The sequence below is a fragment of the Sedimentibacter saalensis genome (genome assembly GCF_007830175.1).
Lineage (GTDB): Bacteria > Bacillota > Clostridia > Tissierellales > Sedimentibacteraceae > Sedimentibacter > Sedimentibacter saalensis.
The window spans coordinates 346,030-403,700 of sequence record NZ_VLKH01000003.1; the positions used below are offsets into that span (position 1 = coordinate 346,030).

74 protein-coding genes and 2 pseudogenes (1 of these 76 running past the window's edge) are annotated in these 57,671 nt (G+C 30.9%); 2 read left to right on the forward strand and 74 right to left on the reverse strand.

The annotated features are described in order from the left end of the window. Positions 1-20 precede the first annotated feature (20 nt). Positions 21-1,073 carry an RDD family protein gene (locus LY60_RS06890; RefSeq protein WP_145081833.1) on the reverse strand — a complete coding sequence of 351 codons (1,053 nt, stop codon included), beginning with the start codon at positions 1,071-1,073 and terminating at the stop codon, positions 21-23. Positions 1,074-1,175: 102 nt separating this feature from the next. Further along, complete coding sequence (locus tag LY60_RS18020) at positions 1,176-1,343, reverse strand: hypothetical protein (protein ID WP_170226130.1); 168 nt, start codon at positions 1,341-1,343, stop codon at positions 1,176-1,178. 171 nt (positions 1,344-1,514) lie between these two features. Here LY60_RS18020 and LY60_RS06895 point away from each other — a divergent pair, with 171 nt between their 5' ends. After that, entirely contained in the window at positions 1,515-1,703 is a 189-nt protein-coding gene (locus tag LY60_RS06895) for a hypothetical protein (RefSeq protein ID WP_145081835.1), read from the forward strand. A gap of 126 nt (positions 1,704-1,829) precedes the next feature. Here LY60_RS06895 and LY60_RS06900 read toward each other — a convergent pair whose 3' ends face one another. From LY60_RS06900 to LY60_RS07230, 69 genes and pseudogenes are all read right to left on the reverse strand, one after another. Further along, positions 1,830-2,291 (reverse strand): hypothetical protein, encoded by a 462-nt coding sequence (locus LY60_RS06900; RefSeq protein WP_246145389.1) that lies wholly within the window; start codon positions 2,289-2,291, stop codon positions 1,830-1,832. Positions 2,292-2,388: 97 nt separating this feature from the next. Then, entirely contained in the window at positions 2,389-2,961 is a 573-nt protein-coding gene (locus tag LY60_RS06905; RefSeq protein WP_145081837.1) for a DJ-1/PfpI family protein, read from the reverse strand. 114 nt (positions 2,962-3,075) lie between these two features. After that, positions 3,076-3,627, reverse strand: coding sequence for a TIGR04104 family putative zinc finger protein (locus tag LY60_RS06910; protein WP_145081839.1), 552 nt, complete (start codon positions 3,625-3,627; stop codon positions 3,076-3,078). A 112-nt stretch (positions 3,628-3,739) separates the two neighbouring features. Then, the gene (locus LY60_RS06915) at positions 3,740-4,231 is read right to left on the reverse strand and encodes a hypothetical protein (protein ID WP_145081841.1); all 492 of its coding nucleotides are present in this window, start codon (positions 4,229-4,231) and stop codon (positions 3,740-3,742) included. Between the two features lie 209 nt (positions 4,232-4,440). Further along, positions 4,441-5,199: a class I SAM-dependent methyltransferase gene (locus LY60_RS06920; RefSeq protein WP_145081843.1), complete on the reverse strand. Its 759-nt coding sequence runs from the start codon at positions 5,197-5,199 to the stop codon at positions 4,441-4,443. Positions 5,200-5,517: 318 nt separating this feature from the next. Continuing rightward, the gene (locus LY60_RS06925; protein ID WP_145081845.1) at positions 5,518-6,903 is read right to left on the reverse strand and encodes a hypothetical protein; all 1,386 of its coding nucleotides are present in this window, start codon (positions 6,901-6,903) and stop codon (positions 5,518-5,520) included. A gap of 125 nt (positions 6,904-7,028) precedes the next feature. Continuing rightward, positions 7,029-7,586 carry a P-loop nucleotide/nucleoside kinase family protein gene (locus LY60_RS06930; RefSeq protein ID WP_145081847.1) on the reverse strand — a complete coding sequence of 186 codons (558 nt, stop codon included), beginning with the start codon at positions 7,584-7,586 and terminating at the stop codon, positions 7,029-7,031. Between the two features lie 86 nt (positions 7,587-7,672). Then, complete coding sequence (locus tag LY60_RS06935) at positions 7,673-8,638, reverse strand: amidohydrolase family protein (RefSeq protein ID WP_145081849.1); 966 nt, start codon at positions 8,636-8,638, stop codon at positions 7,673-7,675. Between the two features lie 216 nt (positions 8,639-8,854). Further along, positions 8,855-9,145 carry an LD-carboxypeptidase gene (locus LY60_RS06940; RefSeq protein ID WP_145081851.1) on the reverse strand — a complete coding sequence of 97 codons (291 nt, stop codon included), beginning with the start codon at positions 9,143-9,145 and terminating at the stop codon, positions 8,855-8,857. A 120-nt stretch (positions 9,146-9,265) separates the two neighbouring features. Further along, on the reverse strand, positions 9,266-10,096 hold the full coding sequence (locus tag LY60_RS06945; protein WP_145081853.1) for an ornithine carbamoyltransferase: 831 nt from the start codon (positions 10,094-10,096) through the stop codon (positions 9,266-9,268). Between the two features lie 141 nt (positions 10,097-10,237). Beyond that, positions 10,238-10,795, reverse strand: coding sequence for a flavodoxin family protein (locus tag LY60_RS06950; protein ID WP_145081855.1), 558 nt, complete (start codon positions 10,793-10,795; stop codon positions 10,238-10,240). Positions 10,796-10,851: 56 nt separating this feature from the next. Further along, positions 10,852-11,037 carry a hypothetical protein gene (locus LY60_RS06955; protein WP_145081857.1) on the reverse strand — a complete coding sequence of 62 codons (186 nt, stop codon included), beginning with the start codon at positions 11,035-11,037 and terminating at the stop codon, positions 10,852-10,854. An 85-nt stretch (positions 11,038-11,122) separates the two neighbouring features. Continuing rightward, positions 11,123-11,692, reverse strand: a complete 570-nt coding sequence (locus LY60_RS06960; RefSeq protein WP_145081859.1) for a DUF1697 domain-containing protein — start codon at positions 11,690-11,692, stop codon at positions 11,123-11,125. A gap of 43 nt (positions 11,693-11,735) precedes the next feature. Further along, on the reverse strand, positions 11,736-12,422 hold the full coding sequence (locus tag LY60_RS06965) for an alpha/beta hydrolase (protein ID WP_145081861.1): 687 nt from the start codon (positions 12,420-12,422) through the stop codon (positions 11,736-11,738). A gap of 233 nt (positions 12,423-12,655) precedes the next feature. Continuing rightward, positions 12,656-13,111: a hypothetical protein gene (locus LY60_RS06970; protein WP_145081863.1), complete on the reverse strand. Its 456-nt coding sequence runs from the start codon at positions 13,109-13,111 to the stop codon at positions 12,656-12,658. A gap of 66 nt (positions 13,112-13,177) precedes the next feature. Continuing rightward, complete coding sequence (locus LY60_RS06975) at positions 13,178-13,435, reverse strand: hypothetical protein (RefSeq protein WP_145081865.1); 258 nt, start codon at positions 13,433-13,435, stop codon at positions 13,178-13,180. A gap of 128 nt (positions 13,436-13,563) precedes the next feature. Further along, positions 13,564-13,785 carry a hypothetical protein gene (locus LY60_RS06980; protein WP_145081867.1) on the reverse strand — a complete coding sequence of 74 codons (222 nt, stop codon included), beginning with the start codon at positions 13,783-13,785 and terminating at the stop codon, positions 13,564-13,566. 100 nt (positions 13,786-13,885) lie between these two features. Continuing rightward, positions 13,886-14,911: a S66 family peptidase gene (locus LY60_RS06985; protein WP_145081869.1), complete on the reverse strand. Its 1,026-nt coding sequence runs from the start codon at positions 14,909-14,911 to the stop codon at positions 13,886-13,888. Between the two features lie 172 nt (positions 14,912-15,083). After that, complete coding sequence (locus LY60_RS06990) at positions 15,084-15,302, reverse strand: PF20097 family protein (protein ID WP_145081871.1); 219 nt, start codon at positions 15,300-15,302, stop codon at positions 15,084-15,086. 353 nt (positions 15,303-15,655) lie between these two features. Next, positions 15,656-16,006, reverse strand: a complete 351-nt coding sequence (locus LY60_RS06995; protein ID WP_145081873.1) for a tRNA-binding protein — start codon at positions 16,004-16,006, stop codon at positions 15,656-15,658. A gap of 124 nt (positions 16,007-16,130) precedes the next feature. Then, a pseudogene (locus LY60_RS18370) lies at positions 16,131-16,646 on the reverse strand (GNAT family N-acetyltransferase). Between the two features lie 52 nt (positions 16,647-16,698). Continuing rightward, positions 16,699-17,355 (reverse strand): class I SAM-dependent methyltransferase, encoded by a 657-nt coding sequence (locus LY60_RS07005; protein ID WP_145081875.1) that lies wholly within the window; start codon positions 17,353-17,355, stop codon positions 16,699-16,701. Positions 17,356-17,421: 66 nt separating this feature from the next. Continuing rightward, positions 17,422-17,967 (reverse strand): GNAT family N-acetyltransferase, encoded by a 546-nt coding sequence (locus LY60_RS07010; RefSeq protein WP_145081878.1) that lies wholly within the window; start codon positions 17,965-17,967, stop codon positions 17,422-17,424. 193 nt (positions 17,968-18,160) lie between these two features. Beyond that, the gene (locus tag LY60_RS07015; RefSeq protein ID WP_145081880.1) at positions 18,161-18,700 is read right to left on the reverse strand and encodes a hypothetical protein; all 540 of its coding nucleotides are present in this window, start codon (positions 18,698-18,700) and stop codon (positions 18,161-18,163) included. A gap of 48 nt (positions 18,701-18,748) precedes the next feature. Then, a complete protein-coding gene (locus tag LY60_RS07020) occupies positions 18,749-19,276 on the reverse strand; it encodes a GNAT family N-acetyltransferase (RefSeq protein ID WP_145081882.1) in 528 nt (175 codons plus the stop codon). Between the two features lie 123 nt (positions 19,277-19,399). Next, a complete protein-coding gene (locus LY60_RS07025) occupies positions 19,400-20,035 on the reverse strand; it encodes a helix-turn-helix domain-containing protein (protein WP_212633460.1) in 636 nt (211 codons plus the stop codon). Positions 20,036-20,209: 174 nt separating this feature from the next. Next, a complete protein-coding gene (locus LY60_RS07030; protein WP_145081886.1) occupies positions 20,210-20,755 on the reverse strand; it encodes a DUF6652 family protein in 546 nt (181 codons plus the stop codon). A 38-nt stretch (positions 20,756-20,793) separates the two neighbouring features. Then, a complete protein-coding gene (locus LY60_RS07035) occupies positions 20,794-20,994 on the reverse strand; it encodes a hypothetical protein (RefSeq protein ID WP_145081888.1) in 201 nt (66 codons plus the stop codon). Between the two features lie 27 nt (positions 20,995-21,021). Further along, a complete protein-coding gene (locus LY60_RS07040) occupies positions 21,022-21,669 on the reverse strand; it encodes an NAD-dependent epimerase/dehydratase family protein (protein WP_145081890.1) in 648 nt (215 codons plus the stop codon). Between the two features lie 179 nt (positions 21,670-21,848). Beyond that, on the reverse strand, positions 21,849-23,354 hold the full coding sequence (locus LY60_RS07045) for a hypothetical protein (protein WP_145081892.1): 1,506 nt from the start codon (positions 23,352-23,354) through the stop codon (positions 21,849-21,851). 59 nt (positions 23,355-23,413) lie between these two features. Further along, positions 23,414-23,749 carry a DUF6054 family protein gene (locus LY60_RS07050; RefSeq protein WP_019230121.1) on the reverse strand — a complete coding sequence of 112 codons (336 nt, stop codon included), beginning with the start codon at positions 23,747-23,749 and terminating at the stop codon, positions 23,414-23,416. Between the two features lie 83 nt (positions 23,750-23,832). Next, a complete protein-coding gene (locus tag LY60_RS07055; protein ID WP_145081894.1) occupies positions 23,833-24,255 on the reverse strand; it encodes a VOC family protein in 423 nt (140 codons plus the stop codon). A 227-nt stretch (positions 24,256-24,482) separates the two neighbouring features. Next, the gene (locus LY60_RS07060; protein ID WP_212633463.1) at positions 24,483-25,118 is read right to left on the reverse strand and encodes a GNAT family N-acetyltransferase; all 636 of its coding nucleotides are present in this window, start codon (positions 25,116-25,118) and stop codon (positions 24,483-24,485) included. Positions 25,119-25,189: 71 nt separating this feature from the next. After that, entirely contained in the window at positions 25,190-25,927 is a 738-nt protein-coding gene (locus LY60_RS07065) for a hypothetical protein (protein WP_145081898.1), read from the reverse strand. 315 nt (positions 25,928-26,242) lie between these two features. Further along, on the reverse strand, positions 26,243-26,695 hold the full coding sequence (locus tag LY60_RS07070) for a GNAT family N-acetyltransferase (protein WP_145081900.1): 453 nt from the start codon (positions 26,693-26,695) through the stop codon (positions 26,243-26,245). A gap of 44 nt (positions 26,696-26,739) precedes the next feature. Beyond that, complete coding sequence (locus LY60_RS07075; protein ID WP_145081902.1) at positions 26,740-27,219, reverse strand: GNAT family N-acetyltransferase; 480 nt, start codon at positions 27,217-27,219, stop codon at positions 26,740-26,742. 98 nt (positions 27,220-27,317) lie between these two features. Then, positions 27,318-27,944, reverse strand: coding sequence for a hypothetical protein (locus tag LY60_RS07080; RefSeq protein ID WP_145081904.1), 627 nt, complete (start codon positions 27,942-27,944; stop codon positions 27,318-27,320). Between the two features lie 269 nt (positions 27,945-28,213). Beyond that, the gene (locus tag LY60_RS07085; protein WP_145081906.1) at positions 28,214-28,891 is read right to left on the reverse strand and encodes a class I SAM-dependent methyltransferase; all 678 of its coding nucleotides are present in this window, start codon (positions 28,889-28,891) and stop codon (positions 28,214-28,216) included. An 89-nt stretch (positions 28,892-28,980) separates the two neighbouring features. Then, positions 28,981-29,478, reverse strand: a complete 498-nt coding sequence (locus LY60_RS07090; RefSeq protein WP_145081908.1) for a DNA topology modulation protein — start codon at positions 29,476-29,478, stop codon at positions 28,981-28,983. Between the two features lie 205 nt (positions 29,479-29,683). Further along, positions 29,684-29,860 (reverse strand): nucleic acid-binding protein, encoded by a 177-nt coding sequence (locus LY60_RS07095; protein WP_246145391.1) that lies wholly within the window; start codon positions 29,858-29,860, stop codon positions 29,684-29,686. 265 nt (positions 29,861-30,125) lie between these two features. Next, positions 30,126-30,566: a hypothetical protein gene (locus LY60_RS07100; RefSeq protein ID WP_145081912.1), complete on the reverse strand. Its 441-nt coding sequence runs from the start codon at positions 30,564-30,566 to the stop codon at positions 30,126-30,128. Positions 30,567-30,870: 304 nt separating this feature from the next. Then, entirely contained in the window at positions 30,871-31,890 is a 1,020-nt protein-coding gene (locus tag LY60_RS07105; RefSeq protein WP_145081915.1) for a sensor domain-containing diguanylate cyclase, read from the reverse strand. Between the two features lie 292 nt (positions 31,891-32,182). Beyond that, entirely contained in the window at positions 32,183-33,805 is a 1,623-nt protein-coding gene (locus LY60_RS07110) for a putative bifunctional diguanylate cyclase/phosphodiesterase (RefSeq protein ID WP_145081917.1), read from the reverse strand. A gap of 34 nt (positions 33,806-33,839) precedes the next feature. Then, complete coding sequence (locus tag LY60_RS07115; RefSeq protein WP_145082101.1) at positions 33,840-35,828, reverse strand: methyl-accepting chemotaxis protein; 1,989 nt, start codon at positions 35,826-35,828, stop codon at positions 33,840-33,842. Between the two features lie 743 nt (positions 35,829-36,571). After that, positions 36,572-37,486 carry a glutaminase A gene (glsA, locus tag LY60_RS07120; protein WP_145081918.1) on the reverse strand — a complete coding sequence of 305 codons (915 nt, stop codon included), beginning with the start codon at positions 37,484-37,486 and terminating at the stop codon, positions 36,572-36,574. Positions 37,487-38,397: 911 nt separating this feature from the next. Then, the gene (locus LY60_RS18310) at positions 38,398-38,526 is read right to left on the reverse strand and encodes a hypothetical protein (protein WP_281291825.1); all 129 of its coding nucleotides are present in this window, start codon (positions 38,524-38,526) and stop codon (positions 38,398-38,400) included. A gap of 115 nt (positions 38,527-38,641) precedes the next feature. After that, a complete protein-coding gene (locus LY60_RS18375) occupies positions 38,642-38,866 on the reverse strand; it encodes a GNAT family N-acetyltransferase (protein WP_342783528.1) in 225 nt (74 codons plus the stop codon). 3 nt (positions 38,867-38,869) lie between these two features. Further along, positions 38,870-39,109, reverse strand: a complete 240-nt coding sequence (locus LY60_RS18380; RefSeq protein WP_342783526.1) for a hypothetical protein — start codon at positions 39,107-39,109, stop codon at positions 38,870-38,872. A 432-nt stretch (positions 39,110-39,541) separates the two neighbouring features. Continuing rightward, a complete protein-coding gene (locus tag LY60_RS07130; protein WP_145081920.1) occupies positions 39,542-39,940 on the reverse strand; it encodes a DMP19 family protein in 399 nt (132 codons plus the stop codon). Between the two features lie 291 nt (positions 39,941-40,231). Beyond that, positions 40,232-40,804, reverse strand: a complete 573-nt coding sequence (locus LY60_RS07135) for a hypothetical protein (RefSeq protein WP_145081922.1) — start codon at positions 40,802-40,804, stop codon at positions 40,232-40,234. Between the two features lie 132 nt (positions 40,805-40,936). Then, on the reverse strand, positions 40,937-41,401 hold the full coding sequence (locus LY60_RS07140; protein ID WP_145081925.1) for a GNAT family N-acetyltransferase: 465 nt from the start codon (positions 41,399-41,401) through the stop codon (positions 40,937-40,939). 83 nt (positions 41,402-41,484) lie between these two features. Continuing rightward, positions 41,485-42,408: an aminoglycoside phosphotransferase family protein gene (locus LY60_RS07145; RefSeq protein ID WP_145081927.1), complete on the reverse strand. Its 924-nt coding sequence runs from the start codon at positions 42,406-42,408 to the stop codon at positions 41,485-41,487. A 244-nt stretch (positions 42,409-42,652) separates the two neighbouring features. Next, positions 42,653-43,115, reverse strand: a pseudogene (locus tag LY60_RS07150) (GNAT family N-acetyltransferase). Positions 43,116-43,214: 99 nt separating this feature from the next. Continuing rightward, positions 43,215-43,772, reverse strand: coding sequence for an AAA family ATPase (locus LY60_RS07155; RefSeq protein ID WP_145081929.1), 558 nt, complete (start codon positions 43,770-43,772; stop codon positions 43,215-43,217). Positions 43,773-43,872: 100 nt separating this feature from the next. Then, on the reverse strand, positions 43,873-44,001 hold the full coding sequence (locus tag LY60_RS18315; protein ID WP_281291826.1) for a hypothetical protein: 129 nt from the start codon (positions 43,999-44,001) through the stop codon (positions 43,873-43,875). Between the two features lie 169 nt (positions 44,002-44,170). Then, the gene (locus LY60_RS07160; RefSeq protein WP_145081931.1) at positions 44,171-44,767 is read right to left on the reverse strand and encodes a GNAT family N-acetyltransferase; all 597 of its coding nucleotides are present in this window, start codon (positions 44,765-44,767) and stop codon (positions 44,171-44,173) included. Positions 44,768-45,006: 239 nt separating this feature from the next. Beyond that, positions 45,007-45,624 carry a class I SAM-dependent methyltransferase gene (locus LY60_RS07165; protein ID WP_145081933.1) on the reverse strand — a complete coding sequence of 206 codons (618 nt, stop codon included), beginning with the start codon at positions 45,622-45,624 and terminating at the stop codon, positions 45,007-45,009. A 100-nt stretch (positions 45,625-45,724) separates the two neighbouring features. Continuing rightward, complete coding sequence (locus tag LY60_RS07170; RefSeq protein WP_170226131.1) at positions 45,725-46,192, reverse strand: GNAT family N-acetyltransferase; 468 nt, start codon at positions 46,190-46,192, stop codon at positions 45,725-45,727. Positions 46,193-46,289: 97 nt separating this feature from the next. Beyond that, positions 46,290-46,418 (reverse strand): hypothetical protein, encoded by a 129-nt coding sequence (locus LY60_RS18320; protein WP_281291827.1) that lies wholly within the window; start codon positions 46,416-46,418, stop codon positions 46,290-46,292. Positions 46,419-46,907: 489 nt separating this feature from the next. Then, positions 46,908-47,444, reverse strand: a complete 537-nt coding sequence (locus LY60_RS07175) for a GNAT family N-acetyltransferase (protein ID WP_145081937.1) — start codon at positions 47,442-47,444, stop codon at positions 46,908-46,910. Positions 47,445-48,066: 622 nt separating this feature from the next. After that, complete coding sequence (locus LY60_RS07185) at positions 48,067-48,513, reverse strand: NUDIX hydrolase (protein WP_145082103.1); 447 nt, start codon at positions 48,511-48,513, stop codon at positions 48,067-48,069. Between the two features lie 10 nt (positions 48,514-48,523). Continuing rightward, positions 48,524-48,979 (reverse strand): GNAT family N-acetyltransferase, encoded by a 456-nt coding sequence (locus tag LY60_RS07190; protein WP_170226132.1) that lies wholly within the window; start codon positions 48,977-48,979, stop codon positions 48,524-48,526. A 74-nt stretch (positions 48,980-49,053) separates the two neighbouring features. Continuing rightward, positions 49,054-49,527 carry a dihydrofolate reductase gene (locus tag LY60_RS07195; protein WP_145081945.1) on the reverse strand — a complete coding sequence of 158 codons (474 nt, stop codon included), beginning with the start codon at positions 49,525-49,527 and terminating at the stop codon, positions 49,054-49,056. Positions 49,528-49,604: 77 nt separating this feature from the next. After that, positions 49,605-49,958, reverse strand: a complete 354-nt coding sequence (locus tag LY60_RS07200) for a hypothetical protein (protein ID WP_145081947.1) — start codon at positions 49,956-49,958, stop codon at positions 49,605-49,607. A gap of 376 nt (positions 49,959-50,334) precedes the next feature. Further along, positions 50,335-50,862: a GNAT family N-acetyltransferase gene (locus LY60_RS07210; RefSeq protein WP_145081949.1), complete on the reverse strand. Its 528-nt coding sequence runs from the start codon at positions 50,860-50,862 to the stop codon at positions 50,335-50,337. A gap of 287 nt (positions 50,863-51,149) precedes the next feature. Next, complete coding sequence (gene recR, locus LY60_RS07215; RefSeq protein ID WP_019230153.1) at positions 51,150-51,746, reverse strand: recombination mediator RecR; 597 nt, start codon at positions 51,744-51,746, stop codon at positions 51,150-51,152. Next, a complete protein-coding gene (locus LY60_RS07220) occupies positions 51,746-52,096 on the reverse strand; it encodes a YbaB/EbfC family nucleoid-associated protein (RefSeq protein WP_019230154.1) in 351 nt (116 codons plus the stop codon). Before LY60_RS07220 ends, recR begins: the two co-directional genes overlap by 1 nt. Position 52,097: 1 nt before the next feature. Further along, positions 52,098-53,798 carry a DNA polymerase III subunit gamma/tau gene (gene dnaX, locus LY60_RS07225; protein WP_145081951.1) on the reverse strand — a complete coding sequence of 567 codons (1,701 nt, stop codon included), beginning with the start codon at positions 53,796-53,798 and terminating at the stop codon, positions 52,098-52,100. Positions 53,799-53,897: 99 nt separating this feature from the next. Then, on the reverse strand, positions 53,898-55,226 hold the full coding sequence (locus LY60_RS07230) for an MFS transporter (RefSeq protein WP_145081952.1): 1,329 nt from the start codon (positions 55,224-55,226) through the stop codon (positions 53,898-53,900). Positions 55,227-55,415: 189 nt separating this feature from the next. On the opposite strand from LY60_RS07230, the gene LY60_RS07235 reads away from it, so the two are divergent. Next, positions 55,416-56,156: an AIR synthase related protein gene (locus LY60_RS07235; protein WP_145081954.1), complete on the forward strand. Its 741-nt coding sequence runs from the start codon at positions 55,416-55,418 to the stop codon at positions 56,154-56,156. Between the two features lie 190 nt (positions 56,157-56,346). On the opposite strand, the gene LY60_RS07240 is transcribed toward LY60_RS07235, so the two are convergent. From LY60_RS07240 to rho, 3 genes are all read right to left on the reverse strand, one after another. Next, the gene (locus tag LY60_RS07240; protein WP_145081956.1) at positions 56,347-56,586 is read right to left on the reverse strand and encodes a hypothetical protein; all 240 of its coding nucleotides are present in this window, start codon (positions 56,584-56,586) and stop codon (positions 56,347-56,349) included. A 369-nt stretch (positions 56,587-56,955) separates the two neighbouring features. Then, entirely contained in the window at positions 56,956-57,162 is a 207-nt protein-coding gene (rpmE, locus tag LY60_RS07245) for a 50S ribosomal protein L31 (protein WP_019230158.1), read from the reverse strand. 123 nt (positions 57,163-57,285) lie between these two features. After that, positions 57,286-57,671, reverse strand: partial view of a transcription termination factor Rho gene (gene rho / locus LY60_RS07250; protein WP_145081957.1) — the 3' portion only. It continues 1,093 nt past the right edge of the window; the window shows 386 of its 1,479 coding nt (coding positions 1,094-1,479); its start codon lies beyond the right edge, outside the window — the gene reads right to left on this strand; its stop codon occupies positions 57,286-57,288.

A 57,671-nucleotide genomic window follows, 5' to 3' on the forward strand; every position in this document is an offset into this window, starting at 1 on the left:
TCGTAACATTTATTTTTTGATTATTGCTTGTTCATGGAGAATTTTAAATTAAAATATGTTTCTTTCTCATCATCGGATGGCAACAGATAGGATTGTGTTTCATAATAGCCAGAATGCTCAATATCACAGATAAAGGTTATGCCACCCTCCGCAAAATGATAGCCCTTAAAAGTGTTATTTTCGATTTGTTCAATTATTCGTTTTGGAATTTTTGAAAATAATTTCATTTCATCTTGTGCGCCTGCAAAAGCCAGTGATGCCAAAATCATTTGCCTGTCATATGGACTAAGCATATATTCATTATTTTTGGTTTCAATTTCAAATGAAACATCTGTAATATATCCATTTTTCAATATAAAATCAAACTCTGGATTATCATTATGGCTGATATATATTACCATACTGTCAGAATCTTTCTTTTTCCATTTCCCGTTCTCATCCAAATATTCATCTCTAAAGCTCATGTCAAAATGCTTTGCATAATAATTATAGTTTTCTGCAAATTCTGCTATGGTTAGATCACCCTTGTTGGGAGGAATCAGCTGTGCAGATATAATGGCATATACAACAACGAAAGAGCATACAAATGCACATACATAAAACACACCTCGATACCATTTAGTGTCCTTGATGGTGTAGGATATTGATTCATCCCATGGCAGAGTTTCATTCTCGCTGCACAAATTGTAGCTTTTCCAAAGGCGGACTAGTCTATAAATTGGAATGTTGTATCCCATGCCTTCTCCTATAACTCTCCATGTTCGCTCTAAAGCCTCTCCGTAAGAAAGTTTACTTCCATCACAGTTTTCTATCCTAAGCCCAAAGATTGCCTTGCCAGGTGTAGTCTTAAATAAATGGAGCAATAGTGGCTCTAAACCCATCATTATAACAAGTGTAATGAAAGAATCAAGTACGTTATCTAAGCCTCTTCTTGCCGCCACGTTTACGTGAAATATAAATGCAATAAAAGTTAACCAAAGCAAATTGTATATAATGCAGTCCATCGTTCTCGCTAAATATCTACGCCATGGGTGAAATACCTGAGGTAACTTTTCAATTTCATTTATCATCATACTTGCCTCCTATCAAAATCTGTAACAAATAAACTCATAATTTAAATACGATATCTTGCATTATAATAATGATTTGCAACATTAAAATTACGTATTAACATATTATTTACGTCCGACCCAAAATAACCCTGCAGCCATAACGCCTGCTAAATACAATAAAGCAGATTCGGTATACCCATAGTTCGATTTTTCTATAAAAAATCCTCCAAATATTATTGCCAGCACAAAAATTGCTGCAGCAATAAGTATATCTTTTGATTTTTCGTTCATGTTTATTGCTCCTTTAAACTATTGATTGATATTAAACCATTTATTTATAAACTCATCTATTTATTGAGGAATCTTCAGTTCTATTGTTTATTGATACAGCCTATCTATCTCAACTACATTTTTTTAATTACTTCTATTAGTTTATAAGAACTAAATACAGATAAGGGAATTATGATAAAAATTAAAATGAAAAGTTGTATAATGTTTGCTGTCGGTGAAATTGGAAAATTAAAAAGCGATAAAATTTTAAAATATACAATGAAGAAAATAATTGATAGGAATAAAGATATAACAGAACGCATTAATATCACCCCCTCTAATATTAAGCCTATCTTGCTTGTGATTTTATTTACATTTTAACCATATCCATAATAATATACCATATTTCGCTAACTTAGTAAACAATGCTAAATAGTCATGATATGCACAACATATATGAAAAGTACACCTTAAATTTTATAAAAATATTCTTATTTATTTACTGCTCTATTCCTCATTTCCATGTAATTCCTCTCTAACCAGTTGTTCTACCCTGCCAAATGAAATATCTTTATTTTCACCGCCTAATAATAAGAAACTCTTTGATAAATCTTCAACCGTAGACTCTAATGTATTCATAAATTGATTATAAGCAAAATCAAATTTAGGATCATTTTCTTCTTGTCCAAAAACTGAGTAAATAAGTTGTTCAATCATTTGGTCCATTCCCCATAATTTCAAATGAAGTAACTCATGTATTACTACAGCCTCTAAGTTAGTATGTTTTGGATTATAATTATTTATCATTAATATGGCTTCTTTGTCTGCCATATCAATTTTAATATCTCCAGTTTTTCTCCACTCTGTAGCGACAATTCTATATCTAATATTCCAATCTCTTAACCGTAAAATATCTTGCCATTTTCTTAAATAAGTTTCTAATGCTATTTCATCAAATTTAATATCCATATTTCCCCCCTAAATATGACTTAATATTACAATGTTCTGCTTACACTCAATATAGATTATATTAAATTGGTATTAGATAAATTTTGAGCAGTGCGAATTAATCCTTGTGCCAAATATATTCAATTTTATCAGCTGCTTGTTGTGCTGTTGCTTCATCGAATAGTTTGCTTAATAAATATAACCCTACATCTATTCCAGAGGAAACCCCTGCTCCTGTAATAATGTTGCCGTCTTGAACTACTTTTGATTTTTCGACTATTACTCCCATTTCAGAAAGCTCGTCGAAGGCAGTATGGTAAGTAGTTGCATGTTTATATTTCAAAAGTCCTGTAGAAGCAATTATCAATGAACCTGTGCAAACAGAGGATAAATATTTCAACTCAGTATATCGACTTTTTATAAAATTAAGGATTTTAATGTTTTTCATGGCAATCTTTCTCCCTTGCCCGCCTGGAACTACCAGGACATCTAAATGCGGGCAACTATCAATTGTATAATCAGTGAAAAATCGTAACCCATTGTATCCTCGAATTATTTTTTCATCAATGCCTATAAGCCACACATTTACACTATCAGTCTTTATTTTATTAACATATGATAAAACTTCAAAAGGCCCTACAAAATCTAATTCTTCAACTTCATCAAAAACCAAAATTCCTATATTAATCATTAATATTCACTCCTATCTGTATTATTTAGTTAAGTAAAGTCGCAATATTCTAATGTTGCGAAAAATATTTTAAAATTCTGAATTACATAATTTAACCGATTAGAGGAAAAATGTTCAGACACCTATATCATCCTTAGTTGTATTTGAATCTATATTCTGAGGATTTATTAATTCTTTTGCCATTTGAAGCATATGAGGCTGAACATATATATCTAAGTTATTAGTTCCCGTAAAAATTTCCATTGGACCTGTTCTTCTCGAAATTTTAAAATAGGGTATTTCATACGATTCAAGAATCGAAATAATAACTTCAGCCTCTATGCTATTTAAATTTGAAGTTAATAATGCTTTTGTTCCATCATTTTTTTCATCATTTATTTTATTATGATATCTAGCGAAAAAAGGTGTTATACATATTACTGCAAAAACCCAAATCAAATAATGTATTATAGAAAAGTTAATAAAGTGATTAGAACTCAGATTTACAAAATTGATAATGATTAATGGCGTAAATATAGACAAACTGAGGATTAACCTTGTTGACCAATTTACATAATGTTTCGTACCACATTCAGTGCATACAATAGGAGCATATCCTTTCACCCACATTGATTTTAATATATCTTTATATTTGAATTTATTAAAACACTTTTTGCATTTTTGCATATAAAGTTAACCCTCCACGAATATTTTATCCTCCCAATGCCTATTTTTTAATAATACACATTAGTTGAATATTGGTCACAATATTTGAAGAATGCCTCTTAATACTAATAAATTAGTCTACAGTATCATAGTATGGTTTCATTAAATCATTTACAGACATTAATTCCTCATACACTGAGTTGATTACCACTTCATCCATAATTATTTTGTTATCTATAAGTTCAATAGATTCATTTATTAATTTTTTTGAGTCTTTTACTATTCTTGCCACTATAACAGTAACATCAGAATCTTTATATTTTAATTTATCCTCTTGCAACAATCCCATTTTATAACATTCGGACATTGTCCTATCTAATGAACCTAATCTCCCAATAGTTCTTCCCATTAAATATTGAACCTCAGCATAATTTTCAATGTTTGGTGATTTAATAAAAGTATCTAAAGAAATTGTTAAATCACTGTAAATGCTCTTAAACCCATCTAAATCTGTTTTGTAATAACTCAATGACTTATTATTGTTCTTTTCTGTACTGCTCCAAAACATAAGTGCTATTGTAACTATAAAAAAAATTATAATTGCAGTTATTTTATTATTTTTCATATTTCCCCCATTATAATAATTAGTCCGAAATTGACTACTAATATGACATAATATTCTGCTAGCACGAACCTATTTGCTGTGACAGCTTTTTATATATTTAAAAATTCATATAGTTCTTTTGCTTCTTTCATAGAACTGCATAAAGTTATTCCGGATATGGGTTTCATGTTTTATGTGGCAGGTATTATTCCTGCCACATAAACTAAAACTTATTTCTTTGCAATAATTAAGTAACGATGTATAGTTCCCTCAATTTTACCGGTTTTGTCAATCATTTTTTGCATTCCCAATAACTGTGAAAAACACTTTTCCACTGAAAAATTCGGAAACTCCCATTCTATAATATGTGCAAACCATACAAACGCACCAATATCATAAAACTGAATGGGTCTATATGCTTCTTCAGCCCGAATGATTTGAAATCTTGCCTCTTCAAATACTTTGCGCTGTTCTTTAAGATTCGAATGTGGAAATGGTTTTTCAGTGCCTGGCAGAACCATTTCTACTAACTCTCTATCATTATCACCACCGACTTGCTCCGTTATAAATACACCGTCATTTTTTAGAAGCCTATATAATTCTATAGCGTCGAAATCACCATGACGATTTATAATTATGTCAAATGTTTCATCATCATATGGTATTTCAGAAGGTTTATCACATGCCTTAAAGTTTATTCCAAGAGGTAGTAATTTTTCTCTGCACAAGTCCACATTTGGTTTATAACCTTCTGTTGCAGATGTCCTACTATATGGATGATTTAATGAAAGTAAAAATTCACCGCCGCCAGTATCATAATCTAAGATATCTGAATTACTATTTAGATACTGTCTAACTATTTTTTCGTAATCCCATGGTAAGTCGTTTTCTTCCTCATACCTCCCATGAATATGAGAGAAGTCCCATCCATGTATATGTGCTATTTCCTCTTCTTTTTTCCAAATTATTTTTAATTCTTCTACATTCATCTTTTCTGCTTCCTTTCAAAATTTAATATGTTCTGATTGGTGCAGTTCCTGACAACATAGGCCAAGCCTCAGTAATTAACCTCGATACAATCTGCTGTCAGTTTTAATACTGCACCGAGTAGTTAATTCGTTTCATCATCTCAAACCTCCAGATTCTTATTTATCGTTATGATAAACACTTCATAATGAATATTCTACTGTTTCTACGCAAAATTCGAATTATGTGTTGTAGGAGCGGTCTTTGACCTCCCGCTATGGCAAATAATATTATTATACAATTCTCCGTATTTTTGTTTAATAAATTAAATTTATTATCTGTCATTCTTGCATATCTTGATATTTTTTAAGATCATAAGTGGTATAGTGCTGCTTATATTCGCGCTGCCCTGATAATATTTTTTGTTCAGCAAAAGTATAAGGTAGCGAAATAGGGTTTTTAGAATGCAAATAATTAATGCAGTTAGGTACAATTCCCTGTTCCTCAGAAAGTTTTAAACGATAAAAAACATACCCTCTCTGATTTTCCGAACCAAAGGGATAGCAAACTCCACCGGAAATTTGCTTAGATTGACTTGCCCCAAAAAACATGCTTTCTGTTGTTACAAAGTCATTTTTAAGTCTTGGTATTGACGCTTCGTAATCTGTGCCATCCTTTTGGTAAAAAAGTTTTCCATCTAAAAGTTCAATTCCTTCTTCACCCCAAATAGTAAAACCATCATTCCAAAAAGCGTTTGGCTTTTGCCATTTAAAATACACTAAAACATAAATCTCATTATCCGGCAATTCAGTATAAACAGTTGTTGCCTCTATAGTACGATTTTTAGATTTAATGTATTCTTTATACATTCTTGTGCCTGTTTCAACCATTTCACTTACGCCATCAAACATTAACAAATCTGTATACACATCAACATGAATTGCATTTTGTAGCATAGAAATATTCTCATAGGACATATCATTAAGAATTTCCTCTGGCACATCAAACTCCATTAGTATGTTTCGAGTATCAGAAGCCGTAGAAGATTTTATTTCAGTAAAGTTTGGAACTGCATGATTTGCAGCAACCCCACAACTTATTACAAGAACAAGGCATATAATCAAATATCCTCTTACAACAACAGTATTACTCAATCTATCTTCAATAGAAATAATGCCATATCCAATATTCCCTAATTCGTCTCCTAAACATTGTAAAGAACGAATAACCAAAATGCAAAAGAATGTCAACAATATAAATGCCATCCAGCTATTAGAAAGTGGGGATATTGCAAGTAAAGCAAATGATAATATCCATATAAATGCTAAAAAAAATGAATTTTGAATATTTGAAACATTTGCCTTTTGAAAGATATTTCTGATTGCTGAACTCAATGACAAAAACAAAGCAAGTCGAAACCCTATTAATAGCAAAGAAAAAATAATATCATTTTGTATTTCTACGACCAATGGTGTTGATATAATAATTAAATTAATAGCATTTATGACCAATTGAGATGCTGCAAGAAAATAAGCCATAGTAAAATATTTGTTTTCTTTTCGTAAGCTTCTTACCCCAATAAATATCAGCACTGTTCCAATTGCAGGCAAAATATACTGTAGCCATAGAAAGTTTAAGGTTATAGAAGTTAAAGCAAATCCCAAAGTGATTTCCATGATTGGCTTTTTCCATGGATTTAATATTGTTTTTTCTTCATCTATATCCATAATTCTTTTCCTATCTTTTTTATATAAATTATCAACTTTTCAATACTTTTTAATTATACTTTAGTTTACCACTATAATATTACTGATGCGATGCTAAATTTGAATAATGCGTACTAACTTAATTTTTATTCTGACAAAGAATTAATTATTTTTACGATTATATTATCATATGAAACTTTAGAAAAATCTGTTGTATCTACAGTTATAATACAGTCTCCATAATTAAAATCTCTGCAAGGTTGAGTTGCTTTCTTAAAAAAATCAAAATCGTGAAAACATCCATTTGATACTAGTCCAGGGTGTCTCTCTTCTGTTTTATCTCTTTCTACAAAGCGTTTATGAATTACTTCAACATCACCGTCAAATAAAATTGTTATAACTTTATATCCGTATTTATTAACCATCATTAAGAGAATATCAGGGCATGTACTACTAAAATTGCTTTCAAAAATAATTGTTTGCTTTGATTTCATAAGCATTTCACAAAAGTGAAATGATAAATCATAAGCAAGACCGCCATACTTTTGGGTTTCTGAAGCATCATAATGCAACTTATCCCAAATTATCTCTTTTAGTTTATCTTTACATATTAAGGATTTTTGTAATTTATCGGACAGATAATTTGCAAACCTTGTTTTTCCAGTCCCAGGCATTCCTGCAACTAGTATTAAAACTTTATCCAAATTGGTCTCCTCCACACAAATAAATAACCTCTAATTCGCCATATTCTACTGATGCGACGCAATATTTGAATAGTATGTACTTTCGCTTAATTTACTTTACATAAACCATTAATTCGTATATTGTCTAATTCTTCAGCTGTTAAAGTTTCTGCTTCATATAATCTAAGATATTCTTTTGATACATCACTATCAAAAATCAATATGTCGTCAGAATTTATTGTTACATCAACACCTGATTTATAAAGTTTCCTGATAGGGTGTGATTTTAAGTGTTGAACCCTTCCAAGTTTAACATTACTTGTAGGAGTGATATTTAACCGGATATTATTCTTTATCAAAAAATGAATTATTTCTTCTGAATTAACAGCTGCTATTCCATGTTGCACCTCATTAAGCTCTAACAATTCAATTCCTTTTTTAACATCATTAGCAGTTCCCCACTCTCCGATATGAGCCTTAAGCCTTAAACCTTCAGATTTGGCTTTCTTATAAATAGGTATAAAATTTTCTATTGGCTGTGCATGTTCATCGCCATATAGATCAATAGAATAAAAAATGTCATGTCCCCAAAAATGTTCTAAACACTTTAATAAATAATTTACAGGACAATGCCTTGATAATCCTATCTGCAGCCGCAATTCAATTTCAGGTGCAATTCTTTGATTAGCATCTATAAATGCATTTATTAATTCATCGATATCATTATTAAAAAATTCTCCTAAACCCCAAACATCTTCACCTATCTCAAGAATTGTAATCCCATCTATTTTGGCTTGAACAAAGGTAGCATCGATTAGTAGTTTTCTCATTTCTTTTGTATTGAATCTTGTGCCTATATTAGTATCATTCCATTTATGCATATCCTGCATTGAAGATAGAACTTCTTTGATAAATGGAATTTCTATTGAAGTTTGTAATTGGATGTATTCTCTACTACCACCTAATACAAAATGATTATGTAAATCTGATTTTGGTATCATTCTTAAATTATATAAGTCATGATTCTTTAATGATTTAATGAATTTATCTGAATATAAGTCTTTTTTTTTCATTTCACCAACCTTTTTTTATCCTTTGTCTTATTATACTAATGTGACGAAGTTTTAGAATGTTCTGGTAAAACATAACTTAGAATTATGAGTGCTACTACAAGAAATTGGAGCAGGTAATTGCAACATGTGTTATTCCTAAGACAATACTTAGTATGATTGCAATATAATTTTTTAGCCACAGTTCGACTGATATGAAATATATGGATGGCAATACGTCTATACCAACAAATATCCATGGGTATACCAATCCTGTATAATAAACAATCCATTAGGATTTGCAAATGCCCAAATTAAATCTTCAGCACGCGCCTGTGGATTTTTTGCTAAATACTCGCTTCCTTTTAGTGAATTTGGCGCAGGAACAACATTCAAGCCGAATAAATCCTTTAGTCTATTAACTCCAAGGGGATACTTCCAATTAATATTGTAATCTCTGGCGAAACCATTAGAAGGGCTTACAGTTGCAATGGTATCAACATAACATAAATGTCTTGGTTTTTTTAACATATTATTTTCACCTGATTGAACTCTTCTTTATAGCCCCATGAACTTAAAATTTTCTGTGCTTTTTCAGAGGTAATATCAAACAAACAAGTATTACCTTCTCCAAAATAAAATTCTCATTTCTCAGTTATTCATGTTGTAAATAATTATTGCTTGCTGAACTTCAAGCAAATGCTTTTTAAACTCATATCCTACAAAATAGTGACTGTCAATAACATCGGCAGAAACTTCTTCGCCCCTATAAAATGGCGGACATGGATTTAACAGAGCGCTTGGATTTGCAGTATCCATCAAAGATTTTGTAATCTGATGATTCACAAAATCTTTAAGTATATCCTTGTTTATTGGATCAGTTAACACTATATCTTTTCCTATAATAGCCTCTCTCAAATTATGCTCAACAGTAACCCCATTAATTTCATATCCTACAGGGCAGCTCTGTGTCAATTCAAAACCGAATAAATCAGAAGCTTCTTTCCACGCCATTCCAATATTCCCCTTAGCCCCTACAAACAAATATTTTGAATTTAAGTAATCATCCCTTATTTTGGATAAGGAATACAAATCCGTCAATATCTCACAAGGATGATTAACACTTGTCATAGCATTAATTATAGAAACAGCCGATGATTTAGACATTTCCTCAATAAGCTCAATATTGCTATGTCTTACGATAATGCAATCTGCCCAGTTATTGAGATATCCCACAACATCTTTGATATTTTCCTTTTTATCAAGTGTATCAGAAGGAAACAAAACTGATTGTCCACCAAGCAGATAAATTCCCTTCTCATATGTAACTCTCGTTCGTATGCTTGAACTCGGAAAGAACATCACAATAGATTTACCTTTAAGAAAATCTGTGTATTTTCCGTTTTTAACTTCTTCAGCAATTTTGAATATTTCATATACTTCATCTTTTGAATAATCATTAATTCTTATTAAATTTCTCATAATATTCCCCCATTATATTTACACCTAAAAACATGATAAAATTGTCTATTTTTTAACAGCTCAATACAAAACAACTCTAGCCTACTCCTAAGCATTTATTAAGAACCAGCCAATGCTCTGCAGTCAGTTGATATTTATAAATTATAAATCTCTTATTAATTCATTAATTTTTTCTTTAATGCTATAATTATTTGCAACGGGCATGTTTTTTGTATCATAATATTCAAGTGTATTGATGATATTAACATCTAGGTCTGAAAGAGTTTTGCTCATGCATTCCACTGTGAACCCCATTGACTCTTTTTTACTTCCTTTACACACACCAATTACGATTGCCTTTTTATTGGGTGAAAGCCGGCTTTTACAGCCATTACTATAGTCATTCAGACAAAAGGTCCTATCTAACAAAGCCTTCATTTGGGCTGTCACGTTGTAATTATATGAAGGTGAAGCAAATATATATCCATTTGCTTTTTTCATGCCTTCAATAATCTTGGATGTATCGTCCTCAATAATACATGTACCTGAATTAATACAATATTCACATCCTGTACAAGTCGTAATGTTTGAACTGCTTAACAAGAACTTGTCTACTTCAATGTTTTTCTCCACTAACCCTTGAATAAAATAATCCACAATTAGGTCTGTGTTTTTACCCTTTCTTGGACTTCCAACTACTGCAATCCATTTTTCAACCATAAACAACTCCTTTTACGACTCGTATATAATACTGCAAGTTTGAATCTATATCATTTTTATATTTTATTATTATTTTTTGAAAGGTCTACCATTGTTCCTGTTAATGCAATCGCTAGTCCTATGGTAAAAATCCAACTCACTGCAGATGGAATAGTTTTATTAAAAATAGCAGTAAGAATCATGATGGCAAGTGCTATAATCTCAATCACGATACCAATCTTTGCTCCCTTGTTAATATTCATATTCTTTCTTCCCCCTTCTATTTAAGAGTAGTTTTAACTCTAAATATTCCCATTTCAACAAATTTATAAATTCTAGCTTCATCAGTCAATGACATTTCATTTCCATACTTTTTGCTAATGCTGAAAGTTTGCTTAATGTTTTCCAATTACGAACAGTTGTCGGAACATTCAATTTATAAAGATTATTCGCAAGTTTTGAATTTCTAATACTATGATGGAATAAAAGATAAATGTTTCTCCCTACAATATGATATTTATCGCTTTCACTTCTATAAACATCTATGCACTCAATATTTTCTTTTAAAGGATTATGTGTCAATAATGCAACATATAGGCTCTCTACTTCGGATAAAGTCTCTGCTTCTGTTACTTCATCCTTGGAAAATGGGCAATTCGAAATAATTTGTTCTAACTCCATAGACGTCCTCAAAATAACTTTTACAGGAATACTAAAGACTGCTTCAATCTCATGTTCAATTTTATTGCACAAAAATTCCTCTGATTCATTTGATTTGAATAGAACATTTCCACTTTGAATATATGTTTTCACTTCGCAAAGCCCAATTGATTCAAATACTCTTTTCAAATCTGCCATCTTGATTATATTTTTTCCGCCTACGTTAATGCCCCTTAACAATGCTATATAAACAGTCATGTTGTAAACCCTCCTTAACGATTTCTTTAATTTAGATTTCAGACTATTTTTTTATAAATTTAATTGTATCGTCAATGATTCTATTAGTTTCTTCACCTTCATTGAATACTTCAAAACCGTGTTCACCTTTTGAATGTAATACAAACTCAACTTCACAGCCTAAATTTCTTACTTCTTCAATAAAATTATCGTTACAATCAGAAGAATAAACATCATCTAAAGATCCCATTGCAATTAAAAATTTTGGCAGACAGGATTTGTTAATCATATCTATTATACTTGAATCTAGTTTTCCGTAATAAGCAATGATCTTATTAATAATACCAGTATTTATTTCCATAATATTTTTAACACCTATTTCTACGCCTGAAGAAAAAGCAAAAATACTTAAGTTGTTGACATTTAATTTCAAATCATTTGAATTATCGAGAAGAAAATAAATAAGATCTTTTATATCACCCGGACATTCTTCAGGTCTCCAATTAAATACAACTGTATTAAACCCAGATGCTGCCAGCACTTTTCCCCATGATTGAAAAAGTTTTATATCCTTAATATCTTCCATTGTTGAACTGCCATGTACTACAACAACAGTAGGAATACTCGACACATCAGTATTATTCGAGTAATAAACATCCAACTTCAATAACTTTTCATCACTAACTTTATAAACAACATCTTGTCTTATTTCTACTGAATCCATATTTGGATGCTTATACACTAAATCCATACTCTTATTCCCCCATTTTAATATTCAATTTATATTCTACTTGTATACTCTAACCCCACCTGGTGTTACCCAAAGAGTTTTATGTTCCGATAAAGAAGCAAATTCAAATTTAAACAAGAATACTTTCTCATTTAGCAATATTGCACGACTTGATTTTCTTGTTACCGTACCTTCTTCATAATAATAAATATAACGTTTTAAATGTTTTAATTATCAATATCAACTAAATTTAATTACATCTTGTAATTTCTTTTACTTTTCAGTTTAGCACTATAGCCTGCATAATACACGGCTATCATTAATATGAATGACAAAATATGAAAATACCACCCTTTATAACTTGACGTAAAAAAGAAAATAATTCTGCCTAATATTGTAGTAATGCCAATTGGAGCTAAATAAAACATTTGTGATGATAACCCAATTATATTAAGCATATATTCCTTTAAAATTATCTCTTGAACCAAAATTAAAATGATATTAATAATTACGAAACTATTACCTATTAATATAGATTTCATTTTGTTTTGAACGTAATCATATGACTTATATCCCACGTAATACCAATAAACCAAAAATAATATCCCTAAAACCATTGAAATCATTCCATACCAATTCATCAATACATAATTCACCATATAACCAATTACATATGGTGAAAATGCAAATAATAATAATTTAAAGTTCATTTTAATCCCCCTATAAAATATTTTTTGTACATTGATTTGCAAGGCATTTACACTTCTTTTATATCATTATAAAATATTGATTCGTTCTCCACAATGTCTACAATGAAACACATGTTTTTTTGCATAATTCAATCTATCAAGATTTTCAAATCCCCCGCAATTTGGACATCTTAATCTATGTCTATCTAATATGATATAGAAAAACATAAATATACCAGCAAAAATAAACAAAGGCCATTTAATAAACCCACCCATTATTGAAATTCCATGTAAAACAATTAAACAGGTACCAAGTTTTATATCTTTGCTTGATATATACTTCATACTCTTCACTCCTCAAATTAAATAAACTATACTTGCTTCGCATATAATACTATTGCAACATTATAACCAAACATTAAAACCTTACAACTGAAAAATTATGCTGACTACTATATAAATTGGAATTTGTACTATTCATTTTCTTTGTTTTGTTCTTCAAGTTTTGTTAGTCTTTTTTCTAAATCCTCAATTTTAGATTCTTGATTTGTAAATATTGTAATAAGGACTGTAATTACAAATGCTACAAAAACGAGCAATGCCAAACCGTTTTCCGAAATCAGTCCTCCAATAATTAGTAAGAAAACATAACTTAAAATGATACATATAACAAAAGTTCTTAAAAATGATTTCATCGCAAATTCTCCCTTTAATAATTCAAATCCCTATTTATTGGCTTTTAACATTTTGAAAATATTTGACAACATTCTCTTTATCATAAGTGCATGCATTTAATTAAATTACTCCTGATTCAAGAATTGAAAAACTATTATTCTCACAATTTATTTCAGCCATTACACCATATGGTAAAATACATGTAGGCGAACTATGTCCAAAATTCAGTCCATATAATATAGGTAAAGAAGTTATCGAATATTTGTTATTTATTATATTTAGCATTTTTGTTTTATGCTCATCGATACCTATGTTCTCATTTAATTTACCAATAACAATACCTTTTAACAATTGTAATGCTCCAATTTTTCCTAACCAGTCTATAAATGTTTGAAGTTTTTCAGGAGAAAAAAATTCAGGTATATCCTCAATAAATAAAATTGCATCTTTGAAGTCATCTTTAATTAGTTCAATTGGGGTTCCAACTAATTCCATTATTCCTGTATGCCCGCCTATTAAACGGCCGCAAGACTTACCTTGTCCCTGAATTATTGAATATCCATTATTTATATAATATTTTCTTTTTGATAATCTGTTTGAATAGTCAATTTTTTCATAAGTCCAATCTTCTGAAGGTTCTATCAAGCCAATTGGAGAAGGGTCAAATAATACTTTTTTAAACCATCTCTTACTGTATGCGTGAATTTCAGGTGTTTCAGCAATATTGGTTAATAAATTATCGCCATAAAAAGTAGACAACCCTAATTTATAACATAAAATATGTACGTTTAGAACATCTGAATATCCAATGAAAATTTTAGGATTATTTTTTATTACATTTTGATTTATGAAAGGCAGAATTTTGATACTATCATTACCACCAATATTTGATATGATTGCTTTTACTTTAGGATTTGTAAATGCCCAAATTAAATCTTCAGCACGTGCCTGTGGATTTTTTTCTAAATACTCGCTTCCTCTTAGTGAATTTGGCGCAGAAACAACATTCAAGCCGAATAAATCCTTTAGTCTATTAACTCCAAGGTGATACTTCCAATTAATATTATAATCCCCAGCCCAACCATTAGAAGGGCTTACAGTTGCAATGGTATCACCATAACATAAGTGTCTTGGTTTTATTAACATATTATTTCACCTTATTAAAACTTTTCTTTATAGCCTGATTCTTCAGAGGTAATATGTACCAAACCGCAAATAACAGCTTCGTAATAATATAATCCTTGCTTCATAATATATTACAGTTGCAACGCTAAATTTGAATTATACGAACTAATTTATTAATTTATTATACAATGTATTAGAATTCGATTATAATCTTTTTGCATTTTGGACAGCAATAAGATTCTACGTATGGAGTATTAAATGTTCCTTGTGATAAACTAATGTCATCACCTAATGGAATAATAAGTATTTTACGCTTTTCTTCTCCCCAAAATATCTGCTGTCTTGGACTTTGAATATAACCTTTTTTCATTTCTTCATTACAATATGGGCATTGCATTTCATTATCCTCCATGACTCATATTTTGAAAGTTAATTTATTTCTGTTTCATATCTGGTTCACTCGTACGCAACAAATTACTGTTGTGACACACTTTTTCTATCCTATAAGGGTATATCCTTATTTATTAATATAAATATTTAAAGCTTGCACAGACTTGAATGAAACAATAATAAATGAAACATAATACATTGCTTGTAATATAGCTACAATGTATTCCTCACACACTAAAGTTTAATAGGATTGTTATACTTAATGTTAGCACCCAAATTAATTACCAACCTATTGCGCAAAAAATATTAATAACTTTTATATTAGACGAGATAAACAAAGGATTTGTTACACAATTTTACACTTAAATTGAAATATTATCCAACCCTTGTGCCATTAGGCACTGTTTTTTCGGGTTGAGCCAATACAGGAACAATACCATCTGCATATCCAATGTCAAATAACATTCCTTCAGAAAGTTCTCCAGCCATTTTCTTAGGGGCCAAGTTAACCACAAATAATGCTTGTTTTCCTTCTATTTCCTTGGGATTTTCTCTTTCACCTTTTATTCCAACTAATATGGTCCTCATAAAATCACCAAAATCAACTGAAAGTTTAACTAATTTATTCGAACTTTTAATGTCCTCAACTGATATTATTGTTCCTACTCTAATATCAATCTTATCAAGTTCATCTAAAGTAATATTTGGCTTTACTGAAGCATTCATTGCATTTTTCCTCCTACGAATATTCCTAAAATTATTACAAATCATTCTATTGTGCTTTTTGAAAGTTATACACAAGATGAGTTTATATTATTAAGCCACTCTTCTCTTAGAATTGAGTAAACTGCTAAACTACAAATTTATTGTTTCTAATTTGAACTTTCCTTAATGTTCCTTCATAAATCATTCCACATTTTTGCATTACTTTTCCGGAAGCTACATTACTAATATCATGTTTAGCACATATTCTGTTTACTCTTATTTCATCAAACAGGTATTTTATTATTGCTTTAAAAGCCTCCGTTGTAATACCTTTATTCCTGTGTTTACATGAAATGCAATAGCCAATTTCACAGGCATCGTTAACATTTTCTAATTTAACAACTGATATATTACCTATTGCTTCACTACTATTTTTTAGTTCAATTACCTAATTGTAAACACTATTATCTTCATATTCAGATATCCATTGCTTAATTATATCTTCTGAATCTTTAATATTTTTGTGAGTTGGCCATGATAAAAACTCTGTTACTTTATCATCGCTACCCCAATTCTTAAACATATCATTTACATCATTTTGTTTAAATTTTCTTAATATTAATCCATCTGTTTCAATTAAAATAGTCCCTTTATGATTCATGCACTACTCCTTATAACTTATGCTTCATACTTGAATGTTCCATATAAAATTATTATGTTATTATCCTTTTCTTCCGAGCCATAAATTCAATACCACCATGATAATGTGGATTTCCATGACTTATATCATACTCTATCCCCTCATATAAACAAATTAATTCAAAATCCGAAAAATATTCGGTGATTTCGTTTTGAGTAAAGTAATGGACATATGAATTTCTTTCTTCGAGATAAAATGTATTTTCTTCAACTTGTTTTTGACTAATATTTAATTCGCTATATTTTGGTTCTAGAGTTGAAAATACAGATAAATATAAAATGCCATCTTCTTTCAGCCCTTCCCTAATCCCATGAATTATCATATTAATATTTAATTTATTAAAAAAATTAAGAACATTAGCGATAATTATTAAATTATAGTTATCCTGTTTAATATTATAATCTTTTAAATTGCAATTAACTAAATTAACATTCAAGCCTTGTTTATCAAAAACTTCTTTGCATTGACTTAATGCTGTATCTGATGTATCAATGCCATCAATATTAAAACTCTTAACAGCAAATGGAATAGAATTTCTCCCTTCTCCAATCCCTAAATCAAGAACATTTCCTTTACTAACTAAATCTAAATATTGAATTAACCTGAAATCTGGCATTGAGCCACATATTCCTATTGAATTTTTATAATATTTCTCCCAATCATTTTCCATATATTTCTTCTCCTAAAATAATTAATAAACAATATTCTAATTTGCACACATTATTTAAAAAGCTAATTAAAATCTATTCTTATTTTCAAAATATTCACTTTTTTTCATTGAATAGCAGCAGTCATCATATACTAGTCCATTAAAATTTGTAAATGAGTCTCTTAATACACCCTCAAACTTAAATCCTGCTTTTTCAATAACTCTTTTAGATTGATAATTAAGTGGAAAATGATAAACTGATATTATTTCCAATTTTAATTCTTCAAAACCATATTGTAAGACCGACTTGACCGCCTCTAACATAATTTCCCTGCCCCAATACGATTCTGATAAAACAAATCCCATCATTTTTGTTTTTGTGTTTTCTCTCTTCTCATCATTACGTAATGTAATAGAACCTATTACCTTTATTAAATTTTTATCTACAATCGCCCACAAATCATCATTTTCTATAAATGTCTTTAACATCTTTAATGCTTCTGATTTATCTGAATATGGTTTCCATCCAGCATTAGGACCAACATTTGGATTTTGTGCATATTCAAAATAATCATCTAAATCGGATTCTCTCCATTCTCTTAGTATTAACCTATTTGTCTCTAACGTTCTCATATAATTCTCCCCTAACGAATTTCAAGTAGTCTATGGTTCGCTATATTCTACTTTAATGACATAATATATGAAGAAGGCGACATAACAAAAGATATGACATTTATTAAAAGCCACTAACTTATCTGTGTCTGCTACTTAATTTTATAAATCTTAGATTGCTTATCGGAAATACCTATTATACTTGTTTTGTTAACTAGTTAACTTCATTAATTTCATCAATAATAATATTTAATATGTCTTTAATTTGTTCAATATTTTCTGCATTATTAACTCCTGAAACACCAATTGCATTGTATGAAAAAAACATATTTTGCAAATCCATTTGTTGTTTATCAATTACTACGGCTACTTGATGAATTTTTTCTTCATCTATCAATCTGCCACTTGTTATGTCATTAATGAATACCGATATCTTCCAGATGTATTCTTCATAAATAAGATTATCTGAGCTAAGCAATTTCTGCAAATTCACACCTATTTCATTTAAGCGGCTACTTTCTTTGCCAATTAAAGTAAAATACAATTCTTTCTCATCCAAGTTATGATCATAATCCATAAGTTCGTTTGATATTCTATGGAGTGAATTGTTTAGATTTATTAATTCACTCCATGTTATTGAATCTATAATATCGTTTGATTGTTCAAGTTGATTATTCAAGTTGAAACTTCTGTAAGCAAAAAAAACGGTAGATAAACATAGCAACAATGTGATTCCGATTAGTTTTTTATTCATAATCCCTCCTTTTATAAGACTCAATAGTCAATTATTTACAAATATAATTTACAAATGTATCCAGTATCTTTCGAGATATACATTATCTGGCTCACAATAAATTGTACTTTCATATTCGCCATTGTTAGCCAGGATGGTATATTTGCTACCTTCGTTTCCTTGAATGCACGTTATCAAAACTTCCGTAAGCCCATATGCTTTACAAACTTCAAGGCAGTCAGCCAGCATATGCTTAGCGTAACCTTTTCTTCTTTCATCAGGGCGTACCGAATATCCGATATGCCCACCATATTTTTCAAGAAACTCATTGAAATAATGTCTAAATTGAATCATACCAACTATTTTATTATCTGCTTCACGAACATAAATGAATTGTTCACATGGAACCCAATTTTCGGGTGCACTTTCTTCATTTTCACATTTTTTATTAAATTCAAGCCATTCTATAATATTTTCCATACGCCTCAATGGACCTGTCCCATCCATAGAGCTGTCGGCCTCTAGCATTTCTTTACGAAATGCTTCAATATCACTTTCATAATTAAAATTCGGCTTAATTAAAACGAATTTATCCATAATACCCCCGATTTCTTGAATTTAGATTTTAGTATATAACCTTCTCTATTTATGAATCTTCAAATGATAAGTAAGTATTTTCTTCAAAAGGTTTTTTTAATCTGGACTAAATAGCTTAGAATCTTAATCGATTTGATTTTTCTTTGTCTTTCTTCTTAAAATTAGCGTTATAACGCCGCAGAAAATAAAATATACCATCACCGTACATAGCAAGTAGATCTCATATTCAACTCGATTGGCAAATACTTCAGAAAAATATATTACTGGAATAGGTGATATCAGCCATACATTTATTGCATAGAAGTGTTTTCTTATAATTTTTCTTTCATTTTCAGTTGTATAACGGATACTTATTGATTCAAAAATAATATAACTTATAATTTGTACAATCATACCTACACTATGTGAAAGCATAGTCGCCCAAGTAAATAATGCTACAAAAGACATAAATAAACCATTAATGCTTATACCAGTACACACGGCAAATAGAGTTTTTAAGTTATACTGCTTCTTTATAAGTTCTCTATCATTTTTTACAGCAGGAATACACATTTCACTGTCAATATCATCGAGTAACAGATAATCAGTTGAAACTTGAAATACCTTACTCAACTGCACTATTTTATTGATATCAGGAATAGATTCACTCAATTCCCACTTTGAAATGGATTGCCTTGAGACTGAAATCTGTTCTGCCAATTGTTCTTGAGATAAATTATTATTTTTTCTCAACTGTTGTATTTTTTCTCCTAAAATCACATAGACACCTCCAAAAATTGTTACTCTCATTATATCAATAAATCCAGTTGCATTAAACCAAAACAGCCTTGAATTTCCGCAACTGTTAGTTGCAAACTTTCATAAATTAATGTTTTTGTCAATGTCCTCTTGTTTTTCATATATTTTTTTCTTTCTTATTCATTTTCTTAATTGTCACTGTAGCTCCAATGTTGGTTCGAATTTTTTTTGTTTTATCGCTAAATAGATGCTGTCAATTACATCAGCCGCAAAAACAATCTGCAATATGCAATGAATAGCAAATTGTTTTGCGGTAATCTTCTTGCTTCTGCGCAAAACAGTCAGTTTGGCTATGATGTGTGCAGACGTTCCAAGCATTGAGAAATAAGTGTATGCAGTAATTAAAGGAATTATTGGCCAAACTATTATGGCAATATGGAATACGGCTGAAGCAAGCACCCAACATGCAAAATTAACAATATAGAATGGGATAAGCCATAATTTAAAGACCATAACAGTTCTAAACGAAAGGCACTGTTGTTGCACAACGGAACGCATTGACCCTACAATATTTATGATTACTATCCCACAGACCACAAGCATAAATACGAATGGCATTGATAGAGCGGCAAGTGTCGAAGACCCCTGCAAATTTTGCGTTGAAATTAAATAAAACGAAAGAATAAGAGACATGGGTACAAAATAGACAAAGACTATTAGCATCGTTAATATTTTTTTCATCAATACACCTCATACACAAAATAAAATATAAATATATCTTAAGGATTTATGGCGGTGACTGATTCTATATAATAGTCTATCAACTCATATATCCAATCTTTTAGATTACTGAACTTGAATCCTAATTTTTCAGCCCTATTTGTATTAATACTGTATTCAGGTTCACAATTGTATGGTGCTTTTTCGCCATCTTCCGATAAGACAGCCTCTTTTCCTGTTCTTTCTGTAATATACTTCAATATTTCTCTTATAGAAATAGTTTCATGCTAACTTCCATTAATAGGACCTGAAAAATCCTTGTCAGCAAGAAATGCCATAAATAAACCCGCCTCGTCTGATCGGATAAATCCCATCTGACAATCAATATTATCAATATACATTGGCATTCCTTTTATTACATGTTCTACATAAAAATATAACCTTTTCGTATAATCGTCTTGTCCAATAACAAATGGATATCTCACTGCAATTGCATTTATATCATTATATTTTTGCCACAATGCATACTCAGCCTGTCTTTTGGCTTCATCATATGGGAAATCCATTCTTGAACACCAAATTAGTTCTTTATTCTTGGAGTCAAAGTCATCTTCCTTTGTGTCCCAATGCTTTTCATAAACTGCTGTACTGGACATCAATATATATTTATTGCATTTTATAACATCCAATAAATATTTTACATCATTTGAGCAATAGGCAAGTTTATCATATACAATATCAAAAAACTTGCCAGATAATGATTCCTTCACACTGTCAGCATCCGTCCTGTTAAAGATAATTCTCGAAACCTTATCCCCATAATTATCTTTTGCAATGCCTCTCGTTGCAATAGTTACATTATGTCCCTGTTCCAACAACTCTTTAATAAGATAAATCCCGAAGTATTTTGTCCCACCTATAACCAAAATGTTCATAAAAATCCTCTCAATAGTTTTACATGGTTTAGTTCCATTTTTTTCTACAGCTATGTAGTTAGGTACTTTTATCTCTCAATTTGACAGCTTTAGTTAAATTCCGATCATTCTTTTATGATATCAAATATTAGACCAATTTCATTATTTATAATTTAAAATATTAGAATCCACATTCTTCATTAACTTCTTGATGTAATATCGGCACCAATGGTATATAAAAGCTGTCCATCTATCGTATACCGACATGATACCATAATCATATCGCCAATATTAATAAACGGACCACTTCTGTTATTATCAATGATTAGGATTTCTATTAAATCATCTTTATTTAAAGTCTTTCCAAAAGCAAGAGCATCCTCTTCCTTCATTTTTACATCTCTTAATGACAACTTTACCGTGTTCTCTTCTATTTCAATACCGGCAACATTACCTTGCATGTTGAAACTCAGGCCATTGTCTTCTATATTATTTGGATTAATACTTAAGCCCTCTGCCTTTTCTGTAACAACACCACTTTCCGCAATCTTACAAATCATACTGTGTCCTTCTACTTGCTCACCGGTTATGTAGTTATACCCTTCCGTAGATAATATAAATTCATTTTCATTTGCTGCTAGCTTTAAATCATACCTATAACCATCAGAATTAAATAAAAAAATCTTTTCAGGCTTGTTTTTATTTACATAGAAATAGTCAGTTGAAACATAGTTTAATTTTTCATCATAATTAGCTGATGATACAATCAAAAAATCTTTATTGATACCAACAGGAGTTACATACTTATATTTATCAAACATAAACATATTCTTGTAAGCTTCATCTAATGATACGATTTCCGTCAGATAATCACTTGCCGGTCTGCCCATTCCTATATTATAAACCAGGTAATAGTTTGAAGTTTTAAATTTGCCTTTTCCAAAGGTAGAAAATTTCTGTAATTCATCGAATAACTCATTTGTCTTTGCAAAGTAAAAGTTATTGTGACCCCTCTCACCATAAAACGGAATATCGTCAAAATATTTTTCATCAAAATATATCATTCCATAATTATCATCATACATATCACTATAGGCAATAGTGTAATAACCTTCACTTTCGATTTCTCCGGCAAAACGAATCTCAATGCTGTCAGATACTTTTTCTCTGGAAATCCATTTGACAATAAGTCCGCACACCTGGTCTTTTACTTTGACATTTTCATCTAACTCATTAGTTTCATAGGTCTTGCCTTCGTATACTACGGTACCTATTTCATCAGTTAATAGTATATCATTTAATACAAATGATTTACCAATTTCATCCCAATCAGCTTTCACTTTTACTTTGTATATTCCTAATTCATGAGGGAGATTTTCCACCTTGGACATATTATCATAAAATAATAAAAAGCTTTCGGATGAAAAATTGTATTTTTCACTTATGATTTTACTGCTTTCTTCATCAGGTACAAAATATATAGCGCCACCATTATGATTTTCCGGATAATCAAAATTGCCATCTGTTATAATTTCACCTGTTAAATATTTTGTTCTGTCAATTTCCTCATCCTCTATTGGTTTTTCAGTAACTTCTGTTTTTTCCGGAACAGTATTTGTGCATCCTGTAATTAAAAAGATTAGTATCATAATTATTAAATTAATCCTCTTCACATTATACCTCCAATAAGTTGTTACTTTCAACATTAGCAATTTCTATATTATTTATTTTTATAACATTTATCTGCATAAATTATTTCATATATTTATTCTAATTCATCTATGCAATATCTAACGATGTCTACCAATTCATCTTCAGCTCCCAAACTGAAGTTAAAAATTACTCCTTGTCCGCCGCCTGCTCCAATAGCTGAAATAAAAATATCATTGCCATGACCAACTACTGTTAAACTTAAACTTGCCCTGCTTGAGTTTCGCATAAAATATTTATCATATACACGAACTGCTATATATGAATCTCCTGAACTGTAGTTGCTTTCATCAACTAAATTCATTGAAAAACCACTATTCATAATTTCATTTTCAAGTTTGTTTATTATTTCCTGAAAATTACCGATTAATTTCTTTTCATACTTTGCCATAATTGACCTCCATAAATACACATATTACGTACTATACACCTATTCCGGCATCAAATCTAAAATCCTTAAATCCTAGCAATGATTCATCTCTCCGTTTGCTCAGTCATCAATTCCCAGCGCATGCCAAATTTATCAATCAGGGAAACAAAGCAGGAGCTGTATGTCGTATTTGTCATAGGAGTAATCAAGGTAGCACCATCTTTAATTATTTCATAGGCTTTCTTAACGTCCGCTGCCATCTCAAAGGTGACAACTAGGGACAATGTATTCCCAGCGGGAATCGTATCATCTAACAAATCAGAAAGGAACATCCGTTGATTTCCGATATAAATTTCCGCATGATATACTAATTCTTTATGACTTTCATCCTTTACCTGATAATCCTGCGGGTTTGCATCACAATTAAAAAGCAATTCTTTTACTTCCGCTCCAAAAGCTTGTCTGTATAGTTCAATAGCTTGCTTGCATTGACATCTAAAATGAAAATTCGGTGTCGCTTTTAACATTTTTTTATCTCCTCCTGCCACACAATTTATAAATTCCCACAGTTCAAATTACCTGACAAATTCCTATTTATTGTTTTTTAACAAATATCGCATGTCGCATTTTATTACTTATGCGACGAAATATGTGAAATACGCAATAATATAAAATTATAAATGATCAATTTTCGTGCCAAAAACTCTGTATAATTTTGTGAGTTGTAACTTATCATCATACCACTAAAGGAAACTCACTGTATAATAGAATGGCTGTAAATATAAAATTCTTCCTGACTAGGTATGATTTCCTTCTCCATTTTTTCCAGACTTTCATCAAATCGCTCGGCTTCTTGTTCGTTTATATTCATCACAGGGCTTTCATAGTAAAACCATTTTCTTCCGTCCAACACACCCTTCTTCAGTTCTTTTACCATCATTGCTGATGGGCATGTTCCATTCTCATGACATATATTGTACTTTTTACAGCTCTTAAAGCCTCGGCTTACATAATTGTATGGGTTTCCGTATATTACAATCACGTCATAGCCAAGTGCAGCCGCTTTTTCAAAAGAATGCTCCATAAGCATTTTACCGTAACCCATTCTTTGGTATTCATGCATAATGCAAACCGGACCGAAGGTGAGAACTTCTTTTCCTTCCCCAGACTCATCAACCAGTTTTGCCTTTGTATACATGATATTCCCGATAATCTGATTATCTGCTTCAATCACCAGATCCAACTCAGGCAGAAAATCCTTGTGGGATCGCATAACATGAACTAAGTAGTGTTCAATGCACCCCGGAATATATAAATTCCAAAAAGCATTCCTTGTGATTTCTTCTACTTTCTTATAATCTGTTTCTTCTTCAATCCTAATCTTAATCATTTTTTCCATTTGTAAACCTCCTATAAATTAGCTAAAGAATTTAAATCATACCACGCGACGAGGGAGTACTCCTAAAAATCAGTTTTTAACCCGCCCGCTCCATTTTCATCAATAAGCGGCTGACCATCCTTAAAAAATGCAATTGTTCTGTTATCGCTTGTTTTTATTTCTAACGAAATATATTCTTCTGTGGTGTTAATCGTCTCTTGTATCATATCCTTGACACTTCTGATGTCATTGGAGGAAGAATCGACGGTTATTATTATCCATAACGGACAGGAAGGACAATAATTTGAAATATCGTAGTCGCCGGACAGCTTATATATATCATTCAAATCTGTTGTTTCCTGATAAAACTTACTGTAATTTAAGGCTTTTATCGGTATCTGATTTGCTTCCATAATATCTTGCAGTAAGTTTGTCAGCTCAAGCGCACCCTGTTTTTCTTCTAAAATATCATAATTTTGTACCATATTATACTCTTTGGAATACTCGTTAAACGTCAGGAAGACATAGGAATCTAATTTTTTTGAAAATGCCCTGAATGTTTTTACGTTATGTTCTGGTATTGTCTCATCTTTGCCATCATAAAAAGTGGTCCCATCTAAAATAAATTCATGTGTTTCGATTCGTTGGGGGATTATTTCTATATTTATCATTTCGATGTCAGTAACTATATCTTTTGTTTTGGAATTCATATATGCCTTAACGTCTCTTATTTCCCCTGTGCCTTTATCGCCATTTAAATCACAGCCAGACAAAACAAATATCAAAATACATAATAACGTGAAGATAGCTATTTTTTTCATCATACACTCCTTTGATAAGCTGCCCGATGAATTCTTATTTGTTGGTATAAATTTCCAGTTACTTATATAATTCACTATATAAAAATTGTTATCAGAATATATATATTTACTAATATAAGTAAAGCACTCAGTGCTATTAGTACTTTCTTTATTTTACTATTTGCTCGTACTGCCTCATCAATTCTACCTGAATTAAGTGCAATAACTATTCCAAGAATAATAAATATCCAGTATATCTCCATAATATCACTCCATTAACATAAATGACTATAACTTCACGTAATTCTACTGACATGTACCATTTGAAGAAACATGCTAAACCTCCACAGAATATATACGAGAACTCTCTCCCCATGGATGGTAGCCAGTACCAATATACTTAAATCCATATTTTTCATAATACCCAATATGGTCTGTGCAGAGGTATAAGTATGAAAAGTTTCCTATTTTCGCATCTATTTTAGCCTTTTCTAACAAAAGCGAACCATAGGCATTTCCTCTGAATTCTTTCTCAATGTATAAAGCACACACCCAAGGATATAAATCCATACGGCTAATGAAATCATTTGTTATTAGACCAGCACAACCAATTATCTCATCTCTATTCAGCAACAGATACCATTGTGGCAATGGGCTGGAAGTAGTAATGCAGTTTGTAATACAGTCATCGTAGACTTTCATGCTATTTGTAGATGCCCATTTGCTTTGAAAATATTTTATTGCTTTATCTTTATATTCAGGGGACTTTTTTATAGACATGACTTCCATTTCATAACACCTTTCTGCTATTTTTCATCAATTATTTTAAATAATCATATCTGAAGAAAATGTTTTTCATAGTATACTAATGTCATCTTGCTATTTATAATTTCTGTTTTTCCTGTTCTTTCATAACCTAACTTCTCATATAAATAACAATTTCCTTGTTCTTGTAATATAGTATCTAATTCCCATACATGTACATCACAATATATCTGCTCAACCATTTGAAATACTTTCTGAGCAATCCCTTTTCCTTGGTATTCCGGCAGAACATAAACCGGGCTGACACGATTGTGTTTGTTATCCATTTTTACTATTCTTATTCCGCCAACAGAAATCCCATCTTTTTTTATGATATAGTAGTTTGTATATGGCTGTTTAATTTCAGCAATTATTTTTTCTATTGGCTCATTTGCTGGGCTGGTTTCAAAATCCTGATATTTAGCCAATAATGGCATGAATGATTTTATTTTCATAACATGAATAAGTTCTGCATCTTTCAGTTCTGCCTTATATAAAGATATGTTCATCAAACTTTCTCCCTTAATACGATTCGATTTATTCCTATTTTACAATTTAATATTGTTATATATAATTTGAAAGATACGGTATATTCATAATGCAATAGTTACAATTCTTTATCAGTAAAGGTTACTGTTACTACCTGTACTAAGTCCATTCCGTCGAACTTAGATGGAGCAAAATAGTCTTGTAGAGAATAACTTTTCATACTTGTACCATTATCATAAACCATAAGAGCAACTGGAATTTCCTTATTGATTTGTATCTTCTGGAATTCCTGTAAAAAGCTTTTAGTAGAAGCCATTGTTTCTGTATCAAGTATGATATCATCTGTTTTATATGAAGCTCTTCCACTGGCATTTATATTGAAATCAATTGCATAGTTTTCTTTTAGTTGCATTGTAAAGGTTCCAGTTAATTGCTCAACAGGCTCTCTTTCTGTCCCTATTGAAACAGCTCCGCCACCAATACTGCTCCAACTTACACCATTTTCAAGCTTATAAACATTTACATTTAAAGTTATTGCTTCTTTTGGTGCATGAAAAGAAATAATTTGCGAATTGCCTTCCATTCCAAAAGACTGCAATATATATTTCTCACTTTCTGATAATTCGTATGGTATAATCCCTTCCTTTGCTAAGAATTCAGGTGTGTCCGCCTTGATTGAACAGGCGATTAAAGTTATTACAATAGCAATTACTAATGTTAATGAAAAAAGTCTTTTCCTTTTCATAGATACCTCCTTGCTAAATATTTCATTACATTTATTTACTTACATCATCATATGATTTATCAAGCAACTCAATAGTTACACCTACATTAACTAGATTAAAGTTCCACCCAAATTTATTAATTAACAAACTGTAGCATTCTTCTTTATTTCTATTTAATCATACTAGCAACCAAATTTATTACCAATTAATTGCGGGAAAAAATAATAATTAATATATTAGACGAGTACAATAAAAGATTTGTTACATAATTTACATTTAAATAGCAAATTTACTTTTTTATAATAGTATACATTATTGCAGGAAAGTCTGGTTCGATTGATGTAATGCCACTGTTAAGCAAAGTAAAATTATTATCTTTAATCTCATTTAATAAAGTATCAAAACTTACTACTCTGCATGATGTCCCTGCAATTAATAATTCTTTGCCTGTAGATTCATGTGTTCTTTTTTGCAATTCAAAAGACTGAGATATATCAGTTTTTCTTTCTTCAGTTCCATTACCAATAGAGCATATTAAGGCAATTCCCGATTCACATAGTTGATTATAAATAAACTCGTAAAATGACTGTCTATCATCATCTTTAACTAACATATGAATAACTGCAACAGCATAGATAAAATCAAATTTCATTTGAAGTCTATCAGTTAAACAATTCAATACTTGAAAACATTCTGCCTTTTCATGATAGGTTTTTTTACAATAATTTATTGCTGTCGAAGAAATATCAGTTGCTAACACATTAAATCCTTCTTTTAGCAAGAAATTAGCATCCCTACCTTCACCACATCCAATTTCAAGTATATTAATTTTACGATTGTTGAAATAGTGATTAATAGTATCAATTACAATTTTAGAATTGTTATCAGAAAACCAAGTAAGAGATTCTTTATGCACTTGTTTGTATCTATCGTCATAGGCTTCATAATACCTTCTTGCTTTTTCCATACTTATCCTTCCTAATTAACATAAGATAATTAACATCACTGGATTTGTATCAATTTTCTACTGTTACACAATATTTTATTGTTTCGTCGCTAAATTTGTAAATTTTCAACATCTTTTCTGTTTTTACAAACGAGAACCTTATCCCTGTATTTTTCGCAGATCTTTCGATACCTATCCTTGTATTTTTGTGTCCTACCATCTCTTACGATCCATCTGGCAAATTCTAAATCAAATTTTTCAATGCAGCCATCCGCCATGCTTTCTCGAGTGGTGTTTTTTGCCTTTATCTTTCTCCTGTATGCTTGCAAAAAACATGTAAATATAGAAAAGTCCATAAAGATGATCTTATCGGCTTCTTCAAGCCTTCTCTCCTGATAAAATTCTATGTAATTTCCGTCAATAACCCATGACTCATTTTCCATAAATGCTGCTACCATACTTTTGGCAGCTTCACGGTCTCGTTCAACCCAGTTTGGTTCAAAATTTACGGTATCCAAATATAAAATCGGGCAATTATATTTTTGACTTAATTTTTTTGCCAAAGTTGATTTCCCCGAACCACTGTAACCTATAATAGCAATTTTCATTCATCTCTCCATTAAATTATAAATTATCTAATTTTAAAAATAATTCTTATGACACATAGTAATACTATCGAGTATAATTGAAATAATACTCTACATTTACATAATTATTTTCATACAACTTGGTTTGAATTAATTGTTTTACTATATATATAAAGGTACATTTTCTAATCTTTTTAAATATGAACTTATATTTTACCACTAATAGTTAACATTTATCTTCTGTAATTTTATCTAAACTCTCCACATACAAAGAGATTTCACCACACTTCGGACAGATTGCAACTTTAGGCTTTTCTATCCTATTTGCAAAGATACCAGTACCCTTAGAGATTTTAATTCCATACCCTGCCCCTTCAACTTTTACATCAAACCCCTCAAGCATTTCACATTGACACTGACGACAAATTCTCATTATTATCCCCTCTCTAACAACTCAATTATATTAATACTTTTATAACCATTATAACCCTGTTGAGAAAACGTTTCAACTAAACTTTCCCTTGATCTCATATTAATAAACTTATCTCAAAATGGAATTTCGAAAATTAATGAAAAGCAATAAAAAACAGGTATTTACGTTTCGTATGATACCTGTTTTAAAATTAGATACTTTTAGCAATTACACATGCTGGCAGTTAAATTCATTCCTATTCTATTATTTTGTATTGGCATTTAACATCTGTTAACTGAGATGTAACCAATCTATTATCATCCGTTTCAACAGTTATGATAGAACTAATTTCCTCTATTTGCCCAGGTTCAAGATGATACACTTCCGTTTCGTGCAAATCAGGTATAATTTTATAATATGGATACCAGCTTTCAATTCCTTCTTTCTTAGTAAAGTAAAATTTTACATTTACAGGTTTATCGTTTTTATTTACAACCGTAATTTCAAATTTTACGACTTTTTTTGTAGGATTGTTAGCATCTGGTGTGCTAATATTGATTGTTGGAAAAGGGTCTAAGTTTAAAGGTAAGATGTTGCGATTATTCTGTATTGAAGCAAGCAAACCCATAACACCTAAGAAAATCAAAACACATATTAGGACTACAATTTTAATAACTTTCTTCATTAATGTACTCATAAAATTCCCCCTTTTTTATTGTGCTTAATATGTTAAAGCATCATCATAAAAATATTCAAATCCCAACTTTTTCAAAACATCATTTAATATTTATAATTCCTTTCTGTAGTTAACTAAATTTAGATGTTCATTTACCAAAATATAATTTATTTCTTAAACATCTTTACTTTCTGCAATTAATATATTAACATCCATATTCATCCCGCATTATATTTGCACCCATCATAAGTAACATTCACATATTTTAGATTATTTATATTGACATGACATATTGTAATAGAATTATAAAAATATCTATAGCAAATTAATAATTAAGAATTAACTTTAATTTTTCATAATCATCCATCTTATCTTTTCTTTTTGATCGATACATATTTTGATCTGCTACCACAAATATGTCATTCATGAAACCAATGGAGTATGGAGATGTAGAATATCCTATGGACATATTTATCTCTATTTCTTTACATTCTTCATTGTGTTCAATAATATCATTTTTTATATTATTTACTAAATCTAAGACATCGGATTCATTGACATCTGTCAAAACCATTGAAAATTCGTCTCCTCCGATACGCGATATTATAATATTTTCTGACGAGTATTTATTAAGAAGATTTCCAGTTTCTTTAATTAGTAAATCACCAATTTTATGGCCGTAATTATCATTTATCATTTTTAACCCATTTAAATCACAAACTATTATTCCAACCTTACAACTTGTATGTTTGTCCAATTTATCAAATAATTCTTCGAAGTAAGCTCTATTATACAATCCTGTCATGTTGTCATGATTATTTCTGTAGTTTATTTCCTCTTCCAATTTGATTCTGTCCGTAATATTTCGCATACTGCCGACTATGCCAACCAATTTCCCTGATTTATCATAAATTGGTGTTGCCCAGTCTTCAGTCCATACATATTCGCCATTTGCATTCATCCATCTCGCTAATTGTTTCTTGTTGTAATCGAATTGCCCTATTGATTTTTTATATACAGATTCAAAATCATCCGGATGGACGAGCTTAAATGCCTCTTTATAATCATTTATAAAGACTTCTTCTTTTATTCCTATAATGTCCCTTATTGATGGGCTGATATATTTAAACTTTATATCAGGGTATGTCTGATAATAATACAAACTATCCTTACTATAATCCAATAACCATTTATAAAATGCTCCTGTTTCCTTATTGTTTTTATATCTCTTAAATAAAAATACATGAAGATACAGTAAACATACATTTATTATTAGTATTATTAATAAGAAAAACTTATAATCCATTAAATTCAAGCCTCCAAAGATGAAATACTCATAAGCCATATTCAGCCTCAATTATCCATTATACTCCATTTGGCAAATGTTTCAACTAAACTTTTCCTTGATTTACTTATTATTGATATTTATAACTTAGTAATTAATAAATATTGTTGTTCGCTTAATCATCACTGTAAAAAAAGATACTCGAAAATATCTGAGTATCTTTTTATAAACCAATTTCGGAAACTTATCATTAGGCTAAGCAAAGTGTAGCCCATTGATTTCCCTATCATAGCTTAGTAAAAACCTTCGGAGTGTACCTTAGATATTAGAAATAGTTTGAAAATACGCAATACTATACAACACACCCCTCTGTAATTCCTTTTATCCCTATTATATGTTGTTTAATCAATTCACTAACATCTTCTATAGATAACGGCTTACTCAATAAAAATCCTTGACCACTATCACAATGATTATTTTGAAGATATTCTAATTGCTCATTTGTTTCTATGCCTTCAGCAATAACTCCATATTTTAGCCCGCTGGCCATGGATATTACTTTTTCAATAATTAAAGAATCGATATTGTTTTGTGGAATTAAATCAATAAAACTTTTATCTAATTTTATATAATTAACTGGCAATTTTTTCAAATAAGTAAGAGAAGAGTATCCTGTCCCAAAATCATCTAATGCAATTTTGAATCCCTTATTTCTCAATCTTTCTAATTTTCTTACCACTACGTCAATGTCAGAGATATATGCTGTCTCCGTAATTTCTAAAATTATTTTTGAATAATCAACCTTATATGTTGTTAATAAAGATTCTAGTATTGTAAAGTATGTTTCGCTTGCTATAGTCTTGCCTGAAAGGTTTATTGACAATTCTAAGTCGTTATATCCCTGCTCTTCCCATTGCTTTTTTTGATTTAATGCAGTCAAGATAATCCACTGTTCTAAACTATATATTAATCCAAACTCTTCAGCAATTGGAATAAATTCCGATGGTGGAATAAATCCCTCAATTGGATGCAGCCATCTTATTAATGCCTCCATTCCAACTAATTCACGCGTACTAAGGTTGTACTGTGGTTGATAATAAAGAGTAAACTCATTATTATCTAAACCCAGCTTAATTTTATTTGAGATATCCAATTTCCTTAAAATTGAATTATGGATATTTTCCTGATAGAATATAACCTTATTTTTACCTTCCTTTTTAGCAGCATTTCTGGCTATGTCTGCATTTTTTAACAGTGTATCCAAATCCCTACCATTGCTGGGATATATTGCAACACCTCCGCTTATTGAAATATTAAATGCGTGATTATCAATAGGCCATACCTTACTTATTTTTTCTTTTACTTCCTCTATGTCTCTGAATAATAACTCATCTGTTAATACTTCAGTAAACACGATTACAAATTCATCTCCGCCCATCCTTACTATAAAGTTCGGCTGTTTAATTTCGTCTTGGAGACTTTCACTAATGCCTTTTATTAGTTTATCACCTTCTGAATGTCCCAATGTATCATTAATGTACTTGAAATTATCAATGTCTATATATAAGATCGCAAACCTTTCTTTTCCCATGCTCTTACATATTAACTTGTTAATTTGAATTTTAAACATAGTCTTATTAGGTAAATCAGTCAGTTCATCATAAAATACTAAATGCTTATATTTTGCTTCGTAATTAATTAGTTCATTATGAAATGATCCTAATTCTGTATGTAAATCTGAAGTTTTAACTATTTGTTTATGGCCTTTTACAATCATATAGACAATTATTGTATTTAAGAATATGTAGATTAAATCCTTATATGGTTGTATTTGTTTAAATACTACATAATCTTTTACTAATATATCAAGAATTGTATTTGTTAATAATATCATGCTATATCCAAGTATACTATATATTAAAATAATTAATACTTCGCCATTTGGTACATATGATTTTTCTTTCTTATTTATCATGTTTATTTTCCCTTATATGCTTTGTCAATTCGCATTATATTTTAAACCTTGTAATGATTTTTTGAAGATTCTCGGCAAGAGCTGATAATCCTTCACTTGCTCCAGCAATTTCTTCTGCTGAAGCAGCCTGTTCTTCAATTGATGCTGTTGCCTCTTGCGTAGCAGCGGAATTTTCTTCTGCAATTGCCGAAAGATTTTCCATTGTTGTAAGTATTTCATTTTTCATGCCTTCCATCTCTTTTCCGGCAACATTAAGTTGATTAACAATCTCTACTGTTTCCGTCATTGCCTCTTCTATTTGTTGATACTTATCTCTGCTGCTAATTACGCTGTTTGTTTGTTCTTTAGAAATAGCAGTTACCCTTTCCATTGTTTTCACAGCATTATGTGTATTAGTCTGTAGTTCATTAACTACTTCATCTATTTCTTTCGTCGACAATGCCGATTGTTGTGCAAGGTTTTTTATTTCTTCTGCAACTACTGCAAAACCTCTTCCGGCATTTCCAGCCCTTGCTGCTTCAATAGTAGCATTTAAGGCTAATAGATTTGTTTGTTGAGCAATACTAGAAATTATATTGCTTGCTTGTCCGATTTTATTTGAACTTTCATTAGTCTTCAAAATTACTTCCTTGATTTCATTTGTAGCTACATTACTTTCTTCAGTAATTTTATATAAGTTATCAATTTCCTTTAGTCCCTCAGTAACAACTTCCGTTACCTTATTTGAACCAACATTTAAATTTTTCATATAAACTTGATCTTCTTCTATAATCTGTCCCAATGAGTATGCCTTAGATGAACCCTCTTCAGTATTTTGTGCCTGATTTGCAGCACCCATTGAAATTTCTTCTACAGTTTGTGAAATTTGTCCTGCTGCAGTTGCTGATTGCTGAGAAGCAGCAGTTAATTCTTCAGATGCAGCCAATACCTGTTCAGAGGTGTTGATGACTTCATTAATAATCTCCCTAAGATTATCAATAATTTTCTGCATTGACTTTGCTAAATCTCCGATCTCGTCTTTTTTCTTTAAATACTTTTCATGAACATCTTGTGTTATGTCAAGATCTGAGATTTTCTGAGAAAATTGAACTGCTTTAAGTATTGGGTTAGTGATTGAACTTCCAATTAAAAAAGCAATAATAATACTAATGATTAGAATAATGATCATAAAGTTCATTATAATGCTTTCTAATTGTGGAATTGAAGACAACACTTCATCCTGATTAGCCGTTATAATAAAATTCCAATTCGTACCTTCAATTGGTGCATATCCTGCATACAAATCATTTCCTTGAAATGAATAGACACTTGTACCAGTTTTTTCTGATATAACTTTTTCAAATAAAGTTGCCAGAGACTTTAGACTATCATCAGTTTTAGCGTCTTCTATTGGATTAAATTGATTCACTACTTTTTCTCTATCAGGATGTGCGACAACCGTTCCGTCATTATTTATAATATATCCATATCCACTTTCACCGTAACCTGTGTCATCTGTAATCTCACTAAGTGCATTGCCATCTCTTCGTCCAATTAATGCACCGATGACCATGCCATCTTTTTCAATAGGTACAGCATACATTAAAACAATACCTTTTGTTACCTTGCTGATCAATAAGTCTGACACATTATTTTCACCATTTAAGGCCTTTTTCACATAATCCCTGTCTGCTAACTCACTGACAGTTCCATCTGTATAATATGCGGTTCCATTTGGCAACACTACTGCTAAGTCAAGAAAGTTTGTATTCTTAAGTTGTTCTTGCAAAATAGGTTGTTGTAAATCCCAATTCATCGTATCTATATTGTGTATTTTTGATATGATCTCTAAAGTTTTTAATTGTGTCTCAACTCTGCTTTCAGTTAATTTAGAAGCATCTATAGTCAATAAGCCTAGTGCTTCTTCTGCTTCTTGAGTTACAATCTCACTAGATTTTTGTATTGAAATATACCCTAATGCTATTGATGATACTAAAATTAAAATAGAAAAGTTTAATATCAGTTTTCCTTTTAATCCCCTAATCCTTATTTTTTTCACCTTTAAATCCTCCTCTTATACTTAAAATGTCATTAATAGTTTTCTTATGTCACTGAATATTTTTTATAAGTACTTCAGCTAAATACTCTAATTAAAATTAGTGAGTACCTTTTTCATTCCAAGAATCAATAATACATTTCCAATCTTTTACTATTCTTAATAACCTTATTAAAATCCTGGCTACATGAGGTACTTTACATTGTTATTGCTTAAACAATCTTTTTCAGCATTCATTATCTAAATAATTTCTTATAAAAATACCCCCTGTATTGTATAATTGTTTGATATTAATAAATAGTATTTATTATAAGAACAAATGTATCTCTTTGATTTGGTTAGCATGAAAATTACAGCCAACATTTACCCCCCTTTATATTTATGCTAAATAATTTTTACCCACTTATTATACAAACACTTTACTATATATATAAAATGTTAATTTTGTCAATAAATTCCTGATTAATTTTTGTACTATAGCTAAAATAATACCCGAATATATAATTTATAGTTATATTTTTCATAGACTTTGTGAAAATAATCAACATTACAACTATAATGCTAACGTAAATTATGATAAGTATTTATCTTAAGAATAAGTTTCATATAAAATATATCATTTATCAAAAAATTTCGTAACATAACTTTTAACTCAAAAAATTATAAAATCCCTTGAATTAAGGGATTTGAATTATATAATAACTAAGTTTTTATTTGTCTATCTATGACTCCTAGAATATACTTAATCCAAGCTTTGAAGATAAATATTCCATGGCTTTTATTCCGCAAAAACTATTTCCCTTGTTGTCGAGAGCTGGTGAAAAAGTTCCTATACCCATTTTGCCTATAGCTGCTGCCATTATGCCGCCTCCAACTCCACTTTTCGACGGTATTCCCACTCTTATGGCATACTCGCCAGAAGCATCATACATTCCGCAGGTGGTCATCAGTGAACATATAACTTTAACTATAAACGGAGCCAAAAGCTGTCTTTTTGTTTTGGGGCATATCCCTCCATTTGCAAGAACAGCACCAAGAAAGCTTATCTGTTTACAATTTGCAAGAATTGAGCAAGTTTTAAAATAGATATCCAGGTGTTCTTCCACATCTCCATCAAACACTCCGTTGGATTTCATCATATATGCAAGCGAACGATTTTTGTTGCCTGTCTGCTTTTCAGATTGAAATACATATTTATCATATGTTAAATTTTCATCATCAAACAATAATTTTGCAGTGGAAAATATCTTTTCAAATCTTTCTTTCTTGTTTTGACCTGTAATACAGGTAGTGATTGCAATGGCCCCTGCATTTATCATCGGATTAAGAGGTTTTTTCATCATACTTTCAAGCCTCAATATGGAATTAAATGGGTCCCCAGTAGGTTCCATTCCCACCTTTTCAAACACCTTATCAAAGCCTGCCTCATTCAATGCAGTGGCAAGCAAAATAACTTTGGAAATACTTTGAATTGTAAATTTAACCTCACTATCTCCTGCCGCGTACACTTCTCCATTTAAATTAGTTATAGCTATCGCCAGATTATTCGAATTTGCACAGGCAAGCTGTGGAATATAACTTGCCACTTTACCTTGACCAAGCCATTCTTTTGCATGATCATACGCTTGTAATACATGTTGCTGCATACAACTCTCCCCCTTATGCTAACAGCAAAAACATATGCCGATTTTCGTGTAGTTTGAATACTAATAAGAAAATTTATATATCTTTATTTTTGTCTTTCAAATATTGTAAAAGTGATCTGCATTTAATTTTTTATCCGGTAAGATTTTTCATAAGCTGTCTTGTTGCTTTGAAAATACCCTATGTAGTCTCTCGCCCAGTGCATGTCCTATTAAATATTACACTCTTTTTTCTATTTTGTCCACAATCAGATTGCTTTTCGGCTAATATGTCCACGATTTCAATATTCTTTAATATGGTTTTAATTTTTCATTCTAATTTCAATGGCATTATTCTTTACTCTAGTGCAAATTTAAAAATCACACCAAAAATCTCAAGCATTTTACAGTAAAAATTGAAGCTAAATTTGTAAAAATCTCATATTTAACCACAAATAAAAAATACCTAAAGTAAACAACGCTTTAGGCATTTTTTTATATATGGTTGATTCGCATAATTTGAATAATGTGTATTTTTATCATTTAATCAATATGTGAATACTGACTTTATTGCTATTAAAAAATCATATAATTTTTTTGAGGGCAAGTATAATAGCTATACAACATACAGAGACATTAATTTCTTTCTTTAAAGAAATTAATATTATTTCACAAGAATTCCTATAAACAAACAAGGACTTTGTTCTTTTCTTAATATTTCTTTCTTATTAATATTAGAACATGATGTAAATAAAACTAAAAATATAATTGTTATCATAAATATGAATATTAATTCAAATTGTTTGTTTTTCAAATAGTCCCTCCTTATACTTAGTTTTAGGCCTCCTGAATATTATATAAATGATGTGTAATTCAGCATATAATACTTATGCGGTGTAAATTCGAAGGATATGTCGTTCTATTATTTTTTGTTTTCATTCATTCTTTTTCAAATAAGTTATACATACCTTTATAAATAATAAAACTGCTATAAATTTAGCAATTTCAAATACTACATTAAATATAATCGACACATACATTCCTGCTGTAATAATCCAGTCCATCACTCATAACTCCTTTATTATATATTTTAATTCGCCCATTTTTACAATCGTTACGCATAATATGATTTATATGACATTAAGCCAACTAAGATAATGCTCATTTTGCGTGGGTGAATTAATGGAATTTTTCCATTCGATAATGTCCCTCATCATCAAGCATTTTTGCATTATTTTTATAATGATAGCCCATTTTCTCATAAAATTTGCATGCTGTTATTGACGCCGGAATCTCTATACGAGTTGCTCTCAAAAACAGCTCATCATGTTCTAACGTTTCAATAATCTTTTTACCCAAACCCTTACCATGGTATTCTGGTAAAACAAATATAGTCAGTAGTATGCTTTATGTTTCGCTTCCCCAAAAGCTACTAATTGAGCCTGTCCCAATGATTATGTTCTCATCACATATCACGTATGTATGAGCATACGATGCAATTTGCAGTATCTTTTCTGGATTATAAACTGACGCCAATGTTTGCATTTCTTCCAAAGGATAATTACGGCTATTAATTTCAATAAAATTTCTACAAACAATTGTAGATACTTTTTCAGCATCTTCTGGCTTAAATCTTCTGATTATCATTTGCTACACACCTCACCAAATATAAATAATCTTTGTTTCGCATTTAATTACTAATGTGACCTAATTTTTGAATATTGAGAACTACTCATGTATAACTTCCCATCTGCCTCCACTTCCGTGAAATGTTTCAACACATAATTCAAATTTACATTCGCAACTTTTACACATGAAAACATGGCACGGAACATCATTAAGAAAAGGCATATCTCTTTCTATCAGACTAAAATCACAGTTACCTTGAATTAAGAATAATATACCTTCTTGCATCATAGTTTTAATTTGTTCAACAATACTGTAGTATTGATATGGATGTTCAATTCTGATTGTCTCATGTAAATCATCACATATTTGACACACACAAATCACCACCATTTTAGATAATACATTTATTTCGCACTATATTACTTTTACGACGTTATCTTACTACTGAGTCTATTTTATAATAAAAAACTCGTTAATATTATCCAAAACATATTTTATAATTATATCAGTTAATTCAGGAGTTATTTCATAAAACCTTCTATCTGTACTCATATATTCATCCTCTTCCCCTGCATCTATAGCATTCCTAAAATTTTTCGAATATTTTTCTGCATCTATCTCAATTAATGCTTGTTCAACTTCGTTAAAATTTTCGTCTGTAAAGCAATCAAAATATCCACTATGACCACCACTGTTCATTTCTGCATCATACCAAAAACAACGTTTTGCAATTTGCTGTATTTTAGACAAATCATCACCGAAGTCTTCATTACTCAATCCTTCTATAAACCTATTCCATAAATAATATTTGTCCTTTTCCACAGTTTCTTTATTTACTGTGATTTTCATACCATTCACCTCTCTTATTCTCAATCCATTTTTCAAGTTTCAATCCGTTCAGCAATTAAAGTATCATTCCATATATCAAAACACCAAAATGTCGAGAGAATAAAATACAATCGTCATAACTGGTTGTATTAAGAATGTAACTCAGAACCATATACCAATATTAAACTCTTTATAGGATAATAGTGATGCTATTAAAATTATTTGTTTAAAGTAATAAGCCAAGGACGCATAATTTTACTGTTGCGACCTATAATTTGATATAAGCAGACTATTAAATTTTATGTATGACATTTATTTTCTATGTCCCATTGATTTGGAGTAACCAAGACATTCTCTAAACAGCTTACTTCCAATATAATGTTGGAAAGTTCTATATCTATACCTGTAATATTCGTTCCAATAGCTACTCATTCTATTGTAGCTTTTGTAAAACAGACTAATATTTTCAAGACAAAATCTCTTTTTTCGTTCTGTATCCTGTTCTTTTAAAATATCATAAGTCATTTCTAATATTTCTACGATATATTCATCACATATTTTTACAATATACGGTATAGCCCAATCTTCATAATCCGTCTGAAGCAACGAATACAAATGTTTTTGCCGAATAAACCCGTCACAACTTCTTGAATAGATGCAGTGCAAAATCATTTTTTGTCGTGCACTTAAATTATCTATATCTTCATCTGAAATATCAGTGTAGTAGATACGATAGGGAAACTGAATCACGCTATTATCTTGAATGTATTGAATATTTTCCTGCGATACACCAACATTTACATTTTCAGAAGTCTTATGAGGAATCAATCCAACAGGTATAGCCACATCATCTTTCAAATATTTTGGAAATCCACCTTGAAACATATAATCACATCCTTGGTTCGAATAATACTACTTATGCGTCGCAATATTTGAAAATACGAATTACCCGTTAATATTAACATTTAAAAACTTACAGAAAAAATATAATTATTATCATTCATCTAAATATATATTTTAAACTATGTGCTGAATCATAATAAGGCAAGGATTTTCTTTTCCCCATAATTCCGGTAAACATTCTAAGGGTTTGAATCCAACTGATTGATAAAATTTCCTTGTTGCTGCATAGTATATATCAGGATGAGACTCATCAAGAGTTTTCACCTGTAGGTATTCATATCCCATTTCTTTAGCCCATTGTAAGGCAACATCAAATAAAGCCTTACCCATTCCTTGTTTATGGCAATCAGAAAGGACACCCATAACATAAATCTCAGCAGAATATTGATTGTTTTCTTTTATTGAAATAAAACCTAATGGCTTTAATTTATCGAATGCAGCAAAAAAAGGTAATTTGCTACTTTCATTAATATACTCTTGTGTAGATTCTGGTATCCCGAACCAATTTGGAAGTGATTTTAAAATGTTAGAAGATATTTCTCTTTTTTCTTGTTTATCATTAATTTCTTTTATATTCATTTTTAGATCACCCTAATATATATTTTAAGTTTACTATATAGAATATTACTGATGTGACGCTAAATTTGAATTATTTACATTAATTACAATAGTAAATTGGAATTTGCTTGATCTTGATAATCCGATTCCAATATGATACTCTTATACCATGTTGGAACAGGATTATTCATATTGTCATACCAATTAAGCACATCTATTGCCTGATTTATCATCGTTTCAATTTCATTTTGTCCGAAGGAAATTGCCCACGGAATAGATGAAAGAGTGTTGCTTGAAATATAAAGTGCTAACAATCGCCAAAAATCTAACGGCACCTTACAATCAAAATAGCCATTTACTATACCGGAGGCGAACAAAGGTGATTTTTGTACACTCCAAACGATACGATTAAACTCCTCCCACGGATCGCCGTAATCGTAACGGTCAAAGTCAATAATTTGTAACTTGCCATCATTATCTATCATCATGTTACCAATATGATAATCACCATGTTGAAAACATTGTGGACGATTTTTCAATAACTGGCGATTTGCGTTTATATAATCAATAAAGAATTTTCCGTTTTCGTATTTTATCGGGCAGTCAATATACATTTGAATTTTTCGGTCGATTTTATGATTAAAACGAATCTCCCAATCGTCATGTGTTGATAAAACAGGAAGAGAATGTAGAAGTTTTAATATTTGACCTGCTTCAAGTCCATAAGCATACTGTTCTTTTCTAGACAAAAACGGAAACTTTTCTTCAGCATCTTTTCCATCGATCCAGGTATGCAGAGAATATACACCCCTATCACAAATTCCAAATTCTATTGGCCGACACATTGGAATACCAAAAGCCGCAGCACGCTGCATCATTTCAAACTCATCCTTTTTGTAGTTATGTTGCTCTATGGGAGAAATACGCAACAGATACTTTTTACTGTCTGCTTTTGTAACACAATATTTCTTATCACCCGACCAGCCTTTTGTAATTGGTAATATTGACTCAAAATTTAATACTAACAGTTATAATTACCTCCTAACATATATTAATAATCTGTGCTATAATAAAACATACATCACTATTATAGTAGACGAGAAAACAAAAGTTTTGTTACACAATTTTACATTTAATATAGTAATTTTAATTTTTACAATTTTAAAATTTTTAAGTTGCTAATATGTTATTTTCAAGCCTATATACAATCTTCTGATAAGTAAAATCTGCATTATACGAATTAGCCCAAACAACATAATAGAATTTGTATACTTATCTGAATTTTTCTAATCGATATAATTGTTCTTCGTCAATGGTATTAACGCCATTTTTATAATCATATCCCATTTTTCGATAGAATTGGCATGCTGTGATAGAAGCAGGAATTTCAATTCTTTTTTGCTCTCATATAATAATCATCATTTTCTAATGTTTCAATTATTTTTCTGCCAATACCTTGTCCCTGATACTCTGGTAAAACAAATATTCTAAGTAGACTACTTTCATCTTCTTTTCCCCAATAAGGTCCTATTGAACCACATACAATTATTTTATCTTCATCGCATACATCATAACTATGTGTACAGTAAGAATTTTGAATTAAATATTCTGGAGTTAAAATTTTTACGTCATTTTCAATAAACTCCTCAGTATAATCTCTGATATTTGTTTCTCCCAATGTTCTTGCGATTAAGGCAGATACTCCAATTGCATCTTCTTTAAATTCTCTAATCATACAATATGCTCCCCTCTTTCTACTTAGGCTACATAATTTTTGAAAATAGCGAATTCACCTTATTTCGAATTATGCTCATTTGGTAAATAGGTATCATAATCATATACTCATTGTTGTTTTGATGAAACCATTTTTATCATAAAAGCGTTCTGCTATATTCTTTGCATTCATACGATAATCTCCTGTACCGTCAATACGGATTACTGGACACACAAGAGTTTCTCCCCATTTTTCGATTTTTGATAGTGGACGCGAGGCTACGAAATCAATAAACCTTAAATGTTGCTCATACATATCACCACCTTTGTGGATGCGTTCTCCGTGTTTCTCATACTCGCGTTGCTTTATGCGTTTTATACGCAGTTCAAACGGTGCTGAAATATATACAGCGAGTTCATACAACTGAAGAATTGTGTTATCAAAATCTCCAGAAACCGCTGAAATGACAAACGAGCGATGTTTTTTTATGTCAGCAAGCATTAAATTCATACATTCTTCATGTGAGCGTTCTACGGTATATGGAGTTTCTGTTTTTTCAAAGTGATAATCTTCTATGTCCATATGCTTAAAGTTCAAAATGCTCGCCAGTTCATGTCCAAGCGTAGACTTGCCACTTCCGTTTGCCCCAAACACAATTATACCGTGCGGTTTACTCATTTTTAGGCCTCCTAAATATTATATAAATGATGTTTAATTCGGCATATAATACTTATGCGGTGTAAATTTGAAGGATATGTCGTTCTATTATTTTTTGTTTTCATTCATTCTTTTTCAAATAAGTTATACATACCTTTATAAATAATAAAACTGCTATAAATTTTGCAATTTCATATACTACATTAAATATAATCGACACATACATTCCTGCTGTAATAATCCAGTCCATCACTCATAACTCCTTTATTATATATTTTAATTCGCCCATTTTTACATACGCATAATATTAAGACTACGAACCTATTATGATAAGTTCATTGTCTTCAACAAACACTACACATGAATAATTTAGATTTTGACAGTATTAATCAACAAGTGAAATTAACCAAAGACTATATTTACATTGGCTTTATATTGTTCAAGAACAAAGTCATAATATATTCATCAGCATAAGTTCCATCATCATATTTCAATGCATGTTTCTTTGTACCATAGATTTCAAAACCTAAACTCTTATACATTGAAATAGCACGATTATTTTCAGTAACAACTTCAAGTTCAAGTTGTTCAACACCCTTTTCTTTGCACCAATTAATACACTCCTGCATCATTATTATCCCAATTCCTTTGTTCCAATAATCCTTTAACACTGCAATACCCATTCCTGCTCTGTGGAGATATCTTCTTTTAATTTGAATTAATCCAACTGAACAACTTGCTATGATTTTACCGTCTAATTCTCCAATTAGAAAACGCACATTTTCATCGTTTGTGCAATTCTTAATAAATTCTCTTTCTTGTTCCACTGTTAGATTAAATTCATCAGGCTCTCTTGATAAGAATTTTGTTTCACTATCAACAGTTTGCATTTGACTTATTAAACTTTCTGCATCGCCTGGTTCTGGAATTCGCACAATAAGTTTTTGACCATCCTTTAATAAATACTCTTTCTTATAAAGTTCTTTAGAGTCCTGGTAATTTTGGTGGTTATCCATAATAATTTCCTCCGCTTCATGATTTTCTATATCTATGAAATATTATTTGAATATTGTGACAAGTAATATAAAGTTTATATGTATTTTCTCATATGTAAAACTATTGTTGTATCATACTGTAATTCTGTTTCAGAGATAATTTTGTAGTCAAGACTAAGCCAAAACCAAATCCCTTTGATATTGTTTTCTTGGAACTAATTTAATAGTGTTCGTTTAAAACATCTGCGACAAACTGAAATCTAACGAGTGAAATCTATTCTCACAAGTTTTTTTCCGTTTGGTAATTTGCTTTCTTGCTGCTTATCCTTTTTATAATTGACTTTACGCATAGCATCAACTATCCCATTTTCTTCAACATGATGGAGAACCTCATCTAAACGGTCAAATACATGAAGATATGGAGAATCAGATACAAATGAATCGTTTGTATTGACTTGAATAATACAAGACACATACCTTGGGTTTACTTTCTTAACCACTTTTTGGAAGCATTCATATCCAATATACTCAATTAAGAGATTTGCTACAATCAAGTCTGCACATGGCAATTGATTCGTATCTTGATTCAAATCTACACATATTGTCTCAAGTATATCTTGTAATTCTTGGTATCGTTTTTTGCACGTATTCAAATAGTTTTCATTTATATCGATTCCATAAACTTTATCAAAAGACTGCTTATTTATATGTTCTAATCCGTTCCCACCCGCTATACCCAAAATCATAATGGATTTTATGGAATAGGTATAAAATTGTTCTTTCATCATTTGGTTCATGGTCTGAAGTTGAAACACACTGTCTAAACTCATATGATTTTCATAGTCTTCTATGTCAATATTTTCCCAAGGGTTATTCATCGCAGCACCTCACAAATTCTTATTTATCTGTATGTTATATAAATAATTTTTACTGCACCTTTTATTACTGAATCGAATAATTCGAAAAAAGCGAATGACATTATTTAACACTAAATTTATAATAGGTAAAAACATCATTATCATAAAGATATTCGAATCCCAACTTTTCCAAAACGTGTTTGCTTCTAATATTTCTATGGATAGCATCTGCATAAATAGTCTTAAGGCCTAATTTATTTATTGCATAGTCAATTAATAGTCGCTGAGCCTCTGTTCCATATCCCTTTCCTTTATATGAATCATTAACTAAATGAACACTTAAAGTACCAGATAGTTTTTCTAGGTCTATTTGCTTTATTTGTATTTCACCAACAATCTTGTCATTATGGCATATTGCAAAGAAAAGCCTACTCAAATCTAGAACTTTATTTTGAAAATATCTATTGACCTCCTCTACATCATAAGTATATGTTTCATAGGTCATAGCAGGATCAGCAACATATTCTTTATAAAACTCATGGCACCTTGCTATTGTGTATGGAACTAAAACAATTTTTTCTCCCTTCAATACCACCTAGCCATCTCACTCCTCCGGAATTTTATTTCGCATTATATAATCTTCTGACATAACATTTGAAATTTACGAACCTTCTTTCTAATTGCAATTATTTTATTGTTATTTCAAAAGTATTTTCGTCAAGTTCAAGTTTTACATAATTGCCCCAGTTAAAAAACTCTTCACAAACGATTAATAACTTATTATCATGCCATTTGCAGAATTTAATCATATCCATTTTAATTGGACTATCCAGTTGCTTCGTATCTCTTATTGTTGTTTCAATAAGTTCAATATTGTAATAATCTGCTAAAATAAAATCTCCAGAAGGCGTTACTGTTAAGTTTTGGTATTGAGGTTGTTCTTTATAATCCCTTATTTCCTCATTAAGGCAATCGAATTGATATAGATAATCAGAAGTAAGTATTAATATCTGATTGTATTTTTAGATAATGCTACGCCTCTTGCTTCCCCTCTAAATTCACCACACCATTCATAGAAATCATCATTTGTGAATTTTATCCAAGTCCATTTTTGCGAATTCCATTGACTTGAGATATCATATATCCGTTCTTCATATTCTCATGAAAGTGGTTGATTCACAATATTAACATCAATAATCATTGCACCCTCCAAATATGTCCTATTTATTTTCTAATTTTGCAATTTTTTACAATTGTGACCCGATAATTAAATACTGTAATTTAAATAACAATTTTTACAATACTTATCTTTTATCAAAATCCGAAGATATCATTCCGTAATAACATACATTTCTATATCCTGTTTCACATTTATTAAAATTTCTTAAAACACCTTCTAATAGAAACCCACTCTTCTCTAAAACCCTGCAAGAAGCCGTATTGATTTGTAATGCAAGTGCTTCGATTCTTTCAACACCTAAAAATTCAAAGGAATACTTAACCAAATTCTTTGTAATTTCCGTTGCATAACCATGGTTCCAATATTGAGGTAATAAATTATAACCTATCACGCACCTATTGGCATGGGTAATATATCCAATTATTCCTGCCTCACCTATAAATTCCATAGAATCCTTTTTATAAAGAGCCTTATAAATATAATTTTCATCTATTCCTTCATCAATTAAATTTTCAAGTAGTATTCTTGCCTGGTCTTTATCCTTTAAAGGATCAAAAGTTGAATATTTCCATACTTCATTGCAAGACTTTAATTTGAAAAACACATCTAAATTTTCAAGTTTATAATCTGTTAGTAATAATCTTTCTGTTTCTAATATCATAAATTACCCCCCCGAATATATATCTTTTCATTATTACATTATAATACAGTTGTTAATAAAATTTAAATAATGCGATAATATTGTTTGTTGAGAAATATAAATTATATTTTAAAATATTAAATCTATTAATTTAATGCTCAATTGAGAAAACATAAATATAGGGAACTATGCCAAATAAATTCTCCTGCCATTTCAGGGTCATATATAAAAGAATTTATTATTTATTTAACTCATATGATATTGTTGTTTTTCCAATTCCAAAAGAACCATTTATCCATATTATCATCATTTTCTCTCCCAAAAATATAAATAATTTTGTTCAGAATAACTTACTGTTTTGCACTATAAATATATTACCTATATTGCGGGGGAAATTTAATCACTATTATATTAGACGAGAAGAACAAAAGATTTGTTACACAATTTTGCATTTAAATAGTAATATTTTACAATTTTAAGATATTTGAAGTTGTAAATTAATGAATGTTATTTTTCAAGCCTATATACAACTTTCTGATAAGTTCTATTATTGCAGCACCCTTCTTCAACCCTGCTTCCTTCATTAATATTTCCTCAGTAAAAATTTTTTTACACTCGTATTAGTTCTATCTACATAATTATGTTAGTTACTAATATTGTTTTTAAAGATTAGTTTTTCAACTTTGTTAATTAAAATAGGCTGAATAAGAGGGTATGTCCACTCTGTTGGCAAACTATCAAATAAATATACCTTTTCAATTTCTGAATCTGGTAATTCTTCCATTGTTTTTATGTCAGCATAATATAACATTCCATATATTTCTTCACCGCTTGAATTAACTCTGTTTCTTCCTGTAACAGAATAAACACTTACAGGCTTCAAATCAAATTCACATGCTCCGGTTTCTTCATATAATTCTCTTTTTGCTGTTTCAAAAATGCTCTCATTTTCTTCTCTGTGACCACCTGCAACTTCATATGTATCCCTCTCTTTATGTTTGCAGACTACCCACTTCCCTTTATATTTGGCTACAATAACTGCAAATCTTAGCAGACCATCTTCAACGTAATCATAAAACTTAACTTCAATCACTTAATGTTTACCATTCCTTTCTGTAGTTAACTAAATTTAGATGTTCATTTACTTTTTCATTTCCTACTTTTACATACCCCAACTTTTCATATAAATGCATATTGCCAGTTTCTTTTTCTGGAGTCTGCAAAGTCCATATTTTAGTATTTGCGTGCCTTTGCTCAACGAGAATAATTGCCTTTGATGCTATACCCATATTTTGAAATTCCGGATTAATTGCTATTATACTAAGTTCACACTCTTGTTTGTTTTTCTCTACTACAAATAAAGCTCCTTGTAGTTGCCCATTTACCAGTATCTTGTAAGCAAAAGAATCTATAATCCATTCAGATATTTGTCTATCTTCCGCTTCATATGCCGGACAAAATCTATATTTTTCAAATGATTTTTTAAATGCACTCTTCAAAATATAATTTATTTCTGAAGCCTCTTTACTTTCTGCTATTAATATATTAACATCCATATTCATCCCCCATTGTATTTGCACCCATGAAATATGACAACGTTATCTAATCTATTATATAACATTATTGGCTATTATCTCATTCTTTCATATGTGTAATATGTATATGGTATTTCACCTTCAATTCGTTCTTCATATATTTTTATAAAATTATCTTCACATATTACTGGGAAAAATACATCACCTTCAATTGATTTATCTATGACCGTAATGTATATTTTATCAGCATAAGGAAAAGCATCCTTGTATACTTGACCTCCACCAGCAATAAATGTCTCTTCTTCATCATCTACCAAAGAAAAGGCTTCAAACAGTGATTTTACCGTTGTGCAATTCTCTGTCTTAATTTTCTGTGTGTTTGATATAAGTATTGTCTTTCGATTGGGTAGTGGTTTCCCTATTTCCTCAAATGCTTTCCTTCCAATAATTATTGTTTTACCTGTAGTCAATTCTTTAAATCTTTTTTGTTCACCTCTTATCTTCCAAGGTATTACACCATTATTACCTATTACGTTATTTTTTGCTACTGCAACAATTAATGAAATCATAATTACCTTTCCTTTGTTCAAATTATTTTACGGTTTCGACGTAATATTTGAATATTCCGAACTATCACTGTAATAAATTAGGGATAATTTGTAAGGTTAAGAAACACTTTAAATCTTGGTTTGAAATTAACTTTAACTAAACCACATTCAGTTTTTATCACTATCTTTGACTCTTCCTTCTTATCAGAAAGTATTTCAATTCTATCTACACTATTAAAATCTAATAATGATAAAAGTTCATTGTTATCATCAGAATAAACCTGTATTTTTATATCGGAATATGATGGACAAATACTTACAACAAACCTTTCGCTGGCTTTATTACAAAACTCATACGTTGCTTCATTATAAAAGTAAGGAATATTATTATCTAAAAACTTAGGTTCACACTCAAACAATGACAACAGTGAAAGTTCATCGGGTATACTCATTTTAATACCTCCAAAAGCAGAATTATTCTAAATATTTATAACAAAATCTGTAGTTACTATTCAATTTTATCCACACCTTCAATGTATAAAGAAATTTCACCACATTTAGGACAGATTGCTACTTTAGGACTTCTATTCTCTTAGCAAAAACACCTGTACCTTTAGCAATTTTAATACCATATCCTGCCCCTTCAACTTTCACGTCAAATCCTTCAATCATTTCATTTTGGCATTGACGACAAATTCTCAATTTCATTACTCCCTTTTATCTATTGATTTAATACACAATATACTACTTATGCATCGCAACATAAGAATAATGTGTCATAGATAAATCCAATTTTATGCTTATTTTTTCAACTCGACAAATTGGAATTTATCTAATGGATTTCTCCATTAGAAATAAATCAAACTCACCATTACTTCCTTCTCTAAAAATTTCAAATCCAATTTTGTTCCAAAAATCTAAAGCCTTTATATTTTCTTTTATTACACCTAGTTGAACTATTGTTTTTCTATTATTTTTACAAACATCAAATAAATCATTAATAATTAAACTTCCTAGCCCTATATTTTGCCTATTTTTATCAATTTCTAATAATCCAATCCAAATAGCATTTTTATTATTCGCATCTTGAAAACTATATCCATCGATGATATCTAATACTGCAACCAACTCATTTTGAATATTATATATACTTATAAAATGATTACGAGCACTATCTGTAAAAGGTGGTATATCTTCAATATCTCTTTTTACATTTTCCATAGTAACAGGATAATTATTAGATAGTTTTGCAAACTCTTCATTACCTTTGTATAAATCTAATATATCTTCATACTTATTATCTTTAACTTCTAAATTATCCAATTTCAATCTTTGTTTGATATCATCTAATAACATTCATCCATTCTCCCTTCAAATTCCTATTTATCGGTTTTCAATAAATAAATCTTATGTCTTATAATACTAATGACCTTGAAAACATTATACTCCTGTTGAGAAAACGTTTCAACTAAACTTTCCCTTGATTTACTTCATATCAAAAAAGAAATACGTGATGAGAGATAAACAATAAGTAAAATTGTAGAATTAAAAAAAGCACATTTTATTTCTTCGATGTGCTTTTTGATAAAACTATTTAGATTTTTGATAAGAGATTATTTGGGGGGACAAAAACATGCATTCAACTACATGTCTCTGCGGCCTTCCATTGCACGCATGAGTGTAACCTCATCAGCGTACTCTATGTCTCCTCCGATTGGTATGCCGTGGGCTATACGCGTTGTTCTGATTCCCATTGGCTTTATCAACCTTGATATGTATACTGCTGTTGCTTCGCCTTCAATTGTCGGGTTAGTGGCAAGAATTACTTCTGTCACTTCAGAATTTAATCTGCTTACCAGATTTTTGATGTTTATATCTTCAGGACCTATTCCGTCAAGAGGCGAGATAGTACCATGGAGGACGTGGTAAACACCTTTGTATTCCTTGGTGCGCTCCATTGCAGCAATATCTCTCACATCCTCAACAACACATATTGTTGAATGGTCTCTTTTAAAGTTGCTGCATATACTGCAAGTTTCTCCTTCTGTGAGGTTTCCGCATGTCTTGCAGTGTTTTGTAAGTTTCTTGGCATTTACTATTGCTTTTGCAAGTTCCACCACATCGTTGCCCTTCATGTCAAGTATGTGAAATGCAAGGCGTTGAGCTGATTTTCTTCCTATTCCGGGAAGTTTAGCCAGTTCTTCTATTAGCTTTGTAATCGGCGGTGTGTACTGCTCCATTATAATAACCCTGGAATGCTTACTCCACCTGTTACTTTTTTCATTTCAGTATCCATCATTTCATCTGCTTTTCTGAAAGCTTCGTTGATGGCTGCAACAATCATGTCTTCAAGCATTTCAACATCATCCTTGTCAACCACCTCAGGATCTATTTTTACTTCAAGCAGAGCTTTTTTGCCTGTTACCTTTACTGAAACTGCTCCTCCGCCTGAAGTTGCCTCCACTTCTTTCTGCTCAAGTTCTTTCTGCATATCTTCCATTTGTTTCTGCATTTTTTGAACCTGCTTCATCATGTTGTTCATATTTCCGCCCCCTGGCATTCCCATGGGCATTCTTCTACCTTTACTCATTTTAATCCTCCTGCTTAAATTCTACTATTTCTTCACCAAATTCATTTTTCAAATCTTCATAGATATCTTCTATTGTTTGTTTTGGTTTATTTGATTTTTCTTCTTTTTCTCTCTTTGAAATAAATTCAACTTCACAATTATCATTTACAAATGAGCTGATAACATCCTTGAATTTTTGTCTGTTCTTGGGCTGATTTGCAGCATTGATGTGGAAAGTGAACTTAGGGTCAAATTCAAATACAGCCTTTTTGTTCACCACTTCTGTGAGTTTTGATTCTCTTATGATTGCCTGCAATCCTGCATTTTCACTTCTAACTTTTTTCAGTATTGCCTGCCATCCGTTTATTATGGCATTGAAAATTGCCTCATCACTTTTGTTTTCAAAGTTTCGTGGTTCCTGAACAGAATTAGAAGTATCATGACTAGTTTCCTGCTTTACTGCATGTTCGGAAACCACAGTCTTTCTTGTTTCCTGAGCAGGAAAATCATTATGTACAGCAGTCTGCCTGCTTGGTGCTGCTTTAGCACTTTGCCTTGCAACAGGAACATTTCCACTCTTAATGATATTTTCAAGCTCTTCAATTCTTTTTGTCAGAGTTTCAATATCAGTATGATTTACACCATGAAGCATTTTTATCAATTTTGTTTCCAGTAAAACTCTTGGATTAAGAGACCTTTTACATTCAAGCTGAGCTGTTGACAAATCTTCAATATAATTTACAATTTCATCTACTGAAATCTTTGAGCTTGCATTTTTTAACGCTTCTGCTTCATCCTCTGAAACTCTCATGAGATTATCAGTTGAATTTGTTGTCTTTATAATCAACATGTTTCTGAAGCATATTATGAGCTCATCCAGGAAAAAGGAAAGCTCTTTTCCGCTGTTTAATATATCATCAACCAAAATCATGGTTTTTTCTATGCTTTTGTCCATAAGGGAACTTGCTGCTTCCATTACAACCTGGTAATTAACGGTACCCAGCAAATTTATTACAGTTTCGTAATCAACCTCTTCATTGTTGAACGATACACACCTGTCAAGGATGCTAAGTGCATCTCTCATGGCTCCTTCTGAATTTGCAGCTATTAGCTTCAGTGCCTTTTCATCATATTTCACATTGATTTCCTGGCATATTTTCTCCATGTTTTCCACAATTACTGATGATTTGATTCTTTTCAAATCAAATCTCTGACATCTTGACAAAATTGTTGCAGGAATTTTCTGCGGCTCAGTTGTTGCAAGGATAAACAGCAAATGTTCCGGAGGTTCCTCCAGTGTTTTTAAAAGGGCATTGAATGCTCCTTTTGAAAGCATGTGAACTTCGTCTATGATGTATACTTTGTACTTGCTTTTTACAGGGAGAAATTTCACCTTATCTCTCAGTTCTCGTATATCTTCAACTCCATTGTTTGAAGCTGCATCCATTTCTATTACATCCATATTGGTTTCATCCAATATGCTTTTGCATATTTCACATTCATTGCACGGATTGCCGTCATGGCTGTTTGTACAGTTAACAGCACGTGCGAATATTTTAGCAGTGGATGTCTTGCCTGTTCCTCTGATGCCGCTGAACAGATATGCATGAGCTATATTATCCGACAATATTTGATTTTTTAAAGTCTTAGTTACATGTTCCTGCCCCAGTACATCATCAAATATTTTAGGACGGAATTTTCTGTATATTGCTTGATGCGACAACTTAACCACCTGACCTCATCTGGTAATTTTTAATAATTATAGCATAAAAAAAACCTATGCACAACATTGTAATTATTGCTTTTGAACAGTGTCTAATAATTATTGCTGCAAAGGCACAATACTATCAGCTACTGTTATATTTTCTCCGTTAGTTTCTTTTACAAACATAGTTCCTGCAAATGTAACAGCACTTAACACCGCAAGCACAATAAATGCCCTGGAATACAGCTCTCCTCCGACTAATGAAGGATTCATGTCAATTATCTTTCCAACTGCTACCGGTCCCACTGCACTTCCAATGAACTCCATGAGACCTACAAAGGAAACTGATAATCCTGCATATGTCAGGTCGTTGGATTCCTTGGCAACTGTGTAGGATAAAAGACATGATGACAGGGACAGCCCTGTAAGCATGTAAAGCATTTTCAGTTTATCAAAAGCAGGTTCTCCCTTGCTTATTACAACTATGTAAACCCAGACTGCAGTCATGGTACCATTAAGAATAAGCATGAATATTTTTCTTTTTCTGAAACGATCAGAAACAAGTCCAAGTATTGTTGAGCCTATGGCAAGTGCCAGAGTCAGTATCATTGTGTACCTTGAAGCATCAACCATGGATACTCCGTAAGTATCACGTACATACACGCTGCCGAATGAACCAGACAATATGGAAAGTATTGCACCCAGTGAAAACACTACTGCAAATGTTGGCCAGTTGTAACGGTTTAGCAGTATCTTTCCAACAGCATTTCGAATTTTTATTTTTTCTTTATTAGGATTTATGGTAATAATCTTTCCTTCCATGGACTCAATTGAAGGAAGCCCCATATCCTCCGGAGAATTTCTTACGATTATAAATGTTAGTATACCCATGAAAACAGACATTGCACCGAAAACAAAATATATGCTTCTCCATGAAAACATGTCTGCCAGCATCCTCAATGGTGTCTGAGCCAAGACGCTCCCAAGGTTTCCCAAGAGAAAAGTCAGTCCTGTCATGGTTGCAAACTCTCTTGACAAAAACCACTTTGTCTGAACTTTAATAAGTGAGATGTAGGTTACAGATATACCGATTCCTATTACAAATCTGCTGATGTTTGCAATGGCTGCACCTTGGGCAGCAGCAAACAAAAATGAACCAATTGCTGTAACTATGCATCCTGCTGTAACGGTCATTCTGGCACCTAAGGTGTCGGCCAGCAGTCCTGATGGAATCTGCATAATAAGGTACGAGTAAAAGACCATGCTGCTTAAGTTTCCAAATGCGGCAGTTGAAAGATTAAATGAATCAATCAGTTCATCCTGCATTACACCCGTTGAAAACTTGTGAAAATTAGCCAGAAAGTATACCGTTGAAAGCAGAATATAAATTACCCAGCGATATTTCATAACTTTCCTTTTTTCTGTTTCGAAATTTTTGCCTTTCATATGTCACCCATATAAATATTAAGATTTACTGCATACTTTAAATTATATCATAGTTTACATTTACGTACAATTTTTATAATTTAGCAATGAATTATGAAAATTGTAATATTCAACTTAATCTCTGTTTAAAAATTTTGAAATATAATGCATTTTGTGGTAAAATTAACATTATTCTTTAAGGAGTTAAACATGAATATAAAACAAATACGAGATTTAACTGTAATAGATTTTGATGAAAAAAGATACCTTGGCATTTCCTGTGATTCATGCGGAGGAATTGGATTAAAGGAACATGATTTTGTAAAGGCACCTCCGCAGCTTACTGCTTATCATACAGGAAAGGTTGTTCTTGCTGAGCTTATGAGCATGGGATTTGCTCCTATGATAATGGCCGACGGTCTGGCTGTTGAAATGGACGATACTGGCAAACAACTCATAGAAGGTTTTAATGAAGTTTTGTCAAAGCTTAAAACTTCAAAGGTTCACCTTACAGGAAGCACTGAGGAAAATATACCTACTGTCCAGACTTCCATGGGGGTTACGTGCATAGGAGTTTGCGACAAAGACAAACTTAAGTACAAAAAAACAGTTAAAAATGATGTGTGCATGCTCATCGGTCTTCCGCTTGTGGGAAATGATGTGGTTAACAATCCGGACAAAATTCTGGACATAGATGATTTTGAAGAATTGTATTTGTCCCATATGATTAAGGAAATGCTTCCTGTTGGTTCAAGAGGAACAGGAGCAGAACTAGAAGAACTTTGCAGCTACAACGGATTAATTTTTAAATTCAAGGATGATATTTCAATAGATTTGAAACAATCAGGAGGTCCATCCTGCTGCTGCCTGGTTACATTGGATGAAAAAGATATTGAGGCAGTAAGAAAACTCACCAAGAAACCTTCTGAACTAATCGGGTGGTTTTGTTAAGTGTTTGCAATATTTTATTAGTAGTATCAGATAATAGCACCTGAAAAATCTATTCCAGTCATTCTAGGAATAGTGAAGGATCTCATTTTTTGATTAAATGAGGTTCTTCAGTTTTTTAGAAAAAAACAGCGCAATCCTGCGCTTTAGCGCAAAACTAATAAATCTAAACTTACTCTTCATGCAAAGGCCCCTAAGCCTTTTTTCTTGACAGTGTCCACTTAAGCAATAAAATGGCGCTAAGTAATGTGATGATTAACCCTGCTAATGATATTAAAATAAATATAGTTCTAAAAAAAACTATCATTTCCACATTAAGACTATTATTCATATTAGCGAAATAATTCACTATTTCCCATGTAATTTCATTATTAGAAAACCATAAAACAATTCCGGCAACAATTCTATAAACATATATTTTTTCTTTTCCCACAATATTCACCCCAATATAATTTTTTAATAAATGCTATATGGATATTATAGCACAGGCAGAAGTATTTAAAGACACTTTTTATATATTTAATGGGCATAAATTTTTTTATGCCCATTAATTTTACTTATACTATTAATCTTAATACTAACTATACGAGTATCTAAAATCATCTATTGTAGTTCGTGCATAATATGTAGTCCCGGTAACAAATGACACAGAATACCCACAACCTTTTAGATATTCAATACTAAATTCGCCTTCTGTTGATTTATAAGTAGTTACTGTAATATTTTGGCGAAGCCGAAATCAAAGCAAACTAAAAGGCAAATCCATAACGTATGTTTAGGATTTGCCCAAAAGTCAATGTTCTTATTTGTTGTCCAAGTTGTATTTTTTCTTAAATCTGTCAACTCTTCCGCCTTTATCGATAAACTTTTGTTTACCAGTAAAGAATGGATGACATTCTGAACAAATTTCAACTTTGATTTCGTCTAATACTGAACCAGTTTCAAATGTATTTCCACATGCGCAGTGTACAGTAACAGTTTTATAATCTGGATGTATACCTTGTTTCATCCCGTTCACCTCTTTCTCGCTCTATATATTAATTAAATAATATCTCAATTTACCTTGAGTATTATATCATACCATTTTATATAATACAATATTTTTTTGCTTTATATAATTATTACTTTTTGTTTAAAAGTTTCTGTCGTCAAGATCATCTTTCATTTTATCGATATTAAGCAGCTGTGCTGAAGCCTGCTTGATAAAATCAGCATTTGTCTTGGTTTTTATAAGCCCGTCGATTATTCTTTCAGTTACATCTGCAACTGAGAAATTGCTCATTGCTTTTCTAAGCTGCCATATTGTCTGCATTTCTTCTGCATTCAGCAACAGTTCTTCTCTTCTTGTTCCTGACTTGTTTATGTCTATGGCAGGGAAGACTCTCTTTTCTGAAAGTTTTCTGTCAAGATGGATTTCCATGTTGCCTGTTCCCTTGAACTCTTCAAATATCATGTCGTCCATACGGCTTCCTGTTTCAATCAACGCACTTGCCAATATTGTCAGGCTGCCTCCGAACT

Bases quoted from the DNA above. Each gene is read 5' to 3' on its own strand.
- LY60_RS06890 (WP_145081833.1), bottom strand. From the start codon at position 1,073: ATGATGATAAATGAAATTGAAAAGTTACCTCAGGTATTTCACCCATGG.
- LY60_RS18020 (WP_170226130.1), bottom strand. From the start codon at position 1,343: ATGAACGAAAAATCAAAAGATATACTTATTGCTGCAGCAATTTTTGTG.
- LY60_RS06895 (WP_145081835.1), top strand. From the start codon at position 1,515: ATGATAAAAATTAAAATGAAAAGTTGTATAATGTTTGCTGTCGGTGAA.
- LY60_RS06900 (WP_246145389.1), bottom strand. From the start codon at position 2,291: ATGGATATTAAATTTGATGAAATAGCATTAGAAACTTATTTAAGAAAA.
- LY60_RS06905 (WP_145081837.1), bottom strand. From the start codon at position 2,961: ATGATTAATATAGGAATTTTGGTTTTTGATGAAGTTGAAGAATTAGAT.
- LY60_RS06910 (WP_145081839.1), bottom strand. From the start codon at position 3,627: ATGCAAAAATGCAAAAAGTGTTTTAATAAATTCAAATATAAAGATATA.
- LY60_RS06915 (WP_145081841.1), bottom strand. From the start codon at position 4,231: ATGAAAAATAATAAAATAACTGCAATTATAATTTTTTTTATAGTTACA.
- LY60_RS06920 (WP_145081843.1), bottom strand. From the start codon at position 5,199: ATGAATGTAGAAGAATTAAAAATAATTTGGAAAAAAGAAGAGGAAATA.
- LY60_RS06925 (WP_145081845.1), bottom strand. From the start codon at position 6,903: ATGGATATAGATGAAGAAAAAACAATATTAAATCCATGGAAAAAGCCA.
- LY60_RS06935 (WP_145081849.1), bottom strand. From the start codon at position 8,638: ATGAAAAAAAAAGACTTATATTCAGATAAATTCATTAAATCATTAAAG.
- LY60_RS06940 (WP_145081851.1), bottom strand. From the start codon at position 9,145: ATGTTAAAAAAACCAAGACATTTATGTTATGTTGATACCATTGCAACT.
- LY60_RS06945 (WP_145081853.1), bottom strand. From the start codon at position 10,096: ATGAGAAATTTAATAAGAATTAATGATTATTCAAAAGATGAAGTATAT.
- LY60_RS06950 (WP_145081855.1), bottom strand. From the start codon at position 10,795: ATGGTTGAAAAATGGATTGCAGTAGTTGGAAGTCCAAGAAAGGGTAAA.
- LY60_RS06955 (WP_145081857.1), bottom strand. From the start codon at position 11,037: ATGAATATTAACAAGGGAGCAAAGATTGGTATCGTGATTGAGATTATA.
- LY60_RS06960 (WP_145081859.1), bottom strand. From the start codon at position 11,692: ATGACTGTTTATATAGCATTGTTAAGGGGCATTAACGTAGGCGGAAAA.
- LY60_RS06965 (WP_145081861.1), bottom strand. From the start codon at position 12,422: ATGGATTTAGTGTATAAGCATCCAAATATGGATTCAGTAGAAATAAGA.
- LY60_RS06970 (WP_145081863.1), bottom strand. From the start codon at position 13,111: ATGAACTTTAAATTATTATTATTTGCATTTTCACCATATGTAATTGGT.
- LY60_RS06975 (WP_145081865.1), bottom strand. From the start codon at position 13,435: ATGAAGTATATATCAAGCAAAGATATAAAACTTGGTACCTGTTTAATT.
- LY60_RS06980 (WP_145081867.1), bottom strand. From the start codon at position 13,785: ATGAAATCATTTTTAAGAACTTTTGTTATATGTATCATTTTAAGTTAT.
- LY60_RS06985 (WP_145081869.1), bottom strand. From the start codon at position 14,911: ATGTTAATAAAACCAAGACACTTATGTTATGGTGATACCATTGCAACT.
- LY60_RS06990 (WP_145081871.1), bottom strand. From the start codon at position 15,302: ATGGAGGATAATGAAATGCAATGCCCATATTGTAATGAAGAAATGAAA.
- LY60_RS06995 (WP_145081873.1), bottom strand. From the start codon at position 16,006: ATGAATGCTTCAGTAAAGCCAAATATTACTTTAGATGAACTTGATAAG.
- LY60_RS07005 (WP_145081875.1), bottom strand. From the start codon at position 17,355: ATGGAAAATGATTGGGAGAAATATTATAAAAATTCAATAGGAATATGT.
- LY60_RS07010 (WP_145081878.1), bottom strand. From the start codon at position 17,967: ATGAGAACGTTAGAGACAAATAGGTTAATACTAAGAGAATGGAGAGAA.
- LY60_RS07015 (WP_145081880.1), bottom strand. From the start codon at position 18,700: ATGAATAAAAAACTAATCGGAATCACATTGTTGCTATGTTTATCTACC.
- LY60_RS07020 (WP_145081882.1), bottom strand. From the start codon at position 19,276: ATGGATAAATTCGTTTTAATTAAGCCGAATTTTAATTATGAAAGTGAT.
- LY60_RS07030 (WP_145081886.1), bottom strand. From the start codon at position 20,755: ATGAAAAAAATATTAACGATGCTAATAGTCTTTGTCTATTTTGTACCC.
- LY60_RS07040 (WP_145081890.1), bottom strand. From the start codon at position 21,669: ATGAACATTTTGGTTATAGGTGGGACAAAATACTTCGGGATTTATCTT.
- LY60_RS07045 (WP_145081892.1), bottom strand. From the start codon at position 23,354: ATGTTGAAAGTAACAACTTATTGGAGGTATAATGTGAAGAGGATTAAT.
- LY60_RS07050 (WP_019230121.1), bottom strand. From the start codon at position 23,749: ATGGCAAAGTATGAAAAGAAATTAATCGGTAATTTTCAGGAAATAATA.
- LY60_RS07055 (WP_145081894.1), bottom strand. From the start codon at position 24,255: ATGTTAAAAGCGACACCGAATTTTCATTTTAGATGTCAATGCAAGCAA.
- LY60_RS07060 (WP_212633463.1), bottom strand. From the start codon at position 25,118: ATGATTAAGATTAGGATTGAAGAAGAAACAGATTATAAGAAAGTAGAA.
- LY60_RS07065 (WP_145081898.1), bottom strand. From the start codon at position 25,927: ATGAAAAAAATAGCTATCTTCACGTTATTATGTATTTTGATATTTGTT.
- LY60_RS07070 (WP_145081900.1), bottom strand. From the start codon at position 26,695: ATGGAAGTCATGTCTATAAAAAAGTCCCCTGAATATAAAGATAAAGCA.
- LY60_RS07075 (WP_145081902.1), bottom strand. From the start codon at position 27,219: ATGAACATATCTTTATATAAGGCAGAACTGAAAGATGCAGAACTTATT.
- LY60_RS07080 (WP_145081904.1), bottom strand. From the start codon at position 27,944: ATGAAAAGGAAAAGACTTTTTTCATTAACATTAGTAATTGCTATTGTA.
- LY60_RS07085 (WP_145081906.1), bottom strand. From the start codon at position 28,891: ATGGAAAAAGCAAGAAGGTATTATGAAGCCTATGACGATAGATACAAA.
- LY60_RS07090 (WP_145081908.1), bottom strand. From the start codon at position 29,478: ATGAAAATTGCTATTATAGGTTACAGTGGTTCGGGGAAATCAACTTTG.
- LY60_RS07095 (WP_246145391.1), bottom strand. From the start codon at position 29,860: ATGCTTGAGGGGTTTGATGTAAAAGTTGAAGGGGCAGGGTATGGAATT.
- LY60_RS07100 (WP_145081912.1), bottom strand. From the start codon at position 30,566: ATGAGTACATTAATGAAGAAAGTTATTAAAATTGTAGTCCTAATATGT.
- LY60_RS07105 (WP_145081915.1), bottom strand. From the start codon at position 31,890: ATGGCTTATGAGTATTTCATCTTTGGAGGCTTGAATTTAATGGATTAT.
- LY60_RS07110 (WP_145081917.1), bottom strand. From the start codon at position 33,805: ATGATAAATAAGAAAGAAAAATCATATGTACCAAATGGCGAAGTATTA.
- glsA (WP_145081918.1), bottom strand. From the start codon at position 37,486: ATGCAGCAACATGTATTACAAGCGTATGATCATGCAAAAGAATGGCTT.
- LY60_RS18310 (WP_281291825.1), bottom strand. From the start codon at position 38,526: ATGGACTGGATTATTACAGCAGGAATGTATGTGTCGATTATATTTAAT.
- LY60_RS18380 (WP_342783526.1), bottom strand. From the start codon at position 39,109: ATGATAATCAGAAGATTTAAGCCAGAAGATGCTGAAAAAGTATCTACA.
- LY60_RS07130 (WP_145081920.1), bottom strand. From the start codon at position 39,940: ATGAAAATCACAGTAAATAAAGAAACTGTGGAAAAGGACAAATATTAT.
- LY60_RS07135 (WP_145081922.1), bottom strand. From the start codon at position 40,804: ATGTTTCAAGGTGGATTTCCAAAATATTTGAAAGATGATGTGGCTATA.
- LY60_RS07140 (WP_145081925.1), bottom strand. From the start codon at position 41,401: ATGAATATAAAAGAAATTAATGATAAACAAGAAAAAAGAGAAATATCT.
- LY60_RS07155 (WP_145081929.1), bottom strand. From the start codon at position 43,772: ATGAGTAAACCGCACGGTATAATTGTGTTTGGGGCAAACGGAAGTGGC.
- LY60_RS18315 (WP_281291826.1), bottom strand. From the start codon at position 44,001: ATGGACTGGATTATTACAGCAGGAATGTATGTGTCGATTATATTTAAT.
- LY60_RS07160 (WP_145081931.1), bottom strand. From the start codon at position 44,767: ATGGATAACCACCAAAATTACCAGGACTCTAAAGAACTTTATAAGAAA.
- LY60_RS07165 (WP_145081933.1), bottom strand. From the start codon at position 45,624: ATGAATAACCCTTGGGAAAATATTGACATAGAAGACTATGAAAATCAT.
- LY60_RS18320 (WP_281291827.1), bottom strand. From the start codon at position 46,418: ATGGATATGATTAAATTCTGCAAATGGCATGATAATAAGTTATTAATC.
- LY60_RS07175 (WP_145081937.1), bottom strand. From the start codon at position 47,444: ATGATATTAGAAACAGAAAGATTATTACTAACAGATTATAAACTTGAA.
- LY60_RS07190 (WP_170226132.1), bottom strand. From the start codon at position 48,979: ATGGATGTTAATATATTAATAGCAGAAAGTAAAGAGGCTTCAGAAATA.
- LY60_RS07195 (WP_145081945.1), bottom strand. From the start codon at position 49,527: ATGATTTCATTAATTGTTGCAGTAGCAAAAAATAACGTAATAGGTAAT.
- LY60_RS07200 (WP_145081947.1), bottom strand. From the start codon at position 49,958: ATGAGTATACCCGATGAACTTTCACTGTTGTCATTGTTTGAGTGTGAA.
- LY60_RS07210 (WP_145081949.1), bottom strand. From the start codon at position 50,862: ATGTTATTAGATGATATCAAACAAAGATTGAAATTGGATAATTTAGAA.
- recR (WP_019230153.1), bottom strand. From the start codon at position 51,746: ATGGAGCAGTACACACCGCCGATTACAAAGCTAATAGAAGAACTGGCT.
- LY60_RS07220 (WP_019230154.1), bottom strand. From the start codon at position 52,096: ATGAGTAAAGGTAGAAGAATGCCCATGGGAATGCCAGGGGGCGGAAAT.
- LY60_RS07230 (WP_145081952.1), bottom strand. From the start codon at position 55,226: ATGAAAGGCAAAAATTTCGAAACAGAAAAAAGGAAAGTTATGAAATAT.
- LY60_RS07235 (WP_145081954.1), top strand. From the start codon at position 55,416: ATGAATATAAAACAAATACGAGATTTAACTGTAATAGATTTTGATGAA.
- rpmE (WP_019230158.1), bottom strand. From the start codon at position 57,162: ATGAAACAAGGTATACATCCAGATTATAAAACTGTTACTGTACACTGC.